Source organism: Nonomuraea sp. NPDC051191, assembly GCF_044455665.1.
Lineage (GTDB): Bacteria > Actinomycetota > Actinomycetes > Streptosporangiales > Streptosporangiaceae > Nonomuraea.
The window spans coordinates 165,817-221,490 of sequence record NZ_JBITEZ010000011.1 but is presented as its reverse complement, the minus strand read 5'-3'; the positions used below and the strand labels follow the sequence as shown (position 1 = coordinate 221,490).

Annotated in this window: 52 protein-coding genes (2 of these 52 cut by a window edge); 22 read left to right on the top strand and 30 right to left on the bottom strand. The window is 72.6% G+C overall.

Features of this window, described 5'->3' with window-relative positions; all coding sequences use genetic code 11:
• From ACIA8R_RS31030 to ACIA8R_RS31010, 5 genes are all read right to left on the bottom strand, one after another.
• On the bottom strand, positions 1-7,024 hold the 5' portion of the coding sequence (locus ACIA8R_RS31030) for a toxin glutamine deamidase domain-containing protein (protein ID WP_397041623.1). The gene continues 6,281 nt to the left of window position 1, outside the view; only the first 7,024 of its 13,305 coding nucleotides appear in the window; the start codon lies at positions 7,022-7,024; its stop codon lies off the left edge, out of view.
• Positions 7,021-7,365 (bottom strand): hypothetical protein, encoded by a 345-nt coding sequence (locus ACIA8R_RS31025; RefSeq protein WP_397041622.1) that lies wholly within the window; start codon positions 7,363-7,365, stop codon positions 7,021-7,023. Before ACIA8R_RS31025 ends, ACIA8R_RS31030 begins: the two co-directional genes overlap by 4 nt.
• Complete coding sequence (locus ACIA8R_RS31020) at positions 7,362-7,766, bottom strand: YbaB/EbfC family nucleoid-associated protein (RefSeq protein WP_397041621.1); 405 nt, start codon at positions 7,764-7,766, stop codon at positions 7,362-7,364. The genes ACIA8R_RS31025 and ACIA8R_RS31020 overlap by 4 nt, the downstream gene beginning before the upstream one ends.
• Before the next feature lie 77 nt (positions 7,767-7,843).
• Positions 7,844-8,236, bottom strand: a complete 393-nt coding sequence (locus ACIA8R_RS31015; RefSeq protein ID WP_397041620.1) for a hypothetical protein — start codon at positions 8,234-8,236, stop codon at positions 7,844-7,846.
• A complete protein-coding gene (locus ACIA8R_RS31010; RefSeq protein ID WP_397041619.1) occupies positions 8,233-9,102 on the bottom strand; it encodes an SseB family protein in 870 nt (289 codons plus the stop codon). Before ACIA8R_RS31010 ends, ACIA8R_RS31015 begins: the two co-directional genes overlap by 4 nt.
• Positions 9,103-9,148: 46 nt before the next feature.
• Between ACIA8R_RS31010 and ACIA8R_RS31005 the strand changes: the two genes are divergently transcribed.
• Positions 9,149-9,667 carry a hypothetical protein gene (locus ACIA8R_RS31005; protein ID WP_357701801.1) on the top strand — a complete coding sequence of 173 codons (519 nt, stop codon included), beginning with the start codon at positions 9,149-9,151 and terminating at the stop codon, positions 9,665-9,667.
• On the opposite strand, the gene ACIA8R_RS31000 is transcribed toward ACIA8R_RS31005, so the two are convergent.
• The 5 genes from ACIA8R_RS31000 to ACIA8R_RS30980 form a co-directional block, all read right to left on the bottom strand.
• Positions 9,643-10,692, bottom strand: a complete 1,050-nt coding sequence (locus ACIA8R_RS31000) for a helix-turn-helix domain-containing protein (protein WP_364092978.1) — start codon at positions 10,690-10,692, stop codon at positions 9,643-9,645. The genes ACIA8R_RS31005 and ACIA8R_RS31000 overlap by 25 nt on opposite strands.
• A gap of 127 nt (positions 10,693-10,819) precedes the next feature.
• Positions 10,820-11,518, bottom strand: coding sequence for a response regulator transcription factor (locus tag ACIA8R_RS30995; RefSeq protein ID WP_364092980.1), 699 nt, complete (start codon positions 11,516-11,518; stop codon positions 10,820-10,822).
• A gap of 33 nt (positions 11,519-11,551) precedes the next feature.
• Complete coding sequence (locus ACIA8R_RS30990; protein ID WP_397041618.1) at positions 11,552-12,754, bottom strand: sensor histidine kinase; 1,203 nt, start codon at positions 12,752-12,754, stop codon at positions 11,552-11,554.
• 83 nt (positions 12,755-12,837) lie between these two features.
• A complete protein-coding gene (locus ACIA8R_RS30985; protein WP_397041617.1) occupies positions 12,838-19,050 on the bottom strand; it encodes an RHS repeat domain-containing protein in 6,213 nt (2,070 codons plus the stop codon).
• Positions 19,051-19,061: 11 nt separating this feature from the next.
• Positions 19,062-23,237 (bottom strand): LamG-like jellyroll fold domain-containing protein, encoded by a 4,176-nt coding sequence (locus tag ACIA8R_RS30980; protein WP_397041616.1) that lies wholly within the window; start codon positions 23,235-23,237, stop codon positions 19,062-19,064.
• Positions 23,238-23,546: 309 nt separating this feature from the next.
• On the opposite strand from ACIA8R_RS30980, the gene ACIA8R_RS30975 reads away from it, so the two are divergent.
• Positions 23,547-24,266: a VOC family protein gene (locus tag ACIA8R_RS30975; protein ID WP_397041615.1), complete on the top strand. Its 720-nt coding sequence runs from the start codon at positions 23,547-23,549 to the stop codon at positions 24,264-24,266.
• Positions 24,267-24,393: 127 nt separating this feature from the next.
• Here ACIA8R_RS30975 and ACIA8R_RS30970 read toward each other — a convergent pair whose 3' ends face one another.
• Entirely contained in the window at positions 24,394-24,882 is a 489-nt protein-coding gene (locus ACIA8R_RS30970) for a sigma-70 family RNA polymerase sigma factor (protein WP_364092991.1), read from the bottom strand.
• Entirely contained in the window at positions 24,879-25,343 is a 465-nt protein-coding gene (locus tag ACIA8R_RS30965; protein ID WP_364092994.1) for a hypothetical protein, read from the bottom strand. Before ACIA8R_RS30965 ends, ACIA8R_RS30970 begins: the two co-directional genes overlap by 4 nt.
• A 72-nt stretch (positions 25,344-25,415) precedes the next feature.
• Between ACIA8R_RS30965 and ACIA8R_RS30960 the strand changes: the two genes are divergently transcribed.
• Both ACIA8R_RS30960 and ACIA8R_RS30955 read left to right on the top strand, forming a co-directional pair.
• Positions 25,416-25,862 carry a DUF3995 domain-containing protein gene (locus ACIA8R_RS30960; protein ID WP_397041614.1) on the top strand — a complete coding sequence of 149 codons (447 nt, stop codon included), beginning with the start codon at positions 25,416-25,418 and terminating at the stop codon, positions 25,860-25,862.
• A gap of 24 nt (positions 25,863-25,886) precedes the next feature.
• Complete coding sequence (locus tag ACIA8R_RS30955; RefSeq protein WP_397041613.1) at positions 25,887-26,630, top strand: VOC family protein; 744 nt, start codon at positions 25,887-25,889, stop codon at positions 26,628-26,630.
• A 53-nt stretch (positions 26,631-26,683) separates the two neighbouring features.
• Here ACIA8R_RS30955 and ACIA8R_RS30950 read toward each other — a convergent pair whose 3' ends face one another.
• Positions 26,684-27,286 (bottom strand): TetR/AcrR family transcriptional regulator C-terminal ligand-binding domain-containing protein, encoded by a 603-nt coding sequence (locus ACIA8R_RS30950; RefSeq protein ID WP_397041612.1) that lies wholly within the window; start codon positions 27,284-27,286, stop codon positions 26,684-26,686.
• Between the two features lie 143 nt (positions 27,287-27,429).
• Between ACIA8R_RS30950 and ACIA8R_RS30945 the strand changes: the two genes are divergently transcribed.
• From ACIA8R_RS30945 to ACIA8R_RS30935, 3 genes are read left to right on the top strand one after another with little or no spacing between them, the layout of a single operon-like run.
• On the top strand, positions 27,430-28,869 hold the full coding sequence (locus tag ACIA8R_RS30945; RefSeq protein WP_397041611.1) for an MFS transporter: 1,440 nt from the start codon (positions 27,430-27,432) through the stop codon (positions 28,867-28,869).
• A gap of 32 nt (positions 28,870-28,901) precedes the next feature.
• Positions 28,902-29,780, top strand: a complete 879-nt coding sequence (locus tag ACIA8R_RS30940; protein ID WP_397041610.1) for an alpha/beta hydrolase fold domain-containing protein — start codon at positions 28,902-28,904, stop codon at positions 29,778-29,780.
• The gene (locus ACIA8R_RS30935) at positions 29,777-30,271 is read left to right on the top strand and encodes a hypothetical protein (RefSeq protein ID WP_364093010.1); all 495 of its coding nucleotides are present in this window, start codon (positions 29,777-29,779) and stop codon (positions 30,269-30,271) included. Before ACIA8R_RS30940 ends, ACIA8R_RS30935 begins: the two co-directional genes overlap by 4 nt.
• Positions 30,272-30,327: 56 nt before the next feature.
• On the opposite strand, the gene ACIA8R_RS30930 is transcribed toward ACIA8R_RS30935, so the two are convergent.
• Entirely contained in the window at positions 30,328-30,624 is a 297-nt protein-coding gene (locus ACIA8R_RS30930; protein WP_397041609.1) for a hypothetical protein, read from the bottom strand.
• Between the two features lie 479 nt (positions 30,625-31,103).
• Between ACIA8R_RS30930 and ACIA8R_RS30925 the strand changes: the two genes are divergently transcribed.
• Together ACIA8R_RS30925 and ACIA8R_RS30920 are read left to right on the top strand one after the other, a co-directional pair.
• On the top strand, positions 31,104-31,694 hold the full coding sequence (locus ACIA8R_RS30925; protein WP_397041608.1) for a GntR family transcriptional regulator: 591 nt from the start codon (positions 31,104-31,106) through the stop codon (positions 31,692-31,694).
• A gap of 206 nt (positions 31,695-31,900) precedes the next feature.
• Positions 31,901-32,092, top strand: a complete 192-nt coding sequence (locus ACIA8R_RS30920) for a hypothetical protein (protein WP_397041607.1) — start codon at positions 31,901-31,903, stop codon at positions 32,090-32,092.
• Positions 32,093-32,223: 131 nt separating this feature from the next.
• On the opposite strand, the gene ACIA8R_RS30915 is transcribed toward ACIA8R_RS30920, so the two are convergent.
• A complete protein-coding gene (locus tag ACIA8R_RS30915; protein ID WP_364093019.1) occupies positions 32,224-32,985 on the bottom strand; it encodes a helix-turn-helix domain-containing protein in 762 nt (253 codons plus the stop codon).
• Between the two features lie 122 nt (positions 32,986-33,107).
• Between ACIA8R_RS30915 and ACIA8R_RS30910 the strand changes: the two genes are divergently transcribed.
• Complete coding sequence (locus ACIA8R_RS30910) at positions 33,108-34,139, top strand: hypothetical protein (protein WP_397041606.1); 1,032 nt, start codon at positions 33,108-33,110, stop codon at positions 34,137-34,139.
• A 174-nt stretch (positions 34,140-34,313) separates the two neighbouring features.
• On the opposite strand, the gene ACIA8R_RS30905 is transcribed toward ACIA8R_RS30910, so the two are convergent.
• Together ACIA8R_RS30905 and ACIA8R_RS30900 are read right to left on the bottom strand one after the other, a co-directional pair.
• Positions 34,314-35,204, bottom strand: coding sequence for a hypothetical protein (locus ACIA8R_RS30905; RefSeq protein WP_397041605.1), 891 nt, complete (start codon positions 35,202-35,204; stop codon positions 34,314-34,316).
• Entirely contained in the window at positions 35,201-35,512 is a 312-nt protein-coding gene (locus ACIA8R_RS30900; RefSeq protein WP_397041733.1) for a PadR family transcriptional regulator, read from the bottom strand. The genes ACIA8R_RS30905 and ACIA8R_RS30900 overlap by 4 nt, the downstream gene beginning before the upstream one ends.
• A 259-nt stretch (positions 35,513-35,771) precedes the next feature.
• Between ACIA8R_RS30900 and ACIA8R_RS30895 the strand changes: the two genes are divergently transcribed.
• Entirely contained in the window at positions 35,772-37,253 is a 1,482-nt protein-coding gene (locus tag ACIA8R_RS30895) for an alpha/beta fold hydrolase (RefSeq protein ID WP_397041604.1), read from the top strand.
• Between the two features lie 185 nt (positions 37,254-37,438).
• Here ACIA8R_RS30895 and ACIA8R_RS30890 read toward each other — a convergent pair whose 3' ends face one another.
• The 3 genes from ACIA8R_RS30890 to ACIA8R_RS30880 form a co-directional block, all read right to left on the bottom strand.
• Entirely contained in the window at positions 37,439-38,110 is a 672-nt protein-coding gene (locus ACIA8R_RS30890) for an NUDIX domain-containing protein (protein ID WP_397041603.1), read from the bottom strand.
• A 310-nt stretch (positions 38,111-38,420) separates the two neighbouring features.
• Positions 38,421-38,648, bottom strand: coding sequence for a 4-oxalocrotonate tautomerase family protein (locus ACIA8R_RS30885; protein WP_357701873.1), 228 nt, complete (start codon positions 38,646-38,648; stop codon positions 38,421-38,423).
• Between the two features lie 104 nt (positions 38,649-38,752).
• Positions 38,753-39,223, bottom strand: coding sequence for a MarR family winged helix-turn-helix transcriptional regulator (locus ACIA8R_RS30880; RefSeq protein WP_364093035.1), 471 nt, complete (start codon positions 39,221-39,223; stop codon positions 38,753-38,755).
• Positions 39,224-39,365: 142 nt separating this feature from the next.
• Between ACIA8R_RS30880 and ACIA8R_RS30875 the strand changes: the two genes are divergently transcribed.
• Positions 39,366-40,013 (top strand): nitroreductase family protein, encoded by a 648-nt coding sequence (locus ACIA8R_RS30875; protein ID WP_397041602.1) that lies wholly within the window; start codon positions 39,366-39,368, stop codon positions 40,011-40,013.
• Here ACIA8R_RS30875 and ACIA8R_RS30870 read toward each other — a convergent pair.
• From ACIA8R_RS30870 to ACIA8R_RS30860, 3 genes are all read right to left on the bottom strand, one after another.
• Positions 39,958-40,170: a hypothetical protein gene (locus ACIA8R_RS30870; RefSeq protein WP_397041601.1), complete on the bottom strand. Its 213-nt coding sequence runs from the start codon at positions 40,168-40,170 to the stop codon at positions 39,958-39,960. The two genes, ACIA8R_RS30875 and ACIA8R_RS30870, sit on opposite strands and share 56 nt — an antisense overlap.
• Before the next feature lie 165 nt (positions 40,171-40,335).
• A complete protein-coding gene (locus tag ACIA8R_RS30865) occupies positions 40,336-40,542 on the bottom strand; it encodes a hypothetical protein (RefSeq protein WP_397041600.1) in 207 nt (68 codons plus the stop codon).
• A 475-nt stretch (positions 40,543-41,017) separates the two neighbouring features.
• Positions 41,018-41,293: a hypothetical protein gene (locus ACIA8R_RS30860; RefSeq protein ID WP_357701883.1), complete on the bottom strand. Its 276-nt coding sequence runs from the start codon at positions 41,291-41,293 to the stop codon at positions 41,018-41,020.
• A gap of 240 nt (positions 41,294-41,533) precedes the next feature.
• On the opposite strand from ACIA8R_RS30860, the gene ACIA8R_RS30855 reads away from it, so the two are divergent.
• Positions 41,534-41,809, top strand: coding sequence for a hypothetical protein (locus ACIA8R_RS30855; protein WP_364093044.1), 276 nt, complete (start codon positions 41,534-41,536; stop codon positions 41,807-41,809).
• 24 nt (positions 41,810-41,833) lie between these two features.
• Here the strand turns inward: ACIA8R_RS30855 and ACIA8R_RS30850 are convergent, their stop codons facing one another.
• A complete protein-coding gene (locus ACIA8R_RS30850) occupies positions 41,834-42,628 on the bottom strand; it encodes a hypothetical protein (protein WP_397041599.1) in 795 nt (264 codons plus the stop codon).
• Positions 42,629-42,702: 74 nt separating this feature from the next.
• Between ACIA8R_RS30850 and ACIA8R_RS30845 the strand changes: the two genes are divergently transcribed.
• On the top strand, positions 42,703-43,851 hold the full coding sequence (locus tag ACIA8R_RS30845; RefSeq protein WP_364093050.1) for a histidine kinase: 1,149 nt from the start codon (positions 42,703-42,705) through the stop codon (positions 43,849-43,851).
• Positions 43,848-44,564: a response regulator gene (locus tag ACIA8R_RS30840; protein WP_397041598.1), complete on the top strand. Its 717-nt coding sequence runs from the start codon at positions 43,848-43,850 to the stop codon at positions 44,562-44,564. Before ACIA8R_RS30845 ends, ACIA8R_RS30840 begins: the two co-directional genes overlap by 4 nt.
• On the opposite strand, the gene ACIA8R_RS30835 is transcribed toward ACIA8R_RS30840, so the two are convergent.
• The 3 genes from ACIA8R_RS30835 to ACIA8R_RS30825 all read right to left on the bottom strand — a co-directional run bounded on the left by ACIA8R_RS30835 (position 44,529) and on the right by ACIA8R_RS30825 (position 46,718).
• Positions 44,529-45,653: a lipase gene (locus tag ACIA8R_RS30835; RefSeq protein WP_364093056.1), complete on the bottom strand. Its 1,125-nt coding sequence runs from the start codon at positions 45,651-45,653 to the stop codon at positions 44,529-44,531. The two genes, ACIA8R_RS30840 and ACIA8R_RS30835, sit on opposite strands and share 36 nt — an antisense overlap.
• Before the next feature lie 136 nt (positions 45,654-45,789).
• On the bottom strand, positions 45,790-46,299 hold the full coding sequence (locus ACIA8R_RS30830) for a hypothetical protein (RefSeq protein ID WP_364093058.1): 510 nt from the start codon (positions 46,297-46,299) through the stop codon (positions 45,790-45,792).
• 80 nt (positions 46,300-46,379) lie between these two features.
• Positions 46,380-46,718 (bottom strand): peptidase inhibitor family I36 protein, encoded by a 339-nt coding sequence (locus ACIA8R_RS30825; RefSeq protein ID WP_397041597.1) that lies wholly within the window; start codon positions 46,716-46,718, stop codon positions 46,380-46,382.
• 174 nt (positions 46,719-46,892) lie between these two features.
• On the opposite strand from ACIA8R_RS30825, the gene ACIA8R_RS30820 reads away from it, so the two are divergent.
• Together ACIA8R_RS30820 and ACIA8R_RS30815 are read left to right on the top strand one after the other, a co-directional pair.
• Positions 46,893-47,768 carry an alpha/beta fold hydrolase gene (locus tag ACIA8R_RS30820; protein WP_397041596.1) on the top strand — a complete coding sequence of 292 codons (876 nt, stop codon included), beginning with the start codon at positions 46,893-46,895 and terminating at the stop codon, positions 47,766-47,768.
• The gene (locus ACIA8R_RS30815) at positions 47,759-48,937 is read left to right on the top strand and encodes an MFS transporter (protein ID WP_397041595.1); all 1,179 of its coding nucleotides are present in this window, start codon (positions 47,759-47,761) and stop codon (positions 48,935-48,937) included. The genes ACIA8R_RS30820 and ACIA8R_RS30815 overlap by 10 nt, the downstream gene beginning before the upstream one ends.
• Before the next feature lie 78 nt (positions 48,938-49,015).
• Here ACIA8R_RS30815 and ACIA8R_RS30810 read toward each other — a convergent pair whose 3' ends face one another.
• Positions 49,016-50,167, bottom strand: a complete 1,152-nt coding sequence (locus ACIA8R_RS30810; RefSeq protein ID WP_397041594.1) for an epoxide hydrolase family protein — start codon at positions 50,165-50,167, stop codon at positions 49,016-49,018.
• Between the two features lie 63 nt (positions 50,168-50,230).
• Between ACIA8R_RS30810 and ACIA8R_RS30805 the strand changes: the two genes are divergently transcribed.
• Positions 50,231-51,208: a helix-turn-helix transcriptional regulator gene (locus ACIA8R_RS30805; protein ID WP_397041593.1), complete on the top strand. Its 978-nt coding sequence runs from the start codon at positions 50,231-50,233 to the stop codon at positions 51,206-51,208.
• Between the two features lie 125 nt (positions 51,209-51,333).
• Here the strand turns inward: ACIA8R_RS30805 and ACIA8R_RS30800 are convergent, their stop codons facing one another.
• Positions 51,334-51,936, bottom strand: coding sequence for a CGNR zinc finger domain-containing protein (locus ACIA8R_RS30800; protein ID WP_397041592.1), 603 nt, complete (start codon positions 51,934-51,936; stop codon positions 51,334-51,336).
• Positions 51,937-52,003: 67 nt separating this feature from the next.
• On the opposite strand from ACIA8R_RS30800, the gene ACIA8R_RS30795 reads away from it, so the two are divergent.
• Positions 52,004-52,393 (top strand): RidA family protein, encoded by a 390-nt coding sequence (locus tag ACIA8R_RS30795; protein WP_397041591.1) that lies wholly within the window; start codon positions 52,004-52,006, stop codon positions 52,391-52,393.
• Positions 52,394-52,804: 411 nt separating this feature from the next.
• On the opposite strand, the gene ACIA8R_RS30790 is transcribed toward ACIA8R_RS30795, so the two are convergent.
• A complete protein-coding gene (locus ACIA8R_RS30790) occupies positions 52,805-53,353 on the bottom strand; it encodes a TetR/AcrR family transcriptional regulator (RefSeq protein WP_397041590.1) in 549 nt (182 codons plus the stop codon).
• A gap of 81 nt (positions 53,354-53,434) precedes the next feature.
• Here ACIA8R_RS30790 and ACIA8R_RS30785 point away from each other — a divergent pair, with 81 nt between their 5' ends.
• From ACIA8R_RS30785 to ACIA8R_RS30775, 3 genes are all read left to right on the top strand, one after another.
• Positions 53,435-54,169, top strand: coding sequence for an SDR family NAD(P)-dependent oxidoreductase (locus tag ACIA8R_RS30785; protein WP_397041589.1), 735 nt, complete (start codon positions 53,435-53,437; stop codon positions 54,167-54,169).
• A gap of 303 nt (positions 54,170-54,472) precedes the next feature.
• On the top strand, positions 54,473-55,420 hold the full coding sequence (locus tag ACIA8R_RS30780) for a hypothetical protein (protein WP_397041588.1): 948 nt from the start codon (positions 54,473-54,475) through the stop codon (positions 55,418-55,420).
• A 58-nt stretch (positions 55,421-55,478) separates the two neighbouring features.
• On the top strand, positions 55,479-55,674 hold the 5' portion of the coding sequence (locus tag ACIA8R_RS30775; protein WP_397041587.1) for a hypothetical protein. 305 nt of this gene lie beyond the right edge of the window; 196 of the gene's 501 nt are visible here — the first part of the coding sequence; its start codon is at positions 55,479-55,481; the stop codon falls past the right edge of the window.

Below are 55,674 nucleotides of genomic sequence, written 5' to 3'. Positions count from 1 at the left end.
CCGCGGCGACGTCCATCACGAAGGCGTAGTGCCTGCCCGTGTCGATGGTCAGTCGCTCGGGGCCGGAGATGAGCTTCCGCTCGTTCGAGGTCGTACGCCCCCATGAGGTGGTGCCGCTCCCCTCCTCCGCCCGCTCACCGGGCGCCGGCACTCCCATGGAGCCCCCGACGTCCCGCGGTCTGGAGATCCGGGTGGTGCTGCTCTGGGAACTGAGGGTGAGGTTGATGTCGCCGACCAGGATGTCGGTGGCGGACAGGAAGCGCGACTGGCCCTGCGTCAGGCGGAGGCGGACCGGCTGGTGCCGTGCCGTCCCCTTCGCCGTCTGGCGGTCCACCCCTGTCCGGTGACCGGTGGTGAACACCTCGGGGTGGCTGACCAGGCTGCGTACGTTGAAGAACGCCGCGAGGTGCTGGAACGCGGGCGAGCCGCGGTCGAGCGAACCGTCGAGCAGGTCCGCGACGGTCGTCGCGATGTCGCCGACGTCGAGGTGGGCGACGGTCGCCCGCCGGAGCACCGACGTCGAGGTGCGGTGCCGCGGCCCCGGCGGACGCGGGTGCCCGTCGGACGACAACGCGAGCGGGAGCAGGTCGGAGGGGAGCACGATCCGCGCGTCCCCGGCCCGTCCCTCCGCCACGGTCCAGGGCTTCGCCCCGGTCAGCCGCTCGACCTGGACGACGTGCGGGATGCGGAAGACCGCGCTCTGCCCGGTGCCCTCCAGAAGTTTCACCTGGTTGACGGTGCTGCCCGTCGTGAGCTCCACCTGGCGGTTCCGGCCGAGGCCGGCGGAGAGGTTGGATCCCCCGAGATCGAGGCCGGGGTCGTCCTTCAGGGAGAGGCCGCTTCCCAATCCCGCTCCCCACGACCCGGTCAGGTTCCGGGACGAGGTGTAGGTGTCGGAGCCGATGTCCAGGTTCACCACCGGCTCGGCGCCGGTCACCCCCTCGTAGACGGCGTTGTCGAAGTCCTGTCTCAGGCTGATCCGCAGGGTGTAGTGCTCGGCCGGGCCGAGGGGGCTGGGGTGGACCAGGTTGACGATCAGGCCCGCCTGGGCTGCCTGGTCGTAGCCGGTCTCCAGGCGTTCGGCGGAGAACTGCTCGGCGACCAGTTGCTCGTTGGCCATCTGGCTCGCCCTGACCGAGGCGTCGAGGGAGTAGTGGGGGACGCCGTTCTTGAGCTTCGGCAACACGCCTTCGCGGCGCAGATACTTCTCGACCTGTTCCCGGACCGAGTCCATGCCGGTGATCCGCTGAACCAGCGCCGGGCCCGCGCCGCGCGTCTGGTTCTCGCCCGTCCCGTACCAGGTGGGCAGTGCGCCGATTCTGCCGGGCGGATCGACCTTGGCGGGATCGCCTCTGAGCACGACGTTGCCGTCCGCGTCGCGCCCGATCTCCGCTGCCGGGTCGACCGGCAGGCCGTAGCGGTAGGCGTCCGGTTCGGGGATGCGGAACAGTCCGGTGTTCGGGTCGGAGACGAGGGTGATCGGGTCCTGACCGTCCATCTGGATCGTCACCGTGTGCACCATGTTCAGCAGGTAGCCCTGGGTCTCACCCGCCCATCGATGCACACTCGGATGGATGGCCACGCCGGTCACGCCGGTGGACGCGGATGCCGCTCTGTCCACATCGCCGCGGAGGGCGGCTTCCCATGCAGGGTGGTGCTGACCGGTCTGGTCGGCCGTCTGCGAGGTCCACCCCACGGCACCCCCGAGGGCCGTGTCGTGGCTGTCGGAATGGCTCTGGCCCGCGTGGGAGGATCCGACGCGCAGCCGTTCCTGGTGGTGCTTGGTGCTGGGGCCGCCGACACGTGTGTCCCCGGGGAGCACGGTCGTGCGCATCGTCATCACGCCATGGATCCGGCCGTTCACGATGATGGTCCGGCGCAGCCCCGCCGGATCGTTGACGGCCGTGCCGAGGTTGCCGGGCAGGTCCTCGGTGATCGCCGTGACGACCTGGTCGCGGGCGACGGGGCTGCGCATGACCTTCGGCAGCCGCCCGGTCACCCGCTCGGCCAGATCGAGCAGGCCGGTCATGCTGACGACGACGTGCTCGGGGAAGGGGGAGCGCCGCCGGTCGGCCTCGGGAAGCTGGAGGGGCTGGTCACTGGGATCGAGGAGATAGGCGTGCGAGAGCCACAGGCTCTGACGCGTGGTCTCCCCGGCGGGCGGCGAGGCGGTCACCGGGGTGCCGGACGCGGTGCGCAGTTCCACGCTCCAGCTCGCCCTGGCGGTGAACATGGTGGCCGTGCCGCGATTGTCCTCGACGTTGCCGCCCAGCCAGTTGTCCTGAGCCGAGGTGGAGACGGAGTGAGTGCCACCCCGCCTCCACTTGAGCTTCAGGACACCGTGGTCGGCGATGCGGTGGAGGGTCTCCCAGGGCGTACTCCGCATCCAATGCCGGCCCAGGTCCATTATGTCCCGGTCGAAGGTCAACCCCCTGGAGCGGCGGCCGGTGGCGGATGCCCTGCCGCCACCCTGCGGCAGTTGTCCGAGCATGGTCTCGGAGTGGGAGGCGGCCGGCTTCACCACCTCCATGAGGTCGTCAAGCGTCAACCGGATCCGCAGTTCCGCGCCTGCGGTCCCGTTCAGGCGCAGCAGCAGGCCGTCCGGCGCGACCGCGGTCTGGAAGGCCTGGCGGATCGCCCGCCTCAGCTCCTCCTGGGAGAAGCGTGCGGACAGGCCCTGGTCCGTGAGCAGCTTGTTGACCAGCTCGGTCAGCGGGGCCAGGTTGGCGATCGGGCCGGCGGTGTAGGCGGCCAGCAGGGCGTGCGGCGGCGGCAGTGCCTCCCGGTGTGCCGAGTCGTAGGCGTCCGATCGGCTCCGCATCTCCTGGAGGGCGACTTCGACCTGGAGCGTTCTGGGCTTGTCCGGCCTGTTCACCCTGTTCAGGGCGGTCAGTGTCGCGTCGGTGGCATCGAGTGCCTGGTTCGCGGCGATCGCGGCGGCCGCGTACCGCTCGGCTGCCCGCGCGTGGTACCTGGCGGCGGACTCCGCCTGCTCGGCGGCCAGCACCTGCCGACGCGCGCGCTCGGGAGCGCCGTCGTCCTCGTTCAGGCCGTGCAGGAAAGCGTGATTCCAGGCCTCCCGAGCCTTGTCCCAGGACTCTTCGGCATGGTGCCGGTGACGGCTGCTGAGTTCGAGGTTGTGCGCCCAGGCGGCCTCCAGCCTCCTCTCCTCCGCCTCGACCTCCGCCCTCAGCTCCGACAGCGCGGTGGGCGGGGGCTCGGGCACCGAGAGGGCGGGCGGTGTCGCGGGCGGCAGCGCGGCTACCGCATCCTGGTACGCCTCCATGGCCGTGGCGGCCGCTCGCGCGGCGGCGTTCAGCGCGGCGTGGTCGACCGGCTCTCCCGAGGCCACGCCCTTCAGCATGTCGGCGAGCACCTCGTGGGCGTCGCGGGCGGCGATCGCCAGGCCTTCGGCCGCCTCGTGCAGCGCGCCGAGCCGGGCGAGCTCCGCCGCGATGGCTCGCCACCTCCGTGCGCCCTCCAGGTCCCGCGCGGCCAGCGCCTCCGCGGCGAGCACGTACGGCGCGCTCGCCGCCTCGTTGTAGGCGCGCACCGCCGCGCGCTGCGCCCTGACGACCCCGTCGAACCCCTCGATGGTGGTACGCAGCGCCGTGGCGGCGGCCCGCCGGTCCGACACGCGCTGGAGGAGGTCGCCGAGCGTGGCGTCGATGGCCTGGGCGTCGCGCGTGTTCGTCAGCAGGTCCAGCGTCGTGAGCTTACGGTAGTACCCCTCGTGGGTGGCGCCCAGGCGGAGCAGCTGCGAGGCGAGCTCGTGCGGCGGGGCGATCAGGATGCGCCGCGCCTGAACCGTCTCGTCGAGGAGCAACTGGTACGTCTCGGCGGCCCGTACGGCCGAGTCGGCCGCGCTCTGGCGTTCCGCCGCCGTGCCCGGTGAACGTCGCGCCGGGCTGGTGAGCTCGTCGGCGGCCGCCCGCAGCGCGGCGATGTGGGCGCCGAGCACGTCCGGTTCGGCGGCCTGGGGCAGCGTGGGAACGAAGACGGCCGGGTCGGCCTGCTCCTCGTACCGCAGGCGGAGCTGGTGGGCCGCGTGCAGCGCCCTGGCGAACTCGGTGCCCTTCCTACCGGGAGCGCCCGCGGTGTGCACGAGCGACTGGGCGCTCTCGTACGCGGCCCTCGCCTGGGACGCCGCCGTCAGCAGCGAGGAGGTGCCCATGTCGGTGACCGTCATCGCCAGGAGCCGGAGGTCGGACTCCACGCGCAGGAGCCGGTCGATCTGCTGCGCCAGCACCTGGTCGAGATCCTGTTCGAGCTGGGCGACGGCCTGGTCGTGGCGGGTCAGCAGGTCGATCAGGTCGTTCGTCGACTGACGGGCCGGCGCCGGTCGCGCCTCACCCCCTTCCAGCTCGCCGTGGGCCTCCAGAATCCTGCGTACGGCGTCCCGCTCCGCCTCCATGACGGACCGTTCGATGCCGCTCGTCTCGCCGATCCGGCGGGTCAGGAACACCAGCTCGCGACGGCGGGCGGTGAGGCACTCGTCGCGCTCGTTCGGCTGGGTGATCAGGCGGCGCATCAGGCCCTGGCGCGGCTGGTTCCTGGCGTGCAACGTGTCGGCGATCTCGTGCAGGATCAGCCTGGCCACCTGGTCGGGGGCCACGCCAGGTGCCAGCCGCACCTTGTTCTCGCCGTTCGCGTACAGCACGGTCCGGCCCAGCCGGCTGCGGGTGACGCGGCCCACCGTGAAGGTGAACCGCTGGTCGGGGAGACCGGTGACCTCGACCACGAGCGTGTCGGCGGCGGTCCAGCGCATGCCGGTGACCTCGGGTCCGAGGTCGGAGGCGAGGACCTCGACCTCGAACGCCGCCCTGGCCTCCGCCACCGTGAGCGCCGGCACGCCCCTTTCGCGGCCGTTCGCGACGAACCTGGTGCGCTTGACGGGACGCCCGCTCACGAGGGCATGGGCGTCCCTGGTACGGCGGACGGCGCCGATCAGCCTGGTGACCAGGGCGGGGCCGGGGGTGGCGGCCTGCTGGGCGGGTGCGGGGACGGGGGTGGGGTCAGCCTGGGTCTGCGGGGTGGGGCCGGGGGCGGCCGCCGTCTCGGCCGTGGTGAGGGTGCCGGTGTCCTGCGGGGCCGGAGCGGGTTCGGCGGTACGGGGCTCCCCGACGCTCTGCGGGCCCTCGGTCCGCGCGGTCTCCGGGGTGCCGGTGCTGTCCTGGGTGGTGTTCTCGGCCGGGGTGGTGTTCTCGGCCGGGGCGCCGGACGTGTCGGGGGTGCCGCTGGTCCGGTCGGGAGCGGGCGTCGTGTCCGGGGTGGTGGTCGTGTCCGGAGCGGGGGCCGTGTCCGGGGTGGTGGTCGTGTCCGGGGTGGTGGCCGGCGTCTGGGAGGCGGCGGTGTCCGAGCCGGGGGAGGTGTGCGGCGTTTCGGCGGGCGCCTGGTCCGTCGTGGGCGCGGCCTGCTGATCGGCGGCGGGGGAGGCGTCCTGCGCGGCCGGCTGGGACGCCGGTCGCGCGTCTGGGCGCGGGTCCTGCGATCGGTCCTGCTGGTCCTGCGGCTGGGCCTGCGGTTGGGATTGAACTTGAGGGGTGGGGGCGTCCTGGCGGGGTTTGGTGTCGCCGGGGTGCTGGGGGCGGGGGGCCTGCGGCGTGTCCGGGGCGGCGTCCGGCGTCTGGACGGCTCGGGCCGCCTTCGGTGCGGGCTGCTGGGGCGCCGCCGGTTCGGTGACCGTGCTCGTACGGTCCCGCCTGCCCCCGCCGGAGAGGTCGCCCTGCGGCAACACCGGGCTCCCGCCGGCGTCGGGCGAACCGGTCTGAGGGCCGGGGACGGAGGAGAGGTCCCCGAGGCCGGGAGCCGTCGTGATGGTGGACGCGTTCCGCTGGGCCGCCATCGCCTCGTTGAACACGCCGCTCAGCGAGGTCACCGGGGTGACGGCCGCGTGCCAGACCTCCAGGTTGGTCGGGCTGAGGGTGTTCGTACGTCCCGCGCCGCCGAGGAAGCCGCCGTAGAAGCCCTCCGCGCCCGGCAGCGCGAACTGGTCGTAGACGGCGTAGTTGGCGACGATGCTGCCGGCGGGCGAGGCGACCATGTTGTTCAGGCCGGTGTTCAGCGCGCGTCCGGGGAAGCGCAGGAACGCGTTGCCGACGCCGCGGTTGTCGCCCGCGATCCGGTTCAGCCGCGAGATGCCGGGCAGGTCGTTGGCGAAGCGCGACATCGGGTCGCCGAGCTTGGTGCCCGCGATCGCGCCGGCGCCCGCGCCGATCGCCGCCGCCTTGACCTTCTTCCAGTCCAGCGAGTCGCGGGTGCCCATCCTGATCTGCTGGTACTGGGTGGTGAGGTCGATGACGAGCTCTTCGGAGATCTCCTCGAACAGCTCGGCCGCCAGCGCCGCGTTGAAGAAGCGGCCCGCGCCGGCTCCGGCGAGCTTGGAGATCTGGCCGCTCGCCGCGACCGGGCCCGACCTGGCCGCCACCAGCGCCAGCCGTTCCATGATCAGGGCGATCCTGGACCCGCCCGCCGCGCCCACGCTGCGCAGCATGAGGCTGGCCAGCGGGAAGAAGCCGGCGGCGATCAGGGCGATGAACGCGGCGATCACCGCGATCCAGAAGGCGACGTTGATCGACAGCTTGGTGTACTGGGTCTCGCGGGCGAAGTTGTCGACCATCTTCGCGTAGGAGAAGGACTCCTGGGCCTTGGCGACCACGCCGGCCTTGTCGTCGTAGAGCTTGGCGAGCCGCTTGAAGATGGCCGGCTTGGCGGGCGACTGGAGGCTGCCGTTCAGGGTCTGGACCGTGGCGGAGGTCGGGTCCAGGGTGCTGATGAGCAGGTTCATCAGCTTGACGTACTCGACGCGTAACTCCCAGAGCTTGCTCTCGCTGCCCTCCGGCCAGCTCTGGCCCGCCGTCAGCAGGGGGACCAGGTGGTGGACCACCCAGCCGGGCAGCGCCTCCGTCTGCCAGACGGGCTCCACGTCCTTGGTGGCGATCCCGCCGTCGAACGCGCCGGTGCCGCCCGCCGGCTTCCGGGCCTCGTCGGTCGCGGTGGTGACGTCGCCCTTGCCCGCCATCATGCTTTTCGGTAGGCGTTCGACAGGCCCACGTCGATCGCCTGCTCGGTGGTGAGGGTGTTGGAGACCGTCGCGCGCAGCAGCGGCCCGGAGCCGGAGATCTCCTTGATCAGGTCATCGGTGTCGCGCAGGAATCTCTCGGGGCCCCCGCCCGCCAGGTACTGCTTGCTGAAGGACAGGCCGTCCGGCCCGTCGCCCTGGGGGTGGGCGGCGTTCAACGCCCGGATCCGCGCCGCGATGGTCGGCCAGGCGGTGCTCAGGTCGGTCGCCATGGCGTCCCACTGGTTCAGGCTGTTGCTGATCGGTTCGCGGATGTGCACGTCCGCCCGGTCGTCGGCGCTCATCGGCGGCGTCTCTCTCCCGGCAGCGGGCCGGAGAACTGATCGAGCACGGCCTCCAGGTCGCCCTCCAGATGGGCCCGCAACTGCTCGGGCGGCACCACGGGCTCGAAGAGCTCGACCAGCTCCTCCAGGGCCTTGGCGGTGGCCCGCCGGATGGTGTCGGTGATCGTGTCGGCCAGCCCCCTGGCGTTGGGCCGGCGGTACAACCGGGGGTCGAGATCGAGCCTGATCAGCTCGCCGCGGACGCTCACCGTGGCCGAGACGAGCCCGTCGCCGGACTTCTCGGTGACCCGGATGGCCTGGGCCTTGGCGTTGAGATCGCTCGCCTCGCGTTGCATGCGCATGAAGGTTTCGCGTAACTCGTCGGCGTAGGCCTGGAGGCCCACCACGTCCGCGTCTTCCATCAGGCCCACCCCCTAACTGGGGTGAATATAACAACAACATCATCTGGCCTGAAAGAGATCAACAGCCTTGTTGTTCATCAGATGCCGACAAGTGCCACAGCCTTCTCACTGAGCGCCGACACCTCGTCCCGCAGCACCCAGGCACGGTGCACTCCGCGCTCGACGCGTTCCAGGCCGAGCTCCGCGGCGTGCGGCGCGTTCGCGCCCAGGTACTCGATGAGCAACTCCGCCTCGCGCGCCGCGCGGACCAGGAAGGGGGCGCCACGCCACTCGCAGACGACGGTCAGGTGCCAGATCGCCGCGCAGTCGGCCGCCGGGACCGCGCGTACGTACCGGCCAGGCGCCACCTCCTCGAAGCCGTCGGCGGGCTCCGGGGCGTACAGACGCATGAAGAGCACGCCGTCGACGAGGTCCGGCGACGCCTCGTGGTCGGCGCCCGCCCAGCGGACGCGGTAGGAGCCGGGGTTCATTCGTCCTCCACCATCAGCCACCGGCAGCGGTCGGCGTCGTACCGCGCCCGCGTGCGTTCCTTGCCGTCGGCGGCCAGCTCCACGATCTCGGCGCCGTGCGGCAGGCCGATGCCGTCGATCTTGTACTCCCTGATGGTCTCGGCGGGGTTCGGCACCAGGCCCGTGCCGACGAACGGCGGCTCCTCGATCACCCAGCCGGCCATCGCCGTCCGGCCCCTCTCGTCGACCCCGCCGTACGGGGTGCGGTAGAGCTCCACCCCGACCGCCGGCCAGCGCAGCAGGTTGACCGCGCCCTCGGCGGTGAGGGCGTCGTCCTGGAGCAGCGCGTCGGCGAGCACGGACGGAGTCGCGATGTGCTCGACGTCGAGCGCGTGGTGGCAGTAGCCGGACACGCGCGGCCGTTCGCTGTCCAGCAACTCCTGGATCTGCGCCACCTCCAGCAGCTTCTGCACGATCGGGACGCCGTGGCCGGGCTCGGCCACCAGGTCCTGCTCCAGCGTGGGCACCGCCAGCCGCGCGACCGTGCCCGGCTCCAGCAGGAACGACGGTTCGAGCCCCGGGTTGACCGCCAGCCCCCAGCGGGGGTCGGGCCAGCCCGCCGCGAGCTCGACCAGCGACAGCACCCGGCAGTGCCGGACGGCGCCGCCCGTGGCCTCCAACATCGCCTCCTCCGACGTGTACACCGCCACCCACACACGATCGGCCCCCGCGAACGTCGGCCAGGCGACCTGCTCGTCACCTCTGGCGGCGGCGTCGCCGACCGGGCAGGCGAAGTCGGCGTACCGCAGCAGCGCGAGACAGGTGGACAGGTCCTGCCGGCCGTGCGCCTCCTTGAGCCGCTCCTCGAACGCGGTCGGTGCCTGCATGGCGACACCCTAGTGGGTTGATCCGCGTTCCCTGTAGGTTGCCCGTGTGACGGATCGGCCGATTGCCCGCACCCGCGACGAGGCTCTCGTGTACCTCGACCTGAATCCCTGCCGGTGCGGCTCGGTGGAGACCGAGTGGGACAGCGGCGTGGTCAGCGTCGAAGGCTCGCTGGCCACGTGCTGGTCGGGTGCCTGCGACGACTGCGGCGCGGCGCGGGAGTACCTGTTCTCACTGCCCAGGCGCGAGGTCATGCCGGTCGGCTGGCCGACGTTCGGCGGCGCGGAGCCGTCCGAGCTGCTCGACGCCGGGGAGTGGATGTGGCTGGCCGACCTCACGGCCGGCAACGTCCCCGACGATCCGGAGGACGCTCGCCGGGCGCTCTCCATGGCTCGTTCGGCCATGGACGAGGTGCTCAAGTTCATCCCCGAGGGGCAGGACGACGTCCCCGCGGAGGCCTTCTGGTCCGCCCGCGGGCGGGAGGTGCGCGCCGCCGAGCCTCCCCGGTTCCGCCGCGACCGCCTGATGGTCGTCCGGGACACCTACCGCGAGCTCGCCGACCGCTGAGCTTCCCCGGCGGGCCGGCCGTCGTGGTCGTCGTGGTCGTCGTGGCCCGCCAGCGACCGGCGGCGGTGGTCCCGCGGGCTGAGGTCGTAGGCGGTGCGGAACGCGCGGCTGAACTCGGCGCCGTTCCTGAAGCCCCAGCGCATGCCGATCTCGCCGATCGGAAGGTCCCGCAGCCGCGGGTCGGCCAGGTCGGCGTGACAACGTTCGAGCCGGCGCCGGCGTACGGTGGCGCCGACGGTCTCGTGCCGCTGCTCGAACAGCGCGTGCAGGGTGCGTACGGAGATGTGGTGGTGCGCGGCGATGCTCGACGGCCCCAGGTCGGGATCGCCGAGATGCTGGTCGATGAAGGCGTCGATCCGCGCGGCCAGCATCCGGTGCCGGCTCTCGGCCGGCAGCTGGCGGCCGGCGTCGAGGCGTCCGGCCAGGAAGGCGGCGGCCAGGTCGACGCCGATGGTGCCGAGGCGGGGCAGCTCGGCGGGGTGGCAGCCGCTCGCGTGTTCGAGCAGGCCGGTGAGGTAGCGGGCCAGCAGCGCCCCTGAGCCGGTGGCCGCCCGGAGCCTGGTGGCCAGCAACGGCTCCAGCTGGCCGCGGGTCAGCGGCAGCGCCTCGCGTGGCAGGAACAGGAGCGTCACCCGGGTCGGCCGGTCACCGTCGAGGAACTCGGTCACGTACGGCGAGGAAGTGTCGAACAAGGACATGTCGCCGGCCTGTAACAGGGATTCGTTGCCCCGCTGCCGCAGCCGGTTGGCGTTGCCGTGCAGCAGGAAGAGCTCGTAGCCCTCGGGATCGTGCCGGCTGATGTGGGCCGGGGTGCGCCGGCCCTTCAGCGGCGACATCGTGAAGTCGCCCACCCGCACCTGCGACAGGTCGATGGACTGCACCCGGCCGTGGAAGTCGTCGGCGTGCTCGCTGGACAGCGCGGTGGGCACGACCTCGTGCGCGGCGAGGTGCGCCCACCACTCCAGGCGATCCTTCCTCGGGATCGCGTCGGTGGACGCGGACACCACCGGGCTCGGTCTGGCCATGCGGTGGATCCAGGAACTTCGGTACGGGTGATCGCATACCGCGTCGACGCTGTCGGCCACCGTCCAAGGGTCCACAACCCCGGCCTCGGCCGCAAGACCGGCGGCGCGTCCTGTCGCGGTCCGCAACCTACCGGCCGTCCGTGCGATCCGCCGGCCCCTGGGCCTCGGGGGTCGTCCGGCGGGGCGCGGACTGTCCGGGACGGACGAGGCCGGAGTCGTACGACACCACGACCACCTGCGCGCGGCTGCTCAGCCCCAGCTTGGCCATCAGCCGGTTGAGGTGCGTCTTGACCGTGCCCTCGCTCACCGACAGCCGTTCGGCGATCTCCTTGTTCGATAATGCGTGCCCGACCAGCCGCAGCACCTCCGTCTCGCGCCCGGTGAGCCGGTCGAGGGAGGGGGAGGGCAGCGGGGCGGGCGGTTCCGTGAACGCCTCGATCAGGCGCCTGGTCGCGGCCGGGGCCAGCAGGATGTCGCCCGCCGCGACCGTGCGGATGGCGGCGATCAGGCGTTCGGGCGGCGTGTCCTTGAGCAGGAAGCCGCCGGCGCCCAGGCGCAGCGCGTTGTAGACGTACTCGTCGAGGTCGAACGTGGTCAGGATGAGCACCTTGGGCGGCGGGTCGTGCGCGGCGGCCAGGATGCGCTCGGTCGCGGTCAGGCCGTTGATGCCCGGCATCCTGATGTCCATGAGGATCACGTCGGGCCTGAGCGTGGCGGCCAGGCGCACGGCCTCCTCGCCGTCGGCGGCCTCGCCCACCACCTCCAGGCCCGCGGCCCGCAGGAGCGCGGCCAGACCGGCGCGGATGAGCACCTGGTCGTCGACCACGAGAACCTTGATCTCGCACCTGCCTCACGGTCGTCACGGCGGCCGATCGCCCTCACCGGGTGTGAGGAGCGGGAAGGTCGCCAGCACCTCGAACCCGCCCTCGGGCAGCGGCCCGGCGGTGATCGAACCCTGGTAGAGCCTGACACGTTCAGTCATGCCGATCAACCCGTGGCCGCCGGAACCCCGGCCCCCGGCCTCGACGGCGGCGCCGTCGTTGCTGACACGCAACGTCAGCGTGGCCGGACCGTAGCCGATGCGGATCTCGACCCGGCCGGGGTCGGCGTGCTTGAGGACGTTCGTCAGCGACTCCTGGACGATGCGGTACGCGCACAGGTCGAGGCCGGGCGGCAGCGGCCGGGCGCGGCCCTCGACGGTGAGCTCGGTGCCGACGCCCGCCGCGCGCATGCGTTCGACCAGCGGATCGAGGGCCAGCAGGCCCGGCGCGGTGGCGTAGAGGCCCTCGTCGTCGTCGTGGGCCTCGATGCGCAGGATCGACAGCAGCCGGCGCATCTCGGTCAGCGCCTCGTGGCTGGTGTCGGCGATGACCCCCAGCGTGGCGTGGGCGGTGGCCGGGTCGCTCAGCGCGACGTAACGCCCCAGCCCGGCCTGTACGGAGATGACCGACATGTGGTGGGCGACGACGTCGTGCAGCTCGCGGGCGATGCGCACCCGCTCGCGGGTGACGGCCCGCCGGGCGGCGGCCCCCTGCTCGGCGCGGAGCTGCGCGGCGAGGTCGGCCAGCTGCGCGGTGCGCTCCGACAGCAGCCGTACGCTGGCCCCCGCGCCCACCCCGCACGCCGCCACCAGGACCGACTGCGCCAGCGCCGACCACGTCGCCAGGCCGGGCTGCTGCCCCGAGGCGTACGTCCACTCGGTGACGACCAGCACCGAGCCGGCCGCGCACCAGGCCCACGACCGGTGCGCGGCGACGGAGTAGAGGGCCACCAGCGGGCCGATGCTGTTGAGCCCGTGGTGGTAGCCGAGCACGTGGTAGACCAGCGACGCGCCCACCGACACCAGCAGCACCGGCACCGGCGCCACCCTGCGCAGCGCCAGCGGCGCGTTGACCAGCAGGGTCAGGCCCATCGACAGGCCGTCGCCGGGCCGGCCCCGGCCCGGCTCGAACACCTCCCACAGCCAGGTGCCGACGACCAGCGTGAGGGCCGCCGCGCCGTCGAGCAGCAGCGGGTGGACCGCGACCACCCGCCGGAGAAGGGACGAGGGGGTGAAGGGCACCCGTCACGCTAACCCCGGCGCCACCCCCGGCGCATCAAACCGGGGGTGGACATCGACTGCCGCGGAAGTTGCAGTCCCGCCCGCTACTGATGCCAGGACTGGTTCATGGACGTGCTGCCCCGCAGGACGAACTCACGGGCGTAGCCCAGCAGGTGCATCTCGTAGAAGCCCCGGAAGTTCGCCTTGCGGTTCAGGATCGGGACGGACGCCGCGTCGTTGGGGTCGAAGTTCCAGTCCTTGTGCATGCGCAGCGTGTACTGCGCGGTGATGACGCGCTTCTTGGGGTTGTCGCCGTTCTCGATGAGGAATTTGCCGTCCGCGCGGAACATGCTGCCGCCGAGCGTGTAGTAGGTGTCCTTGTCCTTCCCGCTGACGTGGGCGCTCTTCCAGAAGGAGTCGAACGTCAGCTCGCAGGTCGCCGCGCGGCACTTGGCGATGGCCTTCTTCGCCATGCTCCGCATGACCTGGTCCACCCGTTTCCCGATGCCCTCGTTGTCGGAGTAGATCTGGTACGGATCCACGATGAAGTCCTTGCCGCTCTTGCCGCGGTAGTGGCTCCAGGTGTCGCAGGTCAGCGTCCAGGCCGCCACGCAGGCCCCCGCGGTCAGCGCGTCGTACTCGGTCAGCACCTTCATCATCTTCAGCACCCGCTTGAGCGTCCTCTTCCACGTCCGGTAGCCGCCGTGCTCGGGCTCGCCGGGGGAGCGGGGGACGTAGTTGCCGCCGCCGGAGACGTCGGGGTGGTGGGGGCACGTGCCGCCGCAGCCGTCGAAACCGCCGCAGAAGCCGCCCGTCGGGTGGCAGGGGTTGGTGGCGCAGCCGCCCTCCGGGCTGCACTCGCCCGAGGGGTCGCTGTTGGTCGCCGGGTTGCTCTCGGCGTAGCCGTAGCCGTTGAGCTGCGCCGGGTTGTCGGCGTTGAACACCGGGTCCACCGAGATGAAGCGGCCGGTGTCCGGGTCGTACTCGCGGGCGCCGAGGTGGGTCAGGCCGGTGCTGACGTCCACGGTGCCGCCGACGAAGCCCTTGTCGCCCGGCCAGCCCGCCGCGGCGCTCCCGCGCGGCTGCCCGAACGGCGTCAGGCGGCGCTTGACGACCGCGCCGGTCCTGGCGTCGATGGCCACCTCGCCGGTGCCGTGCCGGTCGGCGGCCAGGAACGTCACGCCGGTCGTGCTCCTGACCGCCACCACCTGGTCGCCCTGCGTGTAGTAGCGGGTGGCCACCGTGGCCGTGGCGCCCTTGTTCAGCCGCACCTCCATGCCGTCCAGGTACAGCGTGGTCCCGCCGGGGTCGCGGCGCAGCAGCCGGCCGCCGTCGGCGTCGTAGACGAAGGAGGTCTCGCCCTTGCCAGGGTCGGACACCTTGGCCAGCTCGCCCTCGGCGTCCCAGGTGAGGGTCTGGGCGGAGGTCCCGATCCGGCGCGTGGTGGTGTTGCCGGCCGCGTCGTAGGCGTAGCTCTCGGCGCGGGCCCCCGGTCCGGTCTGGGTGACCGCGCCGAGCTGGTGCCCCTTGAGCCCCGCCGCGGCGCCGTCGTCGCCCGCGTAGGTGTAGCCGCGGGTGGCCGACGGCTGGTTGGCCGCGTCGTAGCGGGTCTCGCCCGTACGGTCGCCCGCCGCGTCGTAGGTGTAGGCGTCGTGGTAGGGCGCGGGCCCGCCCAGGACGGCGGCGGCCGGGTCGGCCGCGCACCCGCCGGAGCCCTGCGCCCACGCCTCGGTCAGGCGGGCCAGGTGGTCGTAGCGGAAGCACTGGTTGTCGGCGCCGTCCCTGGAGGCGTCGGCGATCTGCGTGACGTTGCCCGCGTCGTCGTAGCCGTAGGTCTCGCTGCGGTCCACCCCCGCCGCGCCCTCGTGGACGGTGGTCAGGGTGCGCAGCCGCTGGCTGCCGAACTCGTAGGAGTAGGTGAAGTCCACCTGCTTGCCGTCGGCGCCGGTGTCCAGCCGCTGGGCGAGCAGCTTGCCCGTCCTGCTGTAGTCGGTGCCGACCACGTACGACGACAGGTTGCTGGAGGCGGTCAGCGGGCGCCCCAGCTCGTCGTAGGAGGCGGCGATCACCTCGGCGGGCAGGCCGCCCGCGGCCGGGCTGCCGGTGGACTGCAGCGTGCCGTCGGGGTTGTAGACCGTCGAGAAGGTGTATCCGCCCACCGGGGCCAGCGCGCCCTCGGCGGCGGGCACCAGCACGGTCGTCCGCGTCGGCCGGTTCAGGTTGTCGTAGAAGTCCACCTTCTTGGTGTAGGCGGCGCCGCCCGACCAGCGCGTGGAACTGGCCTGCTGGCCCTTGCGCACGGTGTCGTACGTCCACTCGGCCAGCTTGACGCCGGCGCCGTCGTACTGGGCGGTCTTGCGCCCCAGGCCGTCGAGGGTCAGCGTCAGCTTCTGGCCCCGGGCGTCCACCGACTGCACGAGCCGGTCGAGGTCGTCGTAGGCGAACGTGGTCAGCCCCTTGTCCGGGTCCAGCTCGCTCGTCTTGCGGCCCCGCACGTCGTAGGTGTAGCGCCACACGTGCCCGCCCGGCCCCTTGACCTCGGCCGGCCGGTCACCGCCGGTGTAGGTGTAGAACGTCGAGTCGTAGCCGCCGTCCGGGCGGTGGCGGCGCAGCTCCGAACGCCTGCCGCGGGCGTCGGTGACGGTCGTGGTGACCACCCCGCCCGAGGGTGGCGTCACCCGCGACCAGTCGCCGCCGTAGGCGAAGGTCGTGCGCCACAGCTCGCCGGTGTCGCTGTTGCCGGCCCGCAGGATCTCGGCGGTCTTGCGGTTGCGGCCGTCGTAGGTGTACACGGTCTGGGTCTCGACCTGGCCGGTCTGGGCCACGCCGAACAGCGCGGGCGCGGGCGGCCCGTCGGCGAAGTAGGGGGCGTAGGTGCGGTCCACGGCGCCCTGGGCGTTGTAGAAGGTGTCGGAGACGAGCCGGCCGCCGCCGGGGCCGGCGTCCTGGGTCTGGCGGGCGCGCAGCCAGCCGTCCAGCAGCGAGACCGACGTCTCCTGGCCGCCGTCCTGGTCGAGCTTCTTCGTGGTGACGGCGGTGATCTGGCCGGCGGCCACCCGGTAGGCGTACTCGCGGTCGGGCACCTGGCCGGTGCCGCGGGCGGGCGTCCAGACCTTGACCAGCCGGCCCAGCGCGTCGTACGCCATCGTGACCGTCTTGCCGCCCGCGTCGGTGGTCGTGACGGCGCTGCCCCACGCGGGGTCGAGGTCCTTGGCGGTGGTCATGGCCGAGCTGGGGACGCCCGGCGTGGCCGGCGGGCCGGTCTCGGCGGTGCGGGTGTTCAGGCCCTGCGTGTCGGTGTACACGGTGGTGGTCGGCCGCTCGACGGCCGGGGAGGAGGTGTGGTCGATCTTGACGACGGTGGTCGGCCTGCCGTAGGCGTCGTAGGAGGTCCTGGTGTCGGAGACGTACGCCAGGGCCGCCGCCGTGGTGCCGCCGGCCGACGCCTTGTCCGCCGAGGTCGCCCGTCCCTTGCTCGGGGCCTGGCGGTACGCGCCGCCGTCGTAGGCGGTGCGCGTGGCCGAGACCAGGTCCTTGGTGTAGTCCACGGCCGCGCCGCAGCGCCTGGCCACCTTCAGCTCCTCGGCGACCGCGTCGACCAGCCACGCGCCGGTGTTGCGCGCCGCCATCGTCGTGGTGGTGCACACGTCGTCGGTGTCCAGCGCCACGTCGCCCTGGTCGTCGACCTGCAGCACCCGGCCGGTCACCTCGTCGAAGGACAGGTTGGCGGTCTTCGACTCCCGCCAGCGGCCGCCGTCCAGCGCGGTGAGCGTCCGCGTGGTCCTCGGGGCCGACAGGTAGGCCGAGACCGTCCCCCACGAGCGCGTACGGCTCGCCGTCCGCTGGTACCAGGGCGAGGTGACGACCTTCTCCACCGGCGTGCCGCCGGCCCGGTCGTAGGTGACCTTCCGCACCTCGAAGCCCTGCAACGCCTCGCTGTCGGGGGAGGAGCCGCCCTCGCCGTCGGAGACGTCGACGTCCTTGCGGCCGCCGTCCGGGCCGAGCCGGTCGCCGTCCATGCCCTGGAAGTACCAGTGGTCCACCTGGCCGGGGTTCGGGCCGGTCGCGCCCGAGATGACGCGCACCTTGTCGTAGCCGTGCCACTGCGACCACGTCTTGTACTTCTCCGGCGTCAGCCCGTCGTCGTCGTCGAAGTGCCAGGCGGGCCGGCCGATCGAGTAGTCGTAGGCGGTGACCTGGTCGGGCGCGCCGCCGGTCAGGTCGGTCTGCACGGTCTGCGTCACCACGTACTTGTGGAACCAGTCCAGCGTCGGATGGTCGTCCACGCCGCTGGTCTTCATCCAGTAGACGGGGAAGCAGCGGCGCCGGTTCGTCTGCGGCGACGGCAGGTCGGACGTGGTGCAGTCGGCGGCCGAGTAGTTGACGTCGAGCACGCCCCCGTACTCGTTGTAGATCGTGCCCAGCCGGTTCTTCACGAACGGCCCGAGGTCGTCGCCGAGCTTGTCGACGCGGTTGGGCAGCTGCGTGTACACGAACGACACCGGCGGCAGGGTCACCGGCGCGGCCCCCGCGTGCCCGGTGTGCACGACCGAGGTCAGCAGCAGCTGGCGGTCGACGTCGGCCATGCCCCAGGCGTGCTGGAGCGTCCAGGAGTCCACCGCGCGGTGGCCGCTGCCGTCGGCCTTGGCCACCTTCGTCGTCACCTTGACCAGCCGCTTGCGCGACCAGAACGTGGGCGAGCCGGTGCCGTGGTCCTCCTCGCACTTCTGGCCCTCGTCGCAGTGCAGGTCCCAGGGCACGTCCTGCCAGTAGTCCGGATGATCCTTGATCTCCGCCTCGGCGCAGTCGGAGGCCGTCTCGCGCATGCACCGCTCGGCGGTGGTGAACTCCACCCGCGCCGGGGCCGGCGTGGGGAACAGGTCGCCGGCGCGCAGGCCGTACTCGGCGTAACGCAGGTGGCCGCCGCGCACGTACGGGGTCTCGTCCTCGGCCTTGAGGTTGCGGCCGTAGTGGTTGCGTTCCTGCTCGTAGAAGTAGACGACCGCGTTGCCGTCGGTGTCGACCACCTTGTCCAGGTTCCACCGCCAGGCCTGCTGGCACCAGGAGTCCTTGAAGTCGGACTTGTGGCACGGCTCGCCGTCGTCGTCGCCGAACACCGGGACCGTCCAGGCCGACTTCGTCTGCGGCTTGCCGGCGGCCAGCGTGTTGAGGCCGAAGAAGTACTGGGTGCCGTCGGTCGTGGTGACCTTCCAGTACTCGCCGTCGTCGTCGCCGTTGGCGGTTCCCGAGCCGGTCAGCCGTTCGACGCGGGTGCCGTCGTCGCCCTTGGTGCGCCAGGTGCCGTCGCCGGCCGGGATCAGCTCGCCGCCCTTGCCGTTCAGGCTCAGCGTGGCGTTGTCGTACCCCCAGCACAGGTCGCCGGGGTAGATGTTCCAGGTGGTGTTCTTGGGCGCCTTGTCGTCCTCGCAGGAGTTGTAGCGGCGCTCGATGTAGCCGGGCCACAGCTCGAAGCCGTCGCCCACCCACGACGGCTGGCTGTTGCCGTTGGAGGTGCGGCCGTCGATCGAGGCGGAGCTGTAGGACAGCGCCACCGACGGCGTCAGCCCGCCCGGCACCGGCGGCATCCGCATCGGGTACGACCAGGTGAAGTCGCCCGACTGGGCGCCCACCTGCCAGGTGTCGGAGGCGGCCAGCGAGGTCGCCTTGTAGTCGCCCTTCTCGCCGCCGCTCTGCGCGGTGGCCGCCAGCACGGTCTCGGCGGCGGGCACCTGGGCGCTCAGCGTGGCGGCCGCCGTGTCGTTGACGGCCGTCAGCGGCCGGACCGTGCGGCATTCGTCCCGGCCCGGCGTGGTCAGGGCGCACGCGGGCAGGCCGACCAGGCGCAGCCGGGAGCCGTAGTCACCGCCGTAGGCGGCGGCGAAGCCCGAGTAGTCGAGCCGCACGTCCACGGTGTCGCCGGCGGGCTGCTCCAGCGCGAAGACCACGCCGTCCAGCCCGGTCCCCGCCACGGCCGCGCGGTCGAGCACCCGCGCCCGCGCCGCACCGGAGATCCGCAGCGGACCCTTCCCCCCGGCGTCCCGGGACGCCCCCGCGGACAGTCCCGGGGACGCCTGGGGGGAGCCCTCCACCACGCCCGCTTCGGGCCAGCGCACCACCGGAGGCGGCGCGGGACGGGCGACCGACGCGTCCAGGACGCGCGGCCTGGCCTTGACCGGCCCGCCCGCCACGACCCTGTCCGGGTCCTTGGGGGCGGCGGCCCGGTCCGCGGCCGCCGGGGCGGCCGGTAAGGCGGCCAGCAGGCCCGCCACCAGCGTCAACGCCGTCGTGATGCCGACGGCACGCCTTGACCTCGTCACGGCGCCCTCCCTCACAGCTCGTCGATCTCGGTCGGATTGGCCAGGTAGGCGACCTCGTCGTCGGTCGCCGCGCCGCGCAGCACCCACACGTCGTCGATCTGGCCGGCCCAGTTCTGTCCCGCCGGGTACGCGCCGCCGCTCCTGGCCCGGCCCAGTTGCAGCGAGGAGATCGGGGCGAAGACGCGGGTGCCCTCCCGGTAGGAGACCGTCGGCGCCTCCGCCGCGGCCTCCAGCACGCCGTTGACGTAGAGCGAGACCCGGCTGTCGAAGCCGTCGAAGACCACGGCCAGGTGGTCCCAGTCGCCGAACCCGCTCTGGTGGAAGGAGGAGTGCTCGACCGTCGCCACGCTGGCGCCCGTGCCGTCCTTGTTCGGGACGTCCAGGACGTAGCGGCCCTTGGCGGCGTCGAAGCGGACGGTGATCGCGCTGTTGGCGGCGCCGCCCAGGCTCAGCACGGTCATTGACCTGGCCGGCACGCCCGCCGTCTGCGCCCAGGCCGCCACGGTGAAGCTCGCGGCGGTGTCCACCACGGCCCCGGACGCCGAGGCGTAGTCGCCGTCGCCGCCCGGCAGGTCGAGCGCCCCCGCCACCTGCCCGGACGGCGGCGTGACGACGCTCAGCCCCGGGTCGGTCACGATCCGAGCGCCGCCCGACAGCGTCAGCGGGTGCCCGGCCGCGACCGGCGCGGAGTCCGCGCTGACCGGCGGCGTCCCGGCGGCCTGGTTGACCCGCCAGCGTCCGGACACGTCGGACTTGACGGTGAACAACGTCCTGGCCTCCTCGGCCGAGACGACCCGGTCGAACAGCCGCACGTCGTCGAGCGCGCCCGGCCAGTAGTCGCCCATCACGCCGTTCCACCTGGCCCGGCCGAGTTGCAGGCCGCCGGTGGAGCGCCAGGGCTCGGCCATGTCCACGCTGCCGCTGTCGACGCCGTTGACGAGCAGGCGCAGCTTCCTGGAGACCGCGTCGTGCACGGCGACCAGGTGCGTCCACTGGCCGGGGACCGCCGCGGCGGCCGAGTAGACCGTCGCCGTGGTGGGGGACGTCGCGTCGGCCGCGGTGACCATGAAGCCCCACTTGTTGGTGCTCGCCCGGTATTTCAGGTAGAAGCCGCTCTGGGTGATCCCGTCCTGGCTGACCATGGTGACGTCCTTGGCGGGCAGCGTGGCGGGCAGCCGCACCCACGCCGAGACGGAGTACGTGCCGCCGGTGTCCACGACCGGGCCGGCCGTGGCCGCGTAGCCGGTGGAGCCGTTGAACTGGGCGGCCGTGCCGACCTGGCCGGGCACGCCCAGGGTCAGGCCGGACGCCGCGGCCGTCGGCGGGGCGCTCTCGCCGTAGACGCGCGAGCCGCCGGCCGGCTCCTCCATCCGCCACACCGCCGCCGCGCCCTGCGGCACGGTCCCGGCCGCCAGGCCCGCGGCCTCCTCGTCGGACACGGCCCTGCGCAGCACGGCGACCTCGTCCACGTCGCCCGGCCACCAGTTGGCGTAGCCGCCGTCGTACAGGCTGCGGCCGAGCTGGAAGGCGCCCTGGGCGTCCAGCACCGACGTCACCGGGGTCTCGGCGACCCGGGTGCCGTTGACGTACAGGCGCAGCACCTTGGCCGTGGCGTCGTAGACGCCCGTCAGGTGGGTCCAGGTGTCCAGCTCGGGCAGGACGGGCGCGCCGGCCCTGGTCCACGGGCCGCTGCCGCCGCGCACGTCGCCGGCCGGCGTCTTGAACACCCAGCCGTTGGGGGCCGGGTCCACGCCGAGCTGGAACCCGCTCTGGGTGATCGCGTCCTGCGCCAGCACGTTGTAGTAGCCGTCGTTCCTGCGCAGCCGCACCCACGCCGAGACCGTGAAGCCCTCACGGGTGCGCACCAGCGGGACGGAGGTCGCCGCGTAACCGCCGCCCAGGCCGTCGAACCGCAGGCCGCGGCCGGTCCGGCCCTCGGCGCCGAGCGTGGCGCCGGCCCCGGTCAGCGCCGCCACGCCCGGCGTCTCACCGGTCAGCGCGGTCGCGCCCGTCGGTTCGTCGAGCTTGAGCCTGACCTGCTCGGGCGCGCCCTCGCTGACCCAGAAGCTGTGGTCGCCGATGGAGAAGTTGCCGGCGGCGTCCCACACGGTCACGTACAGGGTGTTGATCCCCGCTCTGGTGGGCGCCTGCCGGACGACCTGCGGGTTGGCGGTACGCGCCTGGGCCGAGGCGGGGTCCGGCGTGGTGTTGAGCGCGTAGGCGAACTTGACGACCTCGGGGTCGAAGGCGAGGGAGAAGCCACCGTACCGGCCGACGCCGTCGCGGGCGACCGCGTCCGGGTCGTCGGGGTTGAGCGCCGGGTACTCCGGCGAGCTGACCTGCGGCGTGCGCGGCGCGGTCGGGTCGTAGCGCAGGTAGCAGGCGGTCGCCGAGCCCGCCCAGCTCCACGGGCTCCACGCCGCGCCGTCGTAGGTGCGCACCATGTAGCTGAACCCGGCGCCGACCGGGATCAGCCCGGACGGGATCTGCACCGAGAACGACGACTTCTTCGAGCCGGCGGCCGACTGCTTCTTCGGCGTCGTCGTGTGCCAGTTCTTCTCCACGCCCTGCGCGTCCGTCCACACCACCGCGAACTCGGCGCTCAGCTTCTCGCCCTCGGTGCCGCTGTTGTCGGCGTCGGTCAGGTTGTCCGCGTAGATCATCGGGATGCGGTTGACCGCCGTGGGCTTGCCGTACACCGCGCACGGGCCGCCGGGACTGGAACGGAGCTGGCTCATCTTCGGCTGCGGGGGCGGGGTGTTGTAGTACACGCGCAGGACGGCGTCGCCGTCGAAGCGCTTCCAGCCGTACTCGTCGTCCTCGTGGCCGGCCCGCAGCCCGAACGTGGTGGCCGACCAGCCCTTCGACGCGGCGGCCTTGACCGCGCTCAGCACGTTGAACACCACGTCGCCCGCCGGGCAGCCGGTACGGCCCTTGGCCACGTCCCGGTAGGTCAGGTAGTCGGCCCAGTTGTCCTTCGTGGAGTTCCAGGTGGACGTGGTGCCGAACCCGGTGGCCCGGTAGATGTGCACCGAACGGCCGTCGCAGGAGGGCGCGAACGTCTCCTTGACGGAGAACTCCGCCGAGATGATCTGCTTGCCGGAGAACCGGCTGGTCGGCATCCGGTAGAACAGCCGCTTGACGAACGAGCTGCCGCAGTACGCGCCCGCGGGCGGCAGGCTGATCGGGCAGCGGCCCATGCCCTCCTCCTTGAACCCGTAGTCCTCCCATCCGCCGCTGGAGACCATGAGGTTGGCCGATTCGCCGGGGGAGTACCACACCGGGTCGATGTAGACCGGGAAGACCGTTCCGGGCGAGGTGAGCATGCCCTGGTCCGGCGTGAGGGTCAGCGCGCCGTCGCCGGTGGCGGCGGGCATCACGGCCACCTTGGAGGTGTCGCCCGGCGCGGCGGCCGAGGCGGCGCGCAGGCCGTCGTCGACCGCTCCGGACCTGGCCAGCAGCCCGGCGGGAGCGCTGGAGTCCCACATGCGCGGCGGCGCGGCCGTGAACAGCTCGCCGCCGCCGGCCGCGTCGGTCACCGACTGGCGGCCCCGCGCGTCGGCCGACACCCGCAGGCCGGGCGTGACCAGCCCGAACCGCAGCCGCCGCAGCCGGGGATCGCGGGCCGCGGCCGGGGTCCTGACGACCAGGACGTGCGAGGCGCCCCTCGCGGTCACCTGCACGCGCAGGTCCACGTCCGGGCCGAGCACGCCGCGGTACAGCGCCGTGTCGCCCTGGAGCTCGGGCGCGGGCAGCGTCCCCGGCCAGGTGAGCGACATGGTCCGGCCCGCCCTGGTCATCGCCAGCATCGCGTCGTCGCCGCCGCCCGACAGCCGTACGCCCACAGGCGAGGCCACCGGGCGCACCGAGCCGTCGTCCGCCTTGACCAGGGTGGTGTCGACCGGCACCCAGGCGCCGTCCTTGAGCGTGCGGACGGGGAACAGGTGCTCGGTCGCGACGAAGCCGCCGTCCGGCTGGGCGTACACCTCGCGGGCCTCGCCGCGCAGCCCGAGCACCTCGACGGGCCGGCCGCCGCGCGCGGCCTCGGCCGCCGCCTCGGTCTCGGTCACGTGCGGCCCCGGCTCGGGCGCGGCCCGCCCGGCCGGACCGGCGTCGGCCCTGGACGGAACGGTCAGAAAGCACAACGCGAGCACGCTCGCGAGTGCCGCGTTCCAACGTCTTCTCACGGGTGCTCCTCGGTTGCGGCCCTGATCGGAGGCATGACGGGACCCCGGGACGGCCCGGGACGCGGCGATGCCGAGAGCTGCCAAGACGGTAGGACCCGCGGCATGACGGTGACGTCAGCCCGTGGGTTGAGAGATCGTCAACTTTGGCGGTAGGAACCCCGCCCGGCACGGGGACGGCCTGTCGGCGCAGCAAGTGATCTACAATGTAAAGGGGCTCGCCGGAAACTCGGATGCGGTGCCGCGCGGCCCCGCCTAGGCTGTGCGCGCCGAGGGCGCGGCGCCGTCGGCGGATCAGGAGGTGCGTGCGGCATGACCAGTCACCTGTTCGCGATCTGCTTCAACGCGACCCGTCCCGCGGACCTGGCGAGGTTCTGGTCCGGGCTGCTGGGATGGGAGCAGGCCGACGGTCCTGACGGTGACAGCGCGATCCTGCCTCCCGGCCCCGCCGGGTTCCGCGTGCGATTCCTGCCCAGTCAAGAGCCGAAGATCGGCCAGAACCGGGCGCACTTCGACCTGACGAGCACCTCCCCGGAGCACCAGCGGCGGACGGTGGCCCGGGCCCTGGAACTCGGCGGGAAGCACATCGACGTGGGCCAGCTCCCGGAAGAGGGGCATGTCGTGCTCGCCGATCCGGACGGCAACGAGTTCTGCGTCATCGAGGCGGGCAACAGGTTCCTCGCCGGCACCGGCGTCATCGGAGCGCTGGCCGGCGACGGCACCCAGGAGGTCGGCTACTTCTGGAGCGCGGCGCTGGACTGGCCGCTGGTCTGGGACCAGGACCAGGAGACCGCGATCCAGTCGCCGGACGGCGGCACGAAGCTCACCTGGGGCGGCCCTCCCGTGGCCCCGAAGACGGGCACGAACCGGCTGTCGTTCGAGCTGGCGCTGCCCGCCGACGCCGACTGGGAGGCGGAGGTCGACCGCCTGATCGCGCTCGGGGCGAAGCGCGCCTCCGGCGAGGACGACGGCGGCCGGCTCCTGATGTTCGACCCGGACGACAACGAGTTCCACATCCGGAAGCCCCGGTGACACGGCGTTCCGCGTCCAGAAGCCCCGGTGACACGGTGCTCGACGTCCAGAAGCCCCGGTGACACGGTGTTCCGCGGACGGCCGTGACCGGTGGCGCCCGCCCCCCGATCCCGGCGGCGCGTCGAGCTCAGCCCTGCCAGGCCCGGCGGAAGCTCGACCGCGCCCGATGCAGCCGCGACTTGACCGTCCCTGAGGGGACCCGCAACATCCGCGCCGCGACCTCCTCCGGCACCCCCTCCAGGTCGCGCAGCACCAGCACCGCCCGGTGCTCCGGCGACAGGCGCTCCAGGACGTCCCGGACGTCCACGGCGCGTTCGACGTCGTGCGGCGAGGGCAGTTCGGCCAGCTCCGCAGGACTGGCGCGGCCGTCGCGCCGGGCGATCCTGACGGCCTCCCGCACGGCGATCGCCCGGGCCCAGCCGAGCAGGGCCTCGGGTTCACGCAGGTCGCGCAGATGCCGGAAGATCGCGATGAGGGCCTCCTGGACGGCGTCGGGCCCGCTGTCCAGCGCGATGGGCCCGCAGATCCGGCCCAGGTACGGCGTCAGCTCGGCGAGCAGGTCGTTCATGGCCATCGTGTCGCCCCGCTGGGCGGCGGCCACCAGGGCGGCCGTCATGACCGGTTCCCGGCGACCCGGGCCGCGAGCCTGGCCAGCGCCCTTTCCCCGGCCGACCGCACACCCCAGGGCAGCAGCGCGGCGCGGCCCGGGACGCGGACCCCGCCCGTCTGCGCGACCAGGGTCCCCTCCGGCACGGCCGTCGCGGCGACGCCGACGAGCAGGAACCGGCTCTGCATCCAGCACCAGCCCGGCCGCAAATCGACGTCGAACCGGGCGCGCATGCCGTACCGGCTGCGGGCCCTGGCCACGAGGCGGCCGTCCGGACGCGCGGGCTCGACGGTGATGTGCCGCATGTCGGGCTCGAAGGCGCCGAACTCCTTCTCCAGGTCGCTGACGACGGCCCAGACCGTCGCGAGGGGTGCGGGGATGACGCGTTCGGCGACGGACGCCCCGGGGATGGCCGCGGCCAGCGCGCGCAGGCGCCGTACGGGGTCCAGGTCGGAAACAGGCCAGCTCATGTCCATCCAGAGGCGGGCGAGGCGCGAAAGGTTCCATGGAACCATTGCCGGACTCGCCGACTCTTGCCGGGTATGAAGACCTCACGCCTCGGCGCCCTGACCGCCTCCGTCCTGCTCGCCGACGCCACCGCCCACCTGTACTGGCTGACCGGCCGGACCTGGCCCGCCCGCGACATCGGATCACTCTCCCTGGCGGTGCTGAACTTCGAGGTGCCCTTCACCGCCCGCGTCCTGGTGCCGCTCGTCGTCGTGCTCGGCACCGGGGCGGCGGCGGTGCTCGCCTGCTCCCGGGGCCGGGGCGGTCTGCCCGCCCGTCTGGTCACGGGAGCCGTCGCCGCCGGGACCCTGGTGCGCGCGGTGGCCGGCCTGGTCTGGATCCTCGGCATCGGGGCGGACACCGCGACCCCGTTCTACTGGCTGAACCTGTTCCTCTACACGCCGCTCTGCGTGTTCATGGCCACGGCGGCCGCCGTCGTCGCGACCCGCGCGTCCCGGGTTGCCGTGGTTCATCCGGGTTGAGTCGTCGGGCATAGGGTGAGCCGCATGGGGTTGCGGCTTGTTCAGGTGAATGTCAAGGCTCGGGACGACGCGGCGCTCGGCCGGTTCTGGGCGCAGGCGCTCGGCTGGGGACTCTCCAGCGAGGGCCCCGGTGTGACCAACGTGGAACCCGTGGGCTTCTCCTGGCCCGACCCGGCCGCCGTCTGCGTCGACCTCGTCGCCGTCCCCGACCCCGAGACGGTGCGGTACCGCCTGCACCTCGACCTCGCCACCACCTCCGAGGCCCATCAGGCGGAGCTGGTCGCGCGCCTGAAGGAGCTGGGCGCGCGGCCCGCCGACGTCGGCCAGGGCGACGTCCCGTGGACGGTTCTGGCCGATCCGGAGGGCAACGTGTTCTGCGTGCTGGAGCCCCGGGAGATCTACCGGGACACCGGCCCGATCGCCGCGGTGGTGGTCGACTGCGCGGACCCGCGGGCCATGGCCCGGTTCTGGGGCGAGGCGGCCGCCTGGACCGTGCACGAGGTGACCGACGACCACGCGCGGCTGCGCTCACCCCAGGGGGTCGGGCCGTACCTGGAGTTCCTGCGCACGACGCCCGGTGAGAAGACCGTGTGGAACCGGATCCGCCTCGACCTGCTGCCGTACCGCGGCGACGACCAGGCGGCCGAGGTGGCCCGGCTGCGGGCGCTCGGCGCGACGCCCGCGGACGTCGGCCAGGGCGACGTCCCGTGGATCGTCCTCGCCGACCCGGAGGGCAACGACTTCTGCGTCCTCGCCGCCCCGCGCTGAGGCGCGTTCCTTTCTGACCGGGCCGGGCGCGGGAGGGGCGCAGCCGCCGCGGGTCAGAGGGCTCCGGCGCGGGCCGCCGCCAGCGCCGCCGCGGCGGCCCGGTCGGCGGCGGCCTCGTCGAGGGCCTCCCCGGTGTTGAGCAGGGCGTAGTACAGGGGCGCGGAGACAGCGGCGATCACCCGGCGCGGGTCGGCGCCGGACGGCAGTTCGCCGCGCCCGATCGCGTCGGTGACGCACCCGGACCACTCCTCGATGCGGACGGCGTAGAAGCGGTGCAACGCCCGCGCGGCCTCCTCGTCGCAGAGCGAGGCGGCGATCAGCGCCTTGAACAGGCGCCCCTGGCGGGGGTCGGTGAGGGTCTTGACGACCAGCCGGGCGTTGTCGCGCAGGTCCTCCGCCACGCTGCCGTTGCGGGCGCGGGGGAGTGAGGTTTCGGCCATGTCCTTGAGCAGGTCGGCGGCGAGCGCGCCGGGCGTGCCCCAGCGCCGGTAGACGGTGGTCTTCCCGACGTCCGCCAGGCGGGCGATGTCGCCGAGGTCGAGCCCGTAGAAGCCCTTCTCGGCCAGCGTGTCGCCGGCGGCCTGGAGGACGGCCTCGCGGACCCGGGCGGTACGCCCACCAGGACGGACGGCACCGGGCGGTGGAACGGCGGCCATGACGCACTCCTTCTCGCAGACCTCTTATCGGCACCACAGTTCCCTTAACGCGGATTGTGGTGCTACTCTCCTCTCATCTTAACGGAACCACGGAACCGTTTACGGCGGCGTGCCGACCGGCGCGCCCGAGAGAAAGCCCTACCATGACCACCACCACACCCCTGCCGGCATCCGCCCGGCAGACCCCGCCACGACACCTGACCGGCCGCCTGCGCCTCGTCCTCGCGGTGCTCCTGGTCGCCCAGTTCATGCTGGCCGTCGACTTCTCGATCCTGAACGTGGCCCTGCCCGCCATCGGCGACGACCTCGGCTTCTCCCTGGGCGGCCTCCAGTGGATCGCCACCGCCTTCGCCCTCAGCGCGGCCGGCTTCACCCTCTTCTTCGGCCGCATCGGTGACCTGATCGGCCGCAAGCGCATCTTCCTCGGCAGCCTGGCGCTCCTCGGCGCGGCCTCGCTGGCCGGCGGGCTCGCCCCCACCCCCGAGATCCTCATCGCGGCCCGGATCGCCCAGGGCCTCGCGACCGCCGCCGCCACCCCGGCCGGGCTCGCCCTGCTCACCACGTCCTTCCCCGAAGGGCCGCTGCGGCAGAAGGCGCTGGGCCTCAACGGAGCCCTCATGTCCGCCGGGTTCACCGCGGGGGCCGTGCTCGGCGGCGTCCTGACCGACCTGCTCTCCTGGCGCTGGGCGTTCTTCATCAACGTGCCCGTCGCCCTCGCCGTGCTCCTCGTCGCGCCCGCCGTCATCGCCGAGTCCCGGCCCGCCGAACGTCCCCGGATCGACCTGCCCGGCGCGCTCAGCGTGACCCTCGGGCTGCTCGGCGTCGTCTACGGCCTGACGCAGGCCGGCGAGCGCGGCTGGACCCACCCCCTGGCCCTGACCGGGCTGCTGGCCGGCGCCGTCCTGCTCGGCCTGTTCTACCTGGTCGAACGCCGCTCCACCCAGCCCCTCGTGCCGCTGCACGTCATGCGCAAGCCGACCGTGGCCTGGGGCAACCTGATCGGCCTGCTCGCCTTCGTCACCGAGACGTCCCTGGTGTACCTGCTCACGCTCTACCTGCAGAAGACCCTCGGCTTCACCGCCCTGGCCGCCGGGCTGTCCTTCGGCGTGCTCGGTCTGGGCACCGTGGCCGGCGGCCTGCTCGCCCCGAGGGCGATCAGCCGTACCTCGACCGTGACCGTGCTGGTCGGCGGCGGGCTGTTGCAGGCGGTCAGCACCGCCGCCCTGCTGCTCCTCGGCGGCACCTCGGCCTCGATGGGGCTGCTGCTGCCGGCCACCTTCCTGGGCGGCGTGGGCAACATGCTGGTCATCGTCGGCTTCATGGTCACCGCCACCACCGGCCTGCCCGACCGCGAGCAGGGCCTGGCCACCGGGCTGGCCTCGATGTCCCAGCAGATCGGCATCACCATGGGCACCCCGATCATGTCCGCGATCGTCACCGCCGTGACGGCCGGGGCCGTGACCGGCGCGGCCGTCCTGGACGGCGTCACCGTCGCGATCGCGGTCAACGCCGCCCTCGTCCTGCTCGGCGTGCTCGTCGCGGCGCTCTTCCTGCGCGGCCGACGCGACCGCGCGCACGCCTGACCCGCCCTTCCCCTGTCGTCACGGAGCACATCATGGATCTTCAGCTCACCGGCCCGGCGACCCCCGTGACCGACGCCGCCGGCGGCAGCGGCCCGGTCGTCCGCGCCGAGCTCCGGGAGTCGTCCTGGTCGAGGCTCGTCCTGCCCGGCTCGCCTCCCGTGCCGGTCCGGGTCCATCTGCTGCAGGGCCGTCCGCCCGCCGGGCTGCTGGTCTGGGCGCATGGAGGCAGCTGGCAACGCGGCTCGGCCGCCGCGTGGCACCACGCCACCGAGGCTCTCGCCGAACGGTCCGGCTGGTCGGTGATCAGCGTCGACTACCGGCTCGCGCCGCGTCACCGCCACCCCGACGCCGTCCAGGACGTGCTCACCGCCCTCGGCTGGGCCCACCGCCAGGCGGCCGGGATGCCGCTCGCGGTGGGCGGCGACAGCGCGGGCGGCACACTCGCCGCCGGCGCCGCCCTGGCCGCCCGGGACCGCGGCCTGCCGCTGGCCGCGCAGGTGCTGGCCTACCCGCCGTTCGATCCCGACTGCGCGGGCCCGTCCTACCACCGGTCGCCCGCCGCGTTCCCGCAGGCGGAGCCGCTGCGCCGGGCCTGGCGCGCCTGGCGCGGCGACCGGCCGGCCGCCGTCCGCGACGCCGACGGCACCTGCCTGTACGCGACGCACTGGGAGGCGCCCACCCTGGCCGGGGTCGCGCCCGCCGTCCTCGCCGTCGGGCGCGAGGACCCCGTGCACGACGACGTCGAGGCGTACGCGCACCGGCTGCGCGAGGACGGCGTCCCGGTACGGCTCCTGCGCCCGCCGGGGGCCGTCCACGGCGACGTGCTGCGCCCCGACCGTCCCCTTCTCCCTCTGCTCGCCCGTGCCCTGCGCGGGCTCACCCCGTCCGACCGGCGAAAGGACCTCCGATGAAGCTCGACGTTCCGCCCGCCCCGCTTGAGGCTCTCGTCCGCCACTTCGCCGACCTGCGTGACGGCACCCACGCCGGGCACGCCACCCGGCAGGGCAAGCAGGACGCCTTCCGGCAGGCCGTCACCCTCCTCGACGCGCCCGCGCGGCAGGTGCTGGCCGAGTTCGACCGGCACCTCCTGCTGGGCTCCGGCACCGTCGAGGCCACCGGCGCGCAGGACGACGCCGCGGGCGGCAGCTTCGCCACCTGGTCGTTGTCGTGGCCGGAGCAGCGGGCGGCGGCCGTCGCGCCGATCACGCTGATCGCCCACTATGGCGCCGGTTTCCACCACCCGCACCTGCGGGGAGCCACCGTGGGGGAGTGGCCGCTCAACGTCACCGACGCCGGGCAGGCGGCGGAGCTGGTCCCCGTCCTGCGGGCGATCGCCACCGCCGACCTGCACAACCTGGTGTTCCAGCGCGACTGGCGGCTCGTGCCCGCCCTGCGTCCTTGACGCGACAGGACCGGCGGCGTCCGGCCTCCGAATCGAGGCCGGACGCTCCGGCGCTGTCAGTCGACCACGTTCAGCCGGTTCGGGATGGTGTTGAGCTCCTCCGGGCCGGACGCCGTCAGCAGCACGGTGCCGCCGATGCACACGCGCTTGCCGTCCCGCAGCGCGTCGGGCTCGCCGACGCACACGTCGATCTGCTGCTGCGACTCCATGCCCCCGTAGAACGCGAAGATCTCCGCCGCGATGGTGTCGCCACGCCGGAGCACGTGCGGGGCGCCGCCCATGCCAAACCATTCGGGGATGTTCCAGGCGAAGCCGGACCGTCCCGCGCGCTCCAGCATGAACGGCCAGCGCATCCAGCCGCCACCGGCGATGACCGCCTGGAAGGAGGCGGCGGCGATCTCGTGCTCGTTCGCGCCCTCGCGCGTCTGGCCGACGAACGCCGCGCAGGCGGCCTCGCAGCGCCCGGATCGAGGCCCAGCGGCGGTCGCGCTCGCGCAGGCTCAGGGTGGGGTACGTGGCAGTCATCTCGTCCAGGGTGTCGCTCATGTGCGTGCTTCGCTCTCTGTGGGTGACGGCGGGAGGGCCGCGACGAGCTCGCGCAGGCGACGCGCGCTCTCCCTGATGAATTCGAGTGGCTCGTCCGGGGTGACGGGCGCCCTGAGCCGCCGCAGGCCCGGCGCCGACCCGGCGGCCGCCCGAGCCTCGTACGCCCGCGTCAGCCGGACGACCTCCAGCGCCTCGGCGGCGGTGAGATCCGGATGCCCGCGCAGCCAGCGTTCGTCGTCGAGTGCCCCGCCGCGGCGCGGTGGTCGCTTCGCTGACGGTGCGCGACGTGAACGAGCTCTACGACGTGCGCGGCTCGCTGGAGGTGCTCGCCACCCGGCTCGCGGCCGAGCAGTGCGCGCGCGGCACGTCCGCCGAGATCCTCGACGAGGCGGAGCGGGCCGTCGACGCCAACGACGGCGTGCTGCTGTCGGCCACCAACTCGCGCTTCCACGCCGCGATCCTGACGCTGTCGGACAACCAGCTGCTGCAGGACCTCATGGCGCCCATCCTCGGACGGGTCAACCGGCTGTTTTACATCGTGCCCGAGAGCGACCAGGTCAACTTCCACCACGAGCACGCCGAGCTCTACCGGGCGATCTCGTCCGGTCAGGCGGAGCTGGCCGCCGCGCTGGCCTTCGCCCACGTGGAGCACAGCCGGCGCGACACGCTGCCGGTCGTGCGGTCACTCCTCGACGGGGCGCCGGAGTCGCCGCCGGGCGCCGCCGCGGAGGCGGCCGGAGCCGGCGGGCCCGCCTCCGGTCGCGGTGAGGGGCTCGCCGGGAGTGGTGCGAGCGAGGGCCGTCCTCCGTCCGGCGGGGGACGGGTCCTCCCTCTGGCCGCGACGACCGCCCTGTGGGAGGAGCCCGGCCCCTGGTGACCGGTCGACAATCGGCAGTGCGGCCTCGGAGATCATCGGGGCATCCGGTGGCCGCCGCAGATGCGGGACCCGCACCTCGCGTACGCCGCGACCTCACCGCAGGAGTCCATGTTGACCCGTCTTCGTCCCGCACTCACCGCCGCACTGCTGGCCGCCGCCTTCGTGGGGGCAGTGTCCCTGCCGGCTCACGCGACCGGTAGCCAGCCGTGCACCACCGGCCCGAACGGTCCGGCCTGCCATTCGCCCGGCTGGGGAACCAAGTAGGAGGAAGGATCGACCTGCGGCACGCACGCCGTCTCGTCATCGCCTCGCTGCCGGCCGCCGCCGAGGCGTTCGCCGTCTTCGAGGAGTGCCGGCGCCTCGACGAGAACCCTGCGACGGACCACCCGACCGACTGACCCGACGGGGCTGCTTCCCCGGACGGAGAACGTGCGTGGAAGCAGCCTCTCCGGCCCCTCGTCCCGGGCTCCGGAACCCAGTGGGACGGCACGACGGTGATCGCGCCTCCTGCTGACGGGCGAGTGCCCCCTCAGGCGTCCGGCGGGAGGAGGTCGAGCGAGCGGGCCTTGCGCAGCGCACTCACCCGGTCGTGCACGCCGAGCTTGCGGTAGAGGTTCTCCTTGTGCTTGTTCACCGTCGCCTCCTTGATGGTGAGCCGGCGGCCGATGGCGTACGCGGTCAGCCCTTCGTTCAGCAGCGCCAGGACCGCCATCTCCCGCAGGGTGATCCGGTACTCGGCCGGGTCGGCGAGCGCGGGCAGGCGGAAGACGGCCCTCTCGTGCGCCTCGACCGTGTCGAGGAGCGAACGCGCGAGCCCGGCGTATTCGAGGTCCCGTTCGCTGTAGCCGGTGCCGTCGCGGCTCATGATGACGCCGCGGACCTGGCCGGGCGGCGAGTCCAATGGCAGGGCGAGCTGGCGGTCGATGCCGATCGCCGCCCGGCCGGCGCGGTAGGCCTCGCTGTTCCACCAGCGGCCGTCGGCGACGTCGTCCATGGCCAGCGGCGTGCGGTCCCCGGTGCGGGCGTAGTGGCGCAGCAGCGGGTGCGCGCGCATGTGGGAACGGATGAGGGCGTCCAGCGGCGCCTGGTGCAGCCAGTCGGGCGAACCGGTCAGCGCGTGCCCGGTGCCCGCCGCCCAGTCCAGGTCGATGAGGACGGCCAGGTCTCCGGGCAGGTCCTTCGTCAGCCGTTCCATCAGCAGGGGCCAGACCCGGACCGGCTCCCTCGTGGTGAGGATGTCCATCGCCAGGTCGTGAATGCGTCGGCCGTCCCCCCTGAACAAAGACGTCATGGACGCATTGTGCATGAACGATTACCATCTGGCACAACGAATGAGAAGTACGCACTTCTTCGTATTCATCGGCATGGCTGACCGGCGGGACAGTGAGGGCGTCCCGTACGGAAGGAGCCCGTATGAAGCGAGGAACGACCCGTCTCGGCGCACGCCTGGCGGGAGCCGCGCTGCTCTTCACGACCACGCTGACGGTGATGACGGCGGCCCCCGCCCACGCCGGCCCCGCCGACGCGATGCGCCGGTGCGCCGGGGGCCAGATCGCCAACCACGACATCCCCCATCTGATCGTCTGGGGCAACGGCGGCGGCGGGGTTCCCGTGGGCCGCGACCCGGGCAACATCATCGACCCGGGTGACGTGTTCCAGATCGTTCCGGACCTGAGTTCACGCGTGGACCCCGACAGCTGGGCCGTCGGGACCGTCGGCCCCGACGGCAACGGGCAGGTCGCGCCGCAGGGATGGCCCTACCCCGGCCTGGCCCAGTACTCGGCCGTGCTGCGCTTCAACAACAACCCCGCAGGCTGGACGAGCGACGGGCAGCAGGCGACGGCGTTCAACCGGTGCACGGTCTTCCAGGACAACGCCCCGGCCAGGTTCTCCTTCGGCGTGAACGACCCCGGCCCCGGCGACAACCGCGGCGCCTGGACCTTCCATGTGCTGATCTGGAAGGCGTCCGCCCCGACCACCGGTCCCATGGACAGGTGCAGCCGCAACCTGCCGGCGACCGGGCCTCGGGACCGGGCCGACACCTCCTTGGCGGTCGCCGGCAACGGCAGTTTCGGCAGCTTCCCGGCGGGGGCCACGCCGGGCAACTTCCTGCGGCAGGGGGACGTCCTGCGCCTCGAACCCGACTACGCGAGCCGGGCGCGCATGGACTACTTCTTCGCCGACCACGGTCCCAACGGCACCGACAGACTGGCCGCCGCCTCCGGCTGGCCGTACCCCGACCTGTTCGAGTTCTCGCCCGTCTTGCGCTTCAACAACAACCCGGTCGGGTGGGTGGGCGCTCCCATGCAGGCGACGGCGTTCGGAGGATGCCTGCTCTGGACCGACGCCCTGCCCGTCCGGCTGCTGTTCGGGGTCAACGATCCCGATCTGTCGGACAACTCCGGACAATGGAACTTCCGGATCCGGATATACGGACGTGACTAGCGCCCCGGCGACGTTCCGAACCAGCCCGGCTTCAGGCGACGTGACCCGCCGAGGAAGGAGTGAGCAGAGGCCGTTCGACGACCACCAGCGGGAGAGTTCGCGCCGGATAGACCACCAGCGCGAGATGGTCCGGCGCTCCACCGACGAGTCCGCGCGCCCGGCTTGCCGGAGCGGTCACACCTTGGCGTGTACCCGGCGCGCGGCGACCATGGAGGCCACGACCAGAGCGGTGAGCACGCTCCAGTACAGGAAGCCGCGGGCGCCGGTCACCAGCAGGTTCTCGGCCAGGTAGAGCAGGCCGGGTAACAGGTACACGGCGGACGCCAGCGCCCAGCGGCCGTCCCGGGCGGCCAGGGTGGCGGCCAGCACCAGCAGCAGGGCCGCCACCTCGACGCCGGCCCGCGCGACGACCCAGACGGGTTCCCAGACCGGCACCTGCGTGAGCTGCAGCGCCCAGGCGCCCAGCGGGACGAGCAGCCACCGGGCCGACCGGGCGGGCATCGTCGCGCCCCACCGTCGGGCCCTCCCGGACCCGCGGCCCGCGTCCGCCCGTCGCACGGCGAGCACCGCCGACGCGGCCGCGACCACCCAGTAGGGCGCGACCGGCGCGAGGTCGCCGTACAGGGGGCCGAGGTCGAGCGCCGGGATGAGCCCCGGGAACATGGGCTGGCTGGTCCACAGCGCGGCGAAGGTCGCGAGGCAGGCCGCGACCCGCATCCAACCCCGCACCAGCGCCACCATCAGGACGATCCCCAGCGCGGTCCACGTCTTGAAGATGAAGTACGGGAGAACGGGAAGCTGCGCGAAGGTCACCAGCGCCACGACGAGCGCGCCGAGGTGCAGGCCGTCGCGCCACGACGGCACTCCGGACGCGCGGGCGGCCAGGACGCGTGCGGTGAACCCGCCGGCGAGGAGATGCAGCGTCTCGCGGAGCGACGGCCGACGGGCCCCGGGCGGGGCCGCCTCCAGCAGCGTGCCGATCAGCTCCTCGCCGTGCTCGGCCCGGTACTCCTTCGGATAGGCGCGCAGAAGGCGGCGGTACCGCAGTTCGAGAACATGGTTCATGCGCTCGGCACCCCGTTCGGCCGCAGGACGAGTGCGGCGGCGCGCTGGAACCGGGCCGCCTGGGCACGGACGGCGTGTGCGCCGTCGTCGGTGATCCGGTAGTAGCGTCGCGGACGCCCGTTGACGGTCTCCTCGCGGTCCAGCCGCACCCAGCCGGTCTCGGAGAGCCGGTCGAGCGCGCTGTACAGAGTGCCGACGGCGAGGTCGACCTCACCGAGCGACTGCGTCCGGGCCCGTTTGATGATCCCGTATCCGTGGAGCGGTTCCTGCAGCAAGGCGACGAGGATGAAGTACGTCGCCTCCGTCATACCGATCACGGTTCGACCATATATCGACCGTCGAAGTATGGGGAGGGGATCGGCTGGACGGCTGAAGTGATCTACAACGTAAAGGCGCTCGCGACGCGCCCGAAGCCGTCCAGCCGCTTCGGGCTCTCCCGCGAGCCGCGATCACCGCCTACGTGGCCTTGGGTCACCCTGCAGACTAGGACCGGGGTCCTGGATCGCCTCTGCTGGAACCGTCTCAAGGCAGGAAGAAGTCGGCCGCCCGGGACGGCACGCTGGGATCATGATCACGATACACGCGCGGAACCCTGGTGAGCGCCACGGCGGCGAACGCCGTGGGAGCAGGTGGCCGGTCATCGCCGTAGCCGCGGCGGTGCTGATCGGGATGGCACCGGCGGCGTCGGCTGCCGGGAATGACGGACCGCTGAGATGGCAGGACTGCGAGAGCGAGGGCGTACCCGCGGGCATGCAGTGCGCTGCGATCGATGTCCCCGTGGACTGGGCGAAGCCGCAGGGACGGAAGATCACGCTGGAGCTGGCCCGGTTGCCGGCCACTGAGCCGCCACGCCGGCTCGGCAGCGTCCTGGGCATCTCCAGCGGTTACGGGATCCAGGACCTGACCCGTTCCGCGGCGGATCTCACCGAGCTGCGACGCACGTTCGATCTGGTCGGCTACAACACGCGTACCACCACGTGGATCGCACACATGCCCCAGGCATGCACGCAGCCAGGGGTTTCCCTGCACGATCCGCGCGACGCGAAGGAGCTCGCGGCGCTGGCCGCGGCGATGAACGACGCGTTCGAGGAGTGTCAGAAGGCGGACACGACGGGGCTGTTCGCGCACCTGGATGCTTTGTCGATCGCCAGGGACACCGAGGCGATCCGTAAGGCGCTGGGCGAAGAGCGGCTGAGCTTCATGGCCAGCGGCATCGGCGGGTCCGCGGCCGCCGCTTATGCCCGGTTGTTTCCCCAGCGCATCCGGGCCATGTACCTCGATGGAGTGAACAACCAGACCGAGGGCTGGCCCGCGCAGCGGCTGCTGAGCCTGCCGGTCATGCAGCGGATGTTCACCAGGTTCGCCGACTGGTGCGCGGAGACGCCCGCCTGCGCGCTGCACGGCCAGGACGCCGAGGCGGTGTGGCGTAGGCTCCTGCGGGATGCCGACCGCCATCCGATTTCGGTCACCTCATCCCAGTACGGCAAGGGGAAGCTCACCGGATGGCTGTTGACATCCACCCTCCCCCTCGACCCAGGGCCGGAGAACGCCAACTGGCTGACCTTCGCGGCCGCGGTGGACAAGGCGCGGAGCGGGGACGGGTCAGGGTTCGCCGATCAGGCGCTCTTCAACGCGCGGTATTCGGCAACGCCCGGGGCACAGGTGATGAGCTGCGGGGACGACCGCGGATACACCAGCTATGCCCAGCTTGAGGACTTCCGCAGGAGAGCGCGGAAGATCGCACCTGAGTACGCGGGAGCGGCCATCGACGCGCTCGGCTGCACAGGCTGGCCACTGCCGGTCGCCAATCCATCCCGCCCGCTGCTCACGCGGGGTCTGCCGCCCTTCCTGGGGGTGGGCACCACGTGGTTCGACCACACCTCGACCAAGAGCTTCACCAACATGATCCCGGGATCGGTGGCCATCGCCTATGACGGACCCGGTCACGTCATGTACCTGTCAGGCAAGAAGTGCCCGATCCGGCACGCCACCAGGTACCTGACCGACCTGACACTTCCAGAACCGGGCACAGTCTGCCCCGCCGAATGATCGACGCTCAGAGCCGGGTCAGGGGGGCGTCGGTGTCCTCGGCTCACGTCTGCACAGCACCTGCCCGTCTCGTCGACAAGTAGGTCTGAACGAACTCGGCTCGAAATCGTCCGTGACGAGATGTCGTCTCACAGGTCAACCGGCTGCCTTCCGCCATATCCCCTGACGCCCGGCTCGGCGAGGGTTCACAGTCCGCCGGCGGCGGGGGAGAAGGGGCCGTTCAGGGCCGCCCACTGCAGCAGCATGATGGTCTTGGCGTCGGCGATCTCCCCGTCCCTGATCAGGTCGAGGGCGTGGTCGAAGTCGAGCTCGACGACCTCGATGTCCTCGCCTTCCTCGGCGACCCCGCCACCCTGTGCGGTGCGGGTCGCGGCACTGTACGGCGCGGCGTAGAAGTGCAGGCGTTCGGTGACCGATCCCGGGCTCATGTAGACGGAGAAGACCCGTTCGACCTCGCCGACGGTGTGGCCGGTCTCCTCGGCGGCCTCGCGCCGGATCGCCGCCTCCGGCGCTTCGTCGTCCAGCAGGCCGGCCGCGGTCTCCAGGAGCATCCCGTCGGGATGTCCGTTGACGTAGGCGGGGTAGCGGAACTGCCGGGTCAGCAGGACGGTGCGGCGGGCGGGGTCGTAGAGCAGGACGGTCGCGCCGTTGCCGCGGTCGTAGGTCTCCCGCTGCTGGGTGCTCCAGTGGCCGTCGGCGTGCTGGTAGTCGAAGGTGGTGGCACGCAGCACGTACCAGTTGCAGGCCAGCAGCCGCACGTCGCGCACGCGTACCCGGGGGTTGCCGGTCAGGTCGCGTCCCGCCTGGTCCAGGCCGGTACGGCCGCGCTGGTCCGGTACGTCGACCCCCTCCGTCACGACGACCTTCCACTTCGGGCGGACGCGCCTGCCGGGCTGGTCGTCGCCGAGGTCCCGTCCATGCGGACGGCAGGAGGCCGTCGGGCCGATCGTGCGCTCATCTCGCCCTTTCGTCTGGGGGCCCGGCGGGCCGGTGATCACAAAGTATGGCAGGAACTTCCCGCATATCAGCAGGGCTGCCACTGCCTCACGATCTTCCCCCGCAGACTCGGACCATGACCTCAAACGCACGCCCCTCGCTGGTGCCCGGCTGTCCGGCGGCAGTTACGAACCGCGCACCGAACCGGTGACGCCTACCGGCTGAGGGGCGTCATCCTGATCGCGTGCCCGAGGCCAGCGCCTTGACCTCCGCGGCCGTCACAGGCTTCCCGCCGACACCCCAGTCGCCGTCCTTGATCTCCTCGACGACGACCACGGTCAGGGGGCGCATGTGCTCCCCCTCGATGGCGACGATCGCGTCGGTCAGCTTCGCCACCATCTCGGCCTTCTGCGTGGCGCTGAACACGCCCTCGATCACCTTCACGTTGACGAGTGGCATGGGGTCCCCCTCCCTCTCGATGCGGTGCACCGACGGCACCTCACGCCGTGAGGGCGACCTGCCCGTGGGGGTCAGGGACAAACTCCGCACCCGGGTGAAGGCCGTCAGGTGCCGGTTCCCAGGAGTTTGCCGAGGAGCGTGCTCAATTGGTGGCGTTCGTCGGGTGTGAGGGGTTGGAAGGTGTCTTCGAGGAAGGCCGGGATCGACGTCTGCGCCTGGGCCAGCCGCCGTCGGCCCAGGTCGGTGAGGGTGACGGCGTAGGAGCGGCGGTCGCGGGGGTTGCGCTCCCTGCGTACGAGGCCCTGCTGTTCGAGGTCGTCGCAGACGCTGACCATGACGCTGCGGTCGATGCGCAGCTCTTCGCTGAGCGTCTGCTGGGAGCACGGGCCGACGGCGTCGAGCATCTGGAGCACGAGGTGCTGGCCGACGCCGAGCCCTTCCTCGCCGGCGTGGGCGTCCGCGGCGCGGGCCACGGCGGCCGAGGCCCGGCACAGCGCGATGTCCAGCCGCTCGGCCGCCAGTCGCGGGAAGTACGTCGCCCGCGTGCGGCCGGGGTTCTTGGTCGTGGGGGCCATCGATCTCCTTTTCGCTCCGGTCAGGAGCCTACACCGCATTCATCTGACTACCAATCGTTTGACAGCAGATGATTTGCAGGCATACGTTCCCGGTCGAACGACGTCCCGCACCCGTTCCCGCCGTCTGACAAGGAGATCCGTCGTGACGCTGAACCTCACCCCTGACGAACTGCTGAGCACCACCCGCGCCGTCCGCAAGCGCCTGGACTTCACCCGGCCGGTTCCTCGCGAGCTGATCGAGCAGTGCGTGGACCTGGCCGTCCAGGCACCCACCGGGCGTAACCGGCAGCGCTGGCACTTCATGGTCGTGACCGAGGCCGGGCAGCGCCGGGCCGTGGCCGACATCTTCCGGCGCGCGCTGGCCGTGGCCGCGGGGCAGCCGTTGAGCGAGCGTGACCTGTGGCGCATGAGCTACCACGCCGGCTCCACCGAGCGGGTCTTCGACGGCCTGCGGCATCTGGCCGCCAACGTTCACCGGGTGCCGGCGTTCGTCATCCCCGGCGTGGAGGGCCGCACCGACCGCCGGCCGGTGGCCGAGCAGGCGGGCACGTGGGGGTCGATCCTGCCCGCGGTGTGGAGCTTCATGCTGGCCGCGCGGGCGCGCGGCCTCGGCACCGTGTGGACGACCGCGCAGGCGCCGCTCGAACGGGAGCTGGCCGGGGTGCTCGGCGTGCCGTACGAGGAGGTCATGCTGGCGGCGTTCATCCCGCTGGCCTTCACGCTCGGCACCGACTTCAGGCCCGCTCCCCGCATTCCCCGCGAGGAGGTGCTGCACTGGGACCGGTGGTGAGCCGGACGAGCGAGGCCGTAGCGCCCTGGCGGAAGGCGAGGGCGGCGGCCAGGCAGGCGACGGGGATGACGGGCAGCACGTACCGGTGGTCGAAGTCCAGGACCGCGACCGGGCCGACCGGCAGGCCCATCGCCGTGGCCCACGGCAGCAGCGCCACGCGGGGACGCCGGACCCCCGCCCACCGCCCCGTCGCGCAGGTCGAGTGCGGAGCCGCCGTCGGGCCGGTAGTGCAGGCACTTCGAGTACCAGGTCGAAGCGCCCTGGAAGCGCCACTGGAAGCGCACGTGGTCGGCGCCCGGGTAGGGGTTTCCGTTGTTGACGATCACCCAGAAGGTCTTCCCGTCCGGGACCACCCAGGGGTCTGGTACTTCAAGTAGCTCGGGACGGGGTCGCCGCCGTAGAGGCAGACGTTGCCCGAGTTGCAGCCGTTCCAGGCGCTGCCCGCAGCCGCCGGGGACGCGGCGACCAGAGACAGGACGGTCGCGGAGGCGAGTGCCGCCGCTCCGGTCCGAAGGAGCACTTTGATCATGCCGGTCGTTCCTTTCACGAGGGGCCCATCCATGTGGCGAAGCCCGTGCGTACCGGTGGTCGGAGTCAGTTCATCCCGCCGGGCCCGGGATCGTCACCCCGTTCCGGCCTGAGCGGGAACACGCAGGTCGAGGCCACCGTCGATCAGGTTCTGAGTTGACTGTGGTCGTGACGACCGCGGACGCGATCACGAGCAAGGGCATCGTGCGGATCGTCCTCACCGGAGAGGACCTGGCCCGCGTACGCATCGCCGGCCCGGCGGACGCGAGGTGCTGAGCCTGCACATACTGCAGCGTCCAGGCGGTGGCCGTTGACGTGCGTGTTCCCGCTCAGGCCGGAACAGGGTGACGCCTCTGGGGTCGGCGGTGCCGTCGTAGCACCGGTCGGCGCGAGCGCCCCTTGACCTTCACGTGCAAGTACACCGGCGGCAACGTCCGCAGCGAGCAATCGGTCAATGCCGCCGGTTGCAGGGGGGATCAGCAGTTCAGGCCGCTGACGATGCCCAGCTGGGGTGTCGGGTTGATGACCGCGCAGTTGTAGGTGCCCCCCGGGATGGTGATCGAGCCGGGTCCCGACCCTGCCCCCGTGCAGCCGGAACCCAGGATGTGGTAGCCGACGACGTCCCCCAGGTAGGTACGGGAGCCGCTGGCGCAGACCCATGAGCTCATCGCATAGGCGGACGACGCGGGCACGGACGCCACGGCCAGGGCGAAGGCCGAGACGATGGCGAGCCGTCTGGCTGATGTGATCACGGACTTCCCTTTCCTTCGAAGGGACGGAGTATCACTTCTGTGCCCCGCGCCCCGTCGCGCGCCACTCGGGGACGATGTCCGATACCGGACGCGATCACGACGACGCGGCCGTTCGCCCGATCGATCGGCGGCTCGACGTGCTCACTCGCCGGTAGGGCCCCCGGCCCGCCCACTGCTGATGAGAGTCAAGGCCGGTGCCTTCACCGGGGCGCCGGCGATGCCGCCGCCGATGCCCCAGACGTGGCCCGCGCGGTGGCACTGTTCGTCGAGCAGTGGCCGGCCCCGCACCCCGACCCCGGGCACTGGGAACGCAGCATCCGGGAGTACGGCGCCCCCCTGCGCACGGTCTACCGGCGCTACCCGCGCGCGCTGCTGGTCTCCCTGGACGAACAGCTCGGTGAGCAGCCGATCCACCAGGCCCGTCTCCTCCACGCCGACGCCTTCCTGGGCATGCTGCGGGCCATCGGGCTCGGCGTCATCGTGCGTGACCTGCTGGCGCCGCCGGGGTCGGGGTGAAGTCCCGGAGCTCCGGCCGCCCGGCTACTCGGGAGGGGCGGGAACGGCGTCGGTCCAACCCGACTCCACGATCGCCAAGTAGTCCAGGACCTTGCCGGTGACCTGCCACTTCTCGCTGTCCGGGCCCGGTTCGAGCTGGAGGTCGCGGTGTCCCAGCAGCTTTCCGGTGCGCGGGTCGAAGAGCACCTGGTGCTGGATCGTCCCGCGGCCGTCGGCGCTCTCGAACGGGGCCGCGAGGCCGACCGCGGCGCGTCCGAGCGGGTCTTCGACGGCGCCCAGGCGCTGGGGTTCCCGGCACTGCTTGGGCATGCCGGTGCGGCCGTCGGCGAGCTCGATCGAGCCCTCGCACAGGAGCTTGCGCAGGCCCTCCGGATCGGTGGGCAGGTTCTGCAGCTCCTGGTAGGTGAAGCGACCGAGGCCGCTGATGTCGAACACGCCGCCGCTCCGGGTGTCCGGGGCGTCCTCCGTCCAGGGGCCGGCCTTGGACGTGATCGTCCTGGTGCGGTCCGACGAGCGGATCTCCCAGCTCGACGGGGAGCCCGCCGCGCGCCAGGCGTCGGCGTCGGCCCTGGTCTGGGGTTCGGCGGCAAAGTCGCGGCCGTAGAAGGACGTGCCGTCGTCACGGCTGCGTCCCGGCCAGCTGAAGAACTCGGCGCGCTCCTCCACGACGTACCCGCCGGGATCGATCCCGCCGCCGGGCAGGTGCCACAGACCTGGCGTGAAGACGGGCGAGGCCTCCGACGACCGAGCCGGCAGCAGCCGATCGTCCTGCACGGCGATCGCGTACGCCGCAACGCGGGTTCTCACCTGATCGTCCACGAACCCCGATCGTAGGGCCCTTCTGCCACGCGCCCCCCGGTACGTCGTGGCGCCGCGGGTTCTAGGGTGGGCGCATGGCCGAACGGCGTCCCTTGATCGTGCGCAGGCTGCGACCGGGACACTGGGTCGCCGTCGACGCGTTCGCGGCCGTCGCCCTGGCCGCCGGGTTCTCGGCGGCGGCGGTGCTGGTGCCGGAGTCCGCCCGGGTGCCGCCGTACGCGGTCGTGCCGGTGGTCGCGCTGGCCTGCCTGCCGCCGGCGTTGCGGCGCCGGTGGCCGGTGCCGGTCTGCGCGCTGGTCCTGGTGGCGGCGGTGCTCGCGCCGCTCGCCGGGTGGGAGGAGGCGTTCGTGCCGTTGGCGGTGGCGCTGCACGCGGTGGCGCTGCTGGAAGCGCGCCGGACGGCGGTGGCGGCGCTGGTGGCCGCGCTTGCGGTGACCGCCGCCGGGGCCGCGGTCGGCTCGCCCTCGTGGGCGGAGGCGGCCTCGGCGTGCGCGTTCGCCTGGCCGGTGCTCGCTCTGGCGTGGACGATCGGGCTCGCCGTACGGGAGCAGCGCGCGTCCGCGGCACAGGCCGTCGCGCGGTCGGCGCAGGCCGCGGCCACGGCGGAACGGCTGCGCATGGCTCGTGACGTGCACGACGTCGTCGCCCACAGCATGGCCCTGATCTCCATGCGGGCCGGCATAGCCAACCACGTCGCCGCCACGCACCCCGAGGAGGCCGGCGAGGCCCTGTCGATCATCGAGGAGACCAGCCGGAAGGCGCTGGCCGACCTGCGCGACCTCCTCGGCCTGCTCCGCGACGCCTCGGGGGATCAAGGCGGCCCGCCGCACCTGCCGGACTCGCTGCGCGAGCTGGTCGCGGCGATCCCGGACGGCGACGTACGGGTGGAGCTCGACGTCGATCCCGGCCTCACGCTCGACGGCGAGGCGGCCCTCGTCGTCCATCGTCTCGTGCAGGAGTCGCTGACCAACGTGCTCAAGCACGCCGGGCCGGGCCGCTGCCGGGTGGCCGTCGGCGTCCGGGCGGCGGGCGAGCTGGTGGTCGAGGTCGTCGACGACGGCCGCGGGGGCGTGCCGCGTCAGGGGGGCCACGGGCTGGCGGGGCTGCGGGAGCGGGTGATCCTGTACGGCGGGACGTTCTCGGCCGGACCCGAGCCCGCGGGCGGCTTCGCCGTCCGGGCGAGGCTGCCGTTGCCCGGCGGCTCCAGGGCGGGCGAGCGATGAGCACGTTGACGGTGCTGGTCGCCGACGACCAGGCGCTGCTGCGCGCCGGGCTGCGCAGGCTGATCGACACCGCCCCCGACCTGGAGACCGTCGGCGAGGCCGGAACAGGGCGGCAGGCCGTGGAGCTGGCCCGCGGCCTGCGTCCCGACCTGGTGCTCATGGACGTCCGCATGCCCGGCCTCGACGGCATCAAGGCCACCGAGCTGATCCGCGCCGACCCGGTGACCGCCGGGACGCGGGTGGTGATGCTGACCACCTTCGATCTCGACGAGTACGTCTACGGGGCGTTGCGGGCCGGAGCCAGCGGCTTCCTGTTGAAGGACACCCGGCCGCGCGACCTGCTGGAGGCGCTGCGCGTGGTGGGGGAGGGGCAGGCGCTGCTGGCCCCGTCGGTCACCACGCGGCTGATCGGGGAGTTCGCCCGGCGTGAGCCCGCCGGGATCCCGGCCCGGCTGGCGGCGGGGCTGACCCGGCTGTCCGGCCGGGAGCGGGAGGTGCTGCTGCTGGTGGCTCGCGGGCTGACCAACCCGCAGATCGCCGAGCGGCTCGGCATCGGGCAGGCGACGGTCAAGACCCATGTCCGCAGCCTGCTGGCCAAGCTCGCCGCGCACGACCGGGCGCAACTCGTCATCGCCGCCTACGAGGGCGGCGTCGTCACGGCCGGCGGGCGGGCGCCGTCAGCGGCGGTAGGAGACTTCGGGGAAGGCGGCTGACGGTCCCCGCAGCAACGCCTGAGGACGGCCGCGCAGGGTCTCCTCGAAGAAGGCGAGCGGGTAGGCGCGCTGGAAGGCCAGCGCCCGCGCGGCCGGGATCGTGCCGACGACCTCCTCCAACTGCTCCTTCCCCAGCCCCAGCGGCCCGGCCGACAAGGGGATGAGCAGGACGTCGTCGCCGAAGGAGTTGTGCGCCGCCCCCTTGACGGTCACGTTGAGCCGCCAGCCCCGCAACCCATCCCAGAAGGTGCGCAACGTCGGATTGGTGGCCATGCCGCCCTTGCCGTCGGTGTCGACCACCATGTACGGCCGGTCGAGGCCGGACTGTGCGACCTTGCCGAAGACGGCGCCGTCCAGGCCGAGCCCGGCCTTGATCCGCGGGTCGGCGTACATGGCGGAGGAGGTGGCCGCGCCGCCGAGGGAGTGCCCGAACATGCCGATCCGTTCGAGGTCGAAGAGCGGCCTGCCGTTCCGTCCGGGCAGCTTGTCCTCCAGGGCGGGCAGGCTGTCCAGGACGAAACGCACGTCGGCCACCCGGACGTCGACGGCCTTGGCGAAGTCGGTCACCTCGGGGCCCGCCTCCACCCGGCCGCCGGGGAACTCCACCACCGCCGCGTCATAGGGATGATCGACGGTGACCACCGCGTAACCCCGGCTGGCCAGCTCCTCGGCGACGCCGGTCCCGTACGCGCGCGAGGCGTTGGCGCCCGGCGAGTACAGGACGACCGGCAGTCTGCCCAGGCTCGTGTCGGCGGGCGCGCCCTCGTGGCCGTCGGTCCTGTCCAGCAGCACCGAGCCCGGCTCCAGGTCGTTCATCTTCAGGTACCGGTCCGCCGCCGCCTTCGGCATCCAGGGGGCGACCGGGTGGGCCTGTGCGTCTCTGGCCGGGTACCACAGGCTGACCATCAGCTCCCGCTTCCTGCCGGAGCCGTTCCAGGGGTCCGGGCGGGACTGGTCGACCAGGTGGACCGAGACGGTCCCCACCGGATGCGGGCCCGTCGGCTTCGGGATCGTCAGGCGCTGCGGCGGGGTGGAGCCGCATCCGGCCAGGGCGAGGGCCAGGGCGGTGATGATGAGTGCACGTTTCACCCTGCTAACGCTGCCGGTCGGGTACGGCGGCCACCTCTGGCGCGAGGAGGACATCCGGCTCAACCCAGGAGGGTAGAGCTCGCCGGAGATCCCCTTCAGGGATGACCGAATCACCGGGCAGCCGCGGACGCAACCGCTACAGATCGCTCAACGCGGACAGAACCCGTCCGATCCAGGCGAACAACCGCAGGACCTGTCGGAAGGGCCAGACCGCCACCCAGAAGACCGGTTCGAGCCACCGGAACGGGCCGAGGAGCCAGGCCAGGACCAGCGCGACCTCGTCCGGGTCCAGCGACCGCAGAACCCAGCACCACCCCCGGTGCCCCCACCTGCGGTGCAGCACGAACGACACCAACGTGGGCGGCATCGCCAGACCCGCCGCGAGCGCGAGCGCGGACGGCCCCATCAGCCAGATCCCGGCCGCCGCCCACAGCAGCCCGTACATCCCCCACTGGACGGCCAGGTCGCCCAGCAGCCGGCGCATCCCGCCTTCCGACCGGACGTGCCGCGCCAGACACGCGGGCCGGCGCGCGCACACGTCGGGCAACGAGGTGTCGAGGGGGATCGCCGGCCGCTCGGGCTGGGGCGGCACGGACGCCTCGGACGGGCCTTCTCTGCGGCTGAGCGGATGAAGAGCGTCGTTCATCCGCCCTGATCTACCAGTGCCTCCTTGTGATCCACTGGTGATCACCAGTCGGGCCCGGGTGCCCGCGGGTCATGGAGCACTCACTGGAAGGCGACCGACTCGATCCGGAGAGGCCGCGCGAAGTTGGTGCGGCGGCCAGGTGACACGACCTCTTCCGGTTCACCGTCGCAGTCCTGGTTGGTGTAGAGCGAGGCGATCCTCTGGCTGCGGTTCCCGGCCGATCGGGCTCGGAACGCTGCGTCGACGGTCACGCAGCCTGCTTCTTCGGGGGCCGGCACCGGCTGTACCTGGCCGGTCTGGTTGAGGCCGGACCACAGGTTCAGAGCATCGGCGGCTCGGGTGGCGGAGGCGCCGGGGGCGGCGCCGGAGAGGAGGGCTGCGGTCGCGAAGGCGGCGGCAGCGAGAGCGGACAGACGCATCAGGGGGATCTCCTTCGGTGGACGGCGAGACAACAAAATGTTACGCAAAGTAGTTGAATTATTACAGTGCGATGTCGCTTACCGTCTGGGCCTCTAATGGCATTCGAAGGATTTGACGCATTAGATCACGTACGGCTATAACTAACGCATCATTCCTAACAGAAGGCATTAGTGATGACGTATCCCCTGGTAGCCCGCACCGCCCATCGCACACTCGACGTCGACGGCGTCCGGGTCTTCTACCGCGAGTCACTGCCCGAACGGGCCGACGCGCCGGTGCTGCTGCTCCTGCACGGCTTCCCGTCGGCCTCGCACCAGTTCCGCCGCCTCATCGACGTGCTGGGCGCCCGCTACCGGGTGATCGCCCCCGACTACCCCGGATTCGGCCACACCGAGGCCCCGGCCGGCTTCACCTACTCCTTCGACCGGCTCGCCGACGTCACCGAGGGCTTCGTCCAGCGGCTCGGCCTGACCCGCTTCGTGATGTACGTCTTCGACTTCGGCGCCCCCGTCGGCTTCCGGCTCGCCGAGCGGCACCCCGAATGGATCGCCGGCCTGGTGGTGCAGAACGGCAACGCCTACACCGAGGGCCTGTCGGACGGAGCCCGCGACTTCGTCGCCCTGCGCCCCGAGGCCCCCGGCGCCGAGGACGCCATCCGCGACCTGCTCACCCTGCCCGGCACACGCGGCCAGTACGAGACCGGCGTCACCGACCCCGAGCTGATCGCCCCCGAGGGCTGGACCCTCGACCAGCACTTCCTCGACCTGCCGGGCCGCAAGGAGGCCCAGGTGGCCCTGGCGTTCGACTACCACTCCAACGTGGAGCGCTACGACCAGTGGCAGGCCTGGCTGCGCAAGCACACCCCGCCCACCCTCATCACCTGGGGTGTCAACGACCCGTTCTTCCCCGAGCCCGGCGCCCGCGCCTACCTGCGCGACCTGCCCGACGCCGAGATCCACCTGCTGGACACCGGCCACTTCGCCCTGGAGGACCACCTGCCCCACATCGCCCCGCTCATCGCCGACTTCCTGGACCGTGTGTGGGGCTGACCGGGCGGCGTCCCGCGGTGGGGCCGGCGGTGCTGTTCACGGTGGCGTTGACCACGATCACCACCGAGACGCTGCCGATGGGTCTGCTGCCGCAGATGAGCCACGGCCTCGGAGCCTCGCAGGACCTGATCGGCTGGCTGGTGGGCAGCTACTCACTGATCATCATCGCGGTGACCATGCCCCTCGCGACGGCGACCGCACGGCTGGACCGCCGCCGGCTGCTGGTGATGATCATGGGGTTGTTCGCCGTGGGCAACGCGCTGCTGGCCGTCGCCCCGAACTATCCCATCGCCCTGCTGGCCCGCCTGGTGACCGCCTCCGGGCACGGGGTGCTGTGGTCGGCCATGGCCGGGTACGCCGCCTCCCTGGTCACCCCCGACAAGGCGGGACGGGCGGTGGCCGTCGTGTTCGCCGGCAACTCGGCCGCGCTGACCGCGGGCGTCCCGCTGGGCACGCTCCTGGGCCAGGCGGCCGGATGGCGCACCGGCTTCGCGGTCCTGAGCGGCCTGTCGGTCCTGCTCATGGTCGCCGCGAGGAGCCTGCTGCCCGGACGGTCCGCGTCCCCCGCCCCCAGCGGGCTGCGGGAAGCACTGCGGCTGCCCTCGGTACGGATCGTCACGGCGGCCACGGCCCTGGTCATGCTGGGGCAGTTCACCCTCCACACCTACCTGGTGCCCTACCTCGGCGACGCCGATCAGAGCGGCACGGCCACCACGGCCGCGCTGTTCGTCTTCGGCGCCGCCGGAATCCTGGGAGTCTGGGCCGCCGGCCTGCTGGCCGACCGGGGAGCCGGCCGCTACCTGCTGGTCACGCTCGCCCTGCACGCGACCGCCGTCGCGGTGCTGCCGGTCACCGGCGGGGCGGTCACCATCGCCGCGATCGCCGTGTGGGGCCTGGCGTACGCGGCCCTGCCGACCCTGCTCCAGACCTTGGCGCTGAAGACGGCGCCGCACGCCGTCCCGGCCGCCTCCACGCTGTTCATCATCGCCTTCAACGTCGGCATCACCGCCGGCTCGGCGCTCGGCGGCCAGACCCTGAGGCACCTGGGCCCGGGGCCGCTGCCGGTCGCGGCCGTGCTCCCGGTCCTGGCCGCCGCGGTCACCGTCGCCGTGGGACTCCGCCGGGCGCGCAGGACACCTCACCTGGCGGTCGTCCGTCCCGGTGCGTGACCGAGGACGGACACGGTCGCCACCGGCGCGCCCTCTACCCTCGGGCGATGGTCGCTCCAGCGGGCTCCCGCCGTCCGGTCAGCCCAGGGTCCGGAAGAACGCCCGGAGGTCGGCGATCAGCAGGTCGGGGGTCTCCAGCGCGGCGAAGTGGCCGCCCCGCTCGAACTCCGTCCAGCGCACCACGTTGTGCGCCTGGTCGGCCAGCGGGCGGACCGAGAAGTCCGTGGGGGAGAGCGCGACCGCGGTCGGCACCGTCCCGCGCGCCTTCGGGGCCCACATGCTGAAGTCGTTGAAGCGTTCGTAGTAGGTGTGGGCCGCCGAGCCCGCGGTGCCGGTGAACCAGTAGATGCTCACGTCGGCGAGGATCCGGTCCCGGTCCACCGCGTCCTCGGGGAGTTCGGCGGCCGGGTCCGTCCAGTCCTTGAACTTCTCCACGATCCAGGCGAGCTGGCCGGCGGGGGAGTCGTGCAGCGCGGCCGCGACCGTCTGCGGGCGCGTGCCCTGGACCTGCATGTACGCGCCCAGCTTCGCCTGCCACTCCTGCATCCCGGCCAGCCGCGCGCGCTCGGCGTCGCTCAGCGAGCCCATGACCGCCGCATCGCCGCCGGGGAACGTGAGCAGGCCGTTGACGTGCACGCCGATGACATCGTCGGGCGCGGCGCGTCCCACCAGCGGGGCGATGAACGCGCCGACGTCGCCGCCCTGCACGCCGTACCGGTCGTGGCCGAGCCTGGACATCAGCTCCGCCATCGCCGCGGCGGTGCGGCCGTCCGTCCAGCCGGTGCCGGGCAGCGGGCCGGAGAAGCCGTAGCCCGGCAGCGACGGGACCACCAGGTGGAAGGCGTCGGCGGCCTCGCCGCCGTGGGCCACCGGGTCGGTGAGCGGGCCGATCAGGTCGAGGAACTCGACGACCGAGCCGGGCCAGCCGTGCAGCAGCAGGAGCGGGACGGCGTCGGGCTTGGCGGAGCGTACGTGCAGGAAGTGCACCTGCGTGCCGTCCACGACGGTGGTGAACTGCGGGTACGCGTTGAGCGCCGCCTCCTGGGCGCGCCAGTCGAAGCCGTCGGCCCAGTACGCGGCCAGCTCCCGCAGGTAGCCGGTCGGCACGCCGCGCTCCCAGCCGGTGCCGGGCACCTCGGGGGCCCAGCGGGTACGGCGCAGCCGTTCGTGCAGGTCGTCGAGGTCGGCCTGCGGGACATCGACGCGGTAGGGCTGGATGTCGTTCGTCATGTCCGTGACGGTATTGGGCATTGGTGTCAGCTTCGGGCACCAATGGCGGCCACAATGGTGCCCATGTTGGAGACCTCCGCCCGGCTGCTGCGCCTGCTGTCACTCCTTCAGGCGCGCACGGACTGGACCGGCGCCGAACTCGCCGACCGGCTGCGCGTCGGCCTGCGCACCGTGCGGCGCGACGTCGAACGGCTGCGCGAACTCGGCTATCCGGTGGACGCCACCCCGGGGGTGGCCGGCGGGTACCGGCTCGGGGTGGGGGCCGCGTTGCCGCCGCTGCTGCTCGACGACGAGGAGGCCGTGGCGGTGGCGATCAGCCTGCGTACGGCCGCGACCGGCAGCGTCGCCGGCCTGGAGGAGGGGGCGGTGCGGGCGCTGGCCAAGCTCCAGCAGCTCCTGCCCTCCCGGTTGCGGCACCGGGTGGAGGCGTTCCGCGCGGCGACCGTCGCGCTGCCCGGGGCGGCCGGTCCGGAGGTCGGCGCCGACCTGCTGGCCGCGATCGCCGCCGCGTGCCGCGACCTGCGCCGGGTGCGGCTGCGCCACCGGGGGCGCGACGGCGTCACCGTACGCGAGGTCGAGCCGCACCGGCTGGTGCACACGCCGCGCCGCTGGTACCTGGTGGCGTGGGACGTGGCCAAGGACGACTGGCGTACCTTCCGGGTCGACCGGATCGAGGAGCCGCTCGGGCCACCGGGGGCGCGCTTCACGCCGCGCCTGCCGTCGGAGGAGGACGTGGCCGCCCACGTCTCGCACGCCATCACCTCGGCGCCGTACGCGTACCAGGCCCGCGTTCTCTTCCACGCGCCGCTGGAGGCGGTGGCGCCGCGCACCTCACCCGCCGCCGGCCGGCTGGAGCCCGTGGACGCGCGCACCTGCCTCTTCACGGCCGGCTCGAACTCGCTGCACGAGCTGGCGGTGCACGTGGCGGCGAAGGGGTTCGACTTCGAGGTGCTGGAACCGCCGGAGCTGGTCCCGGTGCTGCGCGAGGTCCGCGACCGCCTCGACCGGGCCGTCTCAAGGGGAACCAGAAGATGGAGGTGATCGAGCGCGACCTGCTCGACGGCTAGACGGACCTGATGGCCGCCGCCCTGCGGCCGTACTCCGGGCTCACGCGGGAAGCCCTCCGGCTGCGCTGCGTCGGCGTGCTGGGCGCGGCCGAGGCCGGGTCACGGCTCCAGGGCCTGGCGGGCGCGCAGGGCGCGCAGCTTGTGACGGTTTCCGCAGCGTTCCATCGCGCACCAGCGGCGGGCGCCGGGCCGGGACGTGTCGACGAACACCAGCGGGCAGTTGTCGCCGGCGCACTCGCGGATGCGTCCGGCGAACGGCCCGGACAGCAGCTCGATCGTCTCCCGAGCCAGGGCCGACAGCGCCTGCGTGGCCCGCACCGGCGGCGCCCATCCGGCGGTGATGCCGTCGTCGGCCAGTTCGGGGACCGGCGGCGCCGCGCTCGCGGCCCGGTTGATGGTGGCGACCGCCTCCTTGGGAAGCGGGCGACCGGACGCCCGGGCGTGGGCCGCGTCCCAGATCGCCTGGCGCAGGGTCTTGGCCGCCGCCAGCTCGCGGGCGGTCACGGTGGCCGTCATGACCACCGCCAGTGGCGGCTGGGCCAGCCATTCGGCCAGGTCGGCGGGCTCGTGGAGGCTCTCGAAGATCGCGTATCGGCCCTCGCCGCCCGTGTGGGCGAAGTCGAGGCAGACGGCGCCGGCGTCGAACCGGAACGACCCGCCCTTGGGGTCGTGCAGGATCCGCCCGGTTGCGTTCAGTCGCATGACACCACTATAACTGGTGTCGCAACGAAACCCCTATAACCGGTTTCAAGATTCGAGGAGAGCGCACATGGGCGTACGGCACATCAACCCCCAGGGGCTCCACCGCAGCCCGGCCTTCAGCCAGGCCGTCGTGGTCGAACAGCCCGCCAAGACCATCTACATCGGCGGGCAGAACGGCGTCGGCGCCGACGGCAAGGTCGTCGGGCCCACGGTCGGCGACCAGGCCAGGCAGATCTTCCGCAACCTGGTGACGATCCTGGAGAGCGAGGGCGCGAGCCTGGCGAACATCGTGCACTGGCGCATCGCCGTGCTCGACGGTCACACCTTCGACGAGGGGGTGGCCGCCTTCCAGGAGGTGTGGAACCGGGCCGACCCGCCGCCCGCCATCACCGTCCACGTCGTGGCCGGCCTGGGCCCCGGGTTCCTCGTGGAGGTCGACGCCGTCGCCGTCGTGTGACGCCCTCGAAGGCGGGCCCGGTTCGCCGCCGGGCGCGACTCGGCGGACATTCCTCGCCGCCTCCGCGCCCACTGACGGCCGCACCTCACGAAGCCACGGTCCGCCGGACCGTCAACGAGATCTCGGATCATGGCGCACCACCGCCCGTGAGCGGCGTCCGATCGCCCGCCATGGAGTCCGACCTCCGCCTCGGGGCCGAGGGGCTGCAACGGTTGGTCAACGGCCACCTCCTCACCTTCGCCGGGTTCCTGCTGCCGGCCGGCCGACCTCTACGGACGCAGGCGCACGTTCGTTGCCGCGCCGGCGTTCCGGGTCTGCGCCGCGGTCGTCATCGCCGGAGCGGTGGCCGTGCTCACTCTGCCGAACACCTCGAAGGAACGCGCCTGACCCGCGTCCGTCGTCGGGCCCCGCTCACACAAGGCCCGTGAGCAGGGCGTCAAGACCCGCCTTCACGACGGACGCCGCACGCCCCCGGTGGGCGATCAGGTTGGCCGCGATCGGCGCGAGCAGGGCGTCGGCGAGGAACCCCGCGTCGGCCTCCGGCTTGATCCGTGCGATCAGCACGACCAGGTGCTGGTGGTACGCCTCGTAGGCGCCGCCGAAACGCGCGAACTCCCCGGCGGTCTCGGCCATCAGCAGCAGGTCGAGCTGGGCGAAGGTGCGATCGGTCAGCGCGTGCAGGAAGGCGCGGACCCGCTCGATCTCCGGCGCCCCGGGCCCCAGAGGGGGAGGGCCGGTCAGGAACGCCTGCTGGAACTCGCGCTCCTTCTCGTCGATGAGCGCGTACGCCAGCCCCGACCGGTCGCCGAACCGCCGGTACAGCGTGCCGATCCCGACGCCCGAGGCGGCCGCGACGTCGGCCATGGCCAGCCCCTTCATGCCCTCGGTGGCGACGATCTCCGCGGCCGCGGCAAGGATCTTCGCTCGGTTCCTGGCGGCATCGGCCCGCTCCTGTGGCACGTGTTCACCTTATCGGGCTGGAAAAGCGGAACGCGTTCCGTATATCCTCAACCGGAATCAGTTCCGGATAGTGGAGGACAGATGCTCAACGGCAAGAGCGCACTCGTCACCGGAGGCAGCAGGGGCATCGGCGCGGCCATCGCGCGCAGCCTGGCCGCGGCGGGCGCCGATGTGGCGATCACTTATGCGACGGCGGCGAGCTGGGCGGAGGGCGTGGTCCAGGAGATCGAGGCGCTCGGCCGCCGCGGCCTGGCCATGGCCGCCGACGCCGCCGACGCCGAGGCGCTCCAGGCGGCCGTCGCGCACACCGTCGCCACCTTCGGCCGCCTCGACATCCTGGTGAACAACGCCGGAATCGCCCCCTTCGGCCCGCTGGAGGACGTCTCCCTGGACGAAGTCGACCGCACCCTCGCCATCCACGCCAGAGCCGCCTTCCTCACGTCCCAGGCGGCCGCCCGTCACATGCGGGCCGGCGGACGGATCGTGAACATCGGCAGCAGCCTGGCCGAACGCGTCCCCTACCCCGGCTGGACCCTGTACTCGATGAGCAAGTCCGCACTGATCGGCCTCACCAAGGGCCTCGCTCGTGATCTCGGCCCCCGCGACATCACGGCCAACCTCGTCCACCCCGGCTCCACCGACACCGAGATGAACCCCGCCGACGGCCCCGACGCCGACGCCGAACGCTCCTACACCGCCCTCGGCCGCTACGGCACCCCGGACGACGTCGCCGCCACCGTCCTCCATCTGGCGGGCCCCGCCGGCCGTACCATCACCGGCACGTCCATCACCGTCGACGCCGGGACGACGGCCTGACACCCCGGCACGCGGAGGTCGCGCGCTGGTCGCCTCAGGGCAAGCGGACGGCTGGGCGCTGACGGTACGTCAAGAGGTCCATCCCGAGGACTTCTGTCAGCTCCGGACACTTCGGCAGGACCCTGGGTCGTGGCCGGCCGGACCCGTCGTCGCCACTGCCGGTCTTCACCGGACCGCGGTGAGGGCCGGCAGCCCGGCGTAGGCAGGCGGAGCCGGCGCGACACCCGCTCCCAACGCGCCCCCAACGCCCGCCCAACAGCCCCTCCTTAGCGTCTGTCCCCAAGACGATCAGGAGGTGACGGCATGCCCGCAGTGAAGGTCGCCGCACGCCGGCGGGGCTCGGCCCGGACAATGTCGTGGCGTGCCGCCGTCGCGGTGGCGGTGATCGCCGGCCTGGCCGGGTGCGGGGAAGGGGCGCACGCGCGGCCGGTCGCCAAGCCGGGGGCCCCGACGGCGCCGATCACCCCCGCGGACGAGGTGACGCTGAGCTGGGCCGAGTCCCTGCTCGTCCGCGACTGCATGCGGGACGCGGGGTTCGAGTACTGGGTGGAACGGCCGGCCGACCAGGACGGGCTGCTCCCGGTCGGGTTCGTGCTCGACGACGTGGAGTGGGCGCGCCGCAACGGGTACGGCACGCGGGCGCGGAACGCCGCCGTCGCGGCGCGGCAGCACAGCCGGAACGTCGCCTACGTCAACGGCTTGCCCGCCGCCCGCCGCATCGCCTACCGGGAGGCTCTGAACGGCGGAGCGGGGAACGAAGTGCTCAGCGTGAAGCTGCCCGACGGCCGCACGATCAACAACTCGCTCGGCGGATGCTCCGCCTCCAGCATCGCGCGGCTCTACGGGGACCGGGCCACCTGGTTCCGCGTCGACCGGCTGGCCATGAACATCACGCCGCTGGTGATGGGGCGACTGGTGAAGGACGCGCGGTACACGGCGGGGGTGAAGGCCTGGTCGGCGTGCATGCGCGAGCGCGGGCACGACTACGCCACACCGCCCGCCGCGCACCTGGCCGCTCCCGGGCTGAGCGTCGGTATGACGGCCGAGCGTGCCCACGCGACCGAGGTCGAGCTCGCGGTCGACGAGGCGACCTGCGCGCGCCGTACTGATCTGCGGGCCACCATGCGCGCCCTCGGCCGGGAGTACCGGCCCAAGATCGGCGCACGGTACGCCGCTGAGCTGGACCTCTACGACCGCATGCGCGGTGAGGCGCTCGCACGCGCCAGGAAGATCACCCGCGCCGAGCGGTGATCACCACTAAGACTCCGCGGCGCTGGGCCGCGGTAGGCACAACACAAGGAGAAAACCGATGCGCTTGACGCGTCTGGCGGCGGCCGCCGTGGCCCTTACCGCCGCTCTGGCGACGACCGGCCCCGCCTGGGCCTCGGAGGCGAGCACGTCGCAGCTCGCCGGCTGCTCCAGCGTCCGGGACGGGTGGAGCAACGGCAACGTCTTCGCCTTCAACCAGCCCAACTGCGGCGGGATCATGCTCGGCTACGCGGAGG

Bases quoted from the DNA above. Each gene is read 5' to 3' on its own strand.
- ACIA8R_RS31025 (WP_397041622.1), bottom strand. From the start codon at position 7,365: ATGAGCGCCGACGACCGGGCGGACGTGCACATCCGCGAACCGATCAGC.
- ACIA8R_RS31020 (WP_397041621.1), bottom strand. From the start codon at position 7,766: ATGGAAGACGCGGACGTGGTGGGCCTCCAGGCCTACGCCGACGAGTTA.
- ACIA8R_RS31015 (WP_397041620.1), bottom strand. From the start codon at position 8,236: ATGAACCCCGGCTCCTACCGCGTCCGCTGGGCGGGCGCCGACCACGAG.
- ACIA8R_RS31010 (WP_397041619.1), bottom strand. From the start codon at position 9,102: ATGCAGGCACCGACCGCGTTCGAGGAGCGGCTCAAGGAGGCGCACGGC.
- ACIA8R_RS31000 (WP_364092978.1), bottom strand. From the start codon at position 10,692: ATGGCCAGACCGAGCCCGGTGGTGTCCGCGTCCACCGACGCGATCCCG.
- ACIA8R_RS30975 (WP_397041615.1), top strand. From the start codon at position 23,547: ATGACCAGTCACCTGTTCGCGATCTGCTTCAACGCGACCCGTCCCGCG.
- ACIA8R_RS30970 (WP_364092991.1), bottom strand. From the start codon at position 24,882: ATGACGGCCGCCCTGGTGGCCGCCGCCCAGCGGGGCGACACGATGGCC.
- ACIA8R_RS30965 (WP_364092994.1), bottom strand. From the start codon at position 25,343: ATGAGCTGGCCTGTTTCCGACCTGGACCCCGTACGGCGCCTGCGCGCG.
- ACIA8R_RS30960 (WP_397041614.1), top strand. From the start codon at position 25,416: ATGAAGACCTCACGCCTCGGCGCCCTGACCGCCTCCGTCCTGCTCGCC.
- ACIA8R_RS30955 (WP_397041613.1), top strand. From the start codon at position 25,887: ATGGGGTTGCGGCTTGTTCAGGTGAATGTCAAGGCTCGGGACGACGCG.
- ACIA8R_RS30950 (WP_397041612.1), bottom strand. From the start codon at position 27,286: ATGGCCGCCGTTCCACCGCCCGGTGCCGTCCGTCCTGGTGGGCGTACC.
- ACIA8R_RS30945 (WP_397041611.1), top strand. From the start codon at position 27,430: ATGACCACCACCACACCCCTGCCGGCATCCGCCCGGCAGACCCCGCCA.
- ACIA8R_RS30940 (WP_397041610.1), top strand. From the start codon at position 28,902: ATGGATCTTCAGCTCACCGGCCCGGCGACCCCCGTGACCGACGCCGCC.
- ACIA8R_RS30935 (WP_364093010.1), top strand. From the start codon at position 29,777: ATGAAGCTCGACGTTCCGCCCGCCCCGCTTGAGGCTCTCGTCCGCCAC.
- ACIA8R_RS30930 (WP_397041609.1), bottom strand. From the start codon at position 30,624: ATGCGCTGGCCGTTCATGCTGGAGCGCGCGGGACGGTCCGGCTTCGCC.
- ACIA8R_RS30915 (WP_364093019.1), bottom strand. From the start codon at position 32,985: ATGACGTCTTTGTTCAGGGGGGACGGCCGACGCATTCACGACCTGGCG.
- ACIA8R_RS30910 (WP_397041606.1), top strand. From the start codon at position 33,108: ATGAAGCGAGGAACGACCCGTCTCGGCGCACGCCTGGCGGGAGCCGCG.
- ACIA8R_RS30905 (WP_397041605.1), bottom strand. From the start codon at position 35,204: ATGAACCATGTTCTCGAACTGCGGTACCGCCGCCTTCTGCGCGCCTAT.
- ACIA8R_RS30900 (WP_397041733.1), bottom strand. From the start codon at position 35,512: ATGACGGAGGCGACGTACTTCATCCTCGTCGCCTTGCTGCAGGAACCG.
- ACIA8R_RS30895 (WP_397041604.1), top strand. From the start codon at position 35,772: ATGATCACGATACACGCGCGGAACCCTGGTGAGCGCCACGGCGGCGAA.
- ACIA8R_RS30885 (WP_357701873.1), bottom strand. From the start codon at position 38,648: ATGCCACTCGTCAACGTGAAGGTGATCGAGGGCGTGTTCAGCGCCACG.
- ACIA8R_RS30880 (WP_364093035.1), bottom strand. From the start codon at position 39,223: ATGGCCCCCACGACCAAGAACCCCGGCCGCACGCGGGCGACGTACTTC.
- ACIA8R_RS30865 (WP_397041600.1), bottom strand. From the start codon at position 40,542: ATGATCAAAGTGCTCCTTCGGACCGGAGCGGCGGCACTCGCCTCCGCG.
- ACIA8R_RS30845 (WP_364093050.1), top strand. From the start codon at position 42,703: ATGGCCGAACGGCGTCCCTTGATCGTGCGCAGGCTGCGACCGGGACAC.
- ACIA8R_RS30840 (WP_397041598.1), top strand. From the start codon at position 43,848: ATGAGCACGTTGACGGTGCTGGTCGCCGACGACCAGGCGCTGCTGCGC.
- ACIA8R_RS30830 (WP_364093058.1), bottom strand. From the start codon at position 46,299: ATGAACGACGCTCTTCATCCGCTCAGCCGCAGAGAAGGCCCGTCCGAG.
- ACIA8R_RS30825 (WP_397041597.1), bottom strand. From the start codon at position 46,718: ATGCGTCTGTCCGCTCTCGCTGCCGCCGCCTTCGCGACCGCAGCCCTC.
- ACIA8R_RS30820 (WP_397041596.1), top strand. From the start codon at position 46,893: ATGACGTATCCCCTGGTAGCCCGCACCGCCCATCGCACACTCGACGTC.
- ACIA8R_RS30810 (WP_397041594.1), bottom strand. From the start codon at position 50,167: ATGACGAACGACATCCAGCCCTACCGCGTCGATGTCCCGCAGGCCGAC.
- ACIA8R_RS30805 (WP_397041593.1), top strand. From the start codon at position 50,231: ATGTTGGAGACCTCCGCCCGGCTGCTGCGCCTGCTGTCACTCCTTCAG.
- ACIA8R_RS30800 (WP_397041592.1), bottom strand. From the start codon at position 51,936: ATGCGACTGAACGCAACCGGGCGGATCCTGCACGACCCCAAGGGCGGG.
- ACIA8R_RS30795 (WP_397041591.1), top strand. From the start codon at position 52,004: ATGGGCGTACGGCACATCAACCCCCAGGGGCTCCACCGCAGCCCGGCC.
- ACIA8R_RS30785 (WP_397041589.1), top strand. From the start codon at position 53,435: ATGCTCAACGGCAAGAGCGCACTCGTCACCGGAGGCAGCAGGGGCATC.
- ACIA8R_RS30780 (WP_397041588.1), top strand. From the start codon at position 54,473: ATGCCCGCAGTGAAGGTCGCCGCACGCCGGCGGGGCTCGGCCCGGACA.